A 57,671-nucleotide genomic window follows, 5' to 3' on the forward strand; every position below is an offset into this window, starting at 1 on the left:
AACGCCGCCACGTTGGGATCAGTCAATGCCAACTGCTGAAACTCAATCAACTGCGCACTGCCGTGGACTGCAATCAACCCCAGCACCGCGCCCATGGAGAATTTGGCTTGATGCACGGTTTGTGGCACCACCACCCGGCCCAACACATCGATGGCGGCTTGATGCACCAGGGTTCTAACGCTGGAAACCTGTTCATGGTGCAAACCTTCGCGCTGCATCAAGTGCAGCAACGCATCGGCCGCTGGATGGGTATGGCGGCACGATGCGTGGAACTTGAACGAGGTTTCTGCCAACGCCCAACGAGTGCCCAAACGATCTGATAACTTGCTCGGGTCCGAGTCACTGGACATTCCCGCCGCCAGGCCTTGGTCGCCTTCTAGGATATTGCGCGCACCGGTCAGACCATCGAGGGTCATATAGGCCGCGAGCAAACCATCGGCGGCGGCTTTGGCGGTGTGCAATTGTTTCGAGTCGGCAGCGTCGCGCAGAAATTCCCACAGCCCAGCGGCCTGGGTGCCAGCGTTGCCCAATACGTTGATGAACTGTTCTTTATCGAAGCCGAGTAATTTGCCGACGGCAACCGCTGCCGCCAAGGTGCCGACCGTCGCCGTGGTGTGGAACACGGTGTAGTGCGAGCGGCCCATGAATTCGCCGATACGAATCCCGGCTTCGTAACCGGCCACCGAGGCCAGCAGCACATCACGCCCGGATTTACCCAGGTCTTGGGCCGCCGCCAGCACGGCCGGGAACACCACGGTGGCCGGGTGTAACACGGAGCTGTTGTGCAGGTCGTCTTGCTCAACCAGGTGCGATGACGCGGCATTCACCAACGCAGCGAAATAGGCCGAGGTGCCCCGGCCATTGACCAGCATTTTTGCCGGGCCATCACTCGGCCCCATGCGCTGGGCGTAACGTTCAAACAGCGGGATCGGGTGTGAGCCCTGGCTGGCCAGCGCGGAGCCGATCCAATCAAGAAAAAAATCTTCGGTACGGTCGAGGACTGCATCCGGAATGTCATCGTATTTCAGCTCAGCCAGGAAACCGGCCAGCGCTTGGGTATGGCTCATGATCGGTTCCTCAGAAGCTACGCGGCAGTTCGAGCAGGTGCTCGGCGACGTACGAAAGAATCAGGTTGGTGGAGATCGGCGCGACTTGGTAAAGCCGGGTTTCGCGGAACTTGCGCTCGACGTCGTATTCGCAGGCGAAACCAAAACCACCGTGGGTTTGCAGGCAGGCATTGGCTGCTTCCCACGAGGCTTTGGCGGCGAGGTACTTGGCCATGTTCGCGCTGGCCCCGGCGTTGACGCCGCTGTCGTATTCCTCGCACGCCCGCCAACGCATCAGGTCTGCCGCTTCAATCTCGATGTGCGCTTGGGCAATGGGGAATTGCACGCCTTGGTTCTGCCCGATAGGCCGACCAAACACCACCCGATCACGGGCATAGGCACTGGCTTTTTCGATGAACCAGCGGCCATCACCGATGCACTCGGCGGCGATCAAGGTACGTTCGGCGTTCAGGCCATCAAGGATGTATTTAAAGCCTTTGCCTTCTTCACCGATCAAGCTGTCGAGGGGCAGTTCCAAGTTGTCGAAAAACAGCTCGTTGGTCTCGTGATTGACCATGTTGGCAATGGGCTGAACCGTCATCCCGTTACCAATCGCCTTGCGCAGGTCCACCAGGAAGATCGACATACCTTCGGATTTTTTCTTCACCTCGGCCAGTGGCGTGGTGCGCGCCAGCAGGATCATCAGGTCGGAATGCTGGACGCGGGAGATCCAGACCTTCTGACCATTGATCACGTATTTGTCGCCTTGTTTCACGGCAGTGGTTTTGATCTTAGTGGTGTCGGTGCCGGTGCTGGGTTCGGTCACGGCCATGGATTGCAGGCGCAACTCGCCGCTGGCCAGCTTCGGCAGGTAATAACTTTTTTGCGCGTCGCTGCCGTGACGCAGCAAGGTGAACATGTTGTACATCTGGCCGTGAACCGTGCCCGAGTTACCACCGCAGCGGTTCACTTCTTCGAGGATCACCGAGGCTTCGGCCAAGCCCAAGCCTGAGCCGCCGTATTGCTCGGGGATCATCGCCGACAACCATCCGGCGTCGGTCAGGGCTTTGACGAAAGCCTCCGGGAAGCCTTTTTCTTCGTCGATCTTGCGCCAGTAAGCGGCGTCAAATTCGGCACACAAAGCGCGCACGCCTTCGCGGATGGCATTCGATTCTTCGTTGTTATTAGGGTTCATCAATCGGCTCTCGTGGGGTCCGCAACGGCGGGTTAGTCGAACAGCACTTCAGCGCTTTGGGCGATACCGGCGTCATTGCCGGCCCAGAGTTGCGCCTTTCCGGTTTCAAGAATTCGTCCGCCAACGCTGAACAGTTGCGGCGCAATCAATGGCCGCTCGCCGCGATAGGAAAAATGCCGTACACGTGCACTCGGATTGGCCCGACAAAACGCGCGCAAGCTCAGGGTGGCGATCATCGGGCCGTGAACCACCAGGCCGGCGTAGCCTTCGATGCCCGTGACGTAGGGGTAGTCGTAATGGATGCGGTGACCATTGAAGGTCACGGCCGAATAACGAAACAGCAGGGTTGGTGTGGGCTCGATGCTTTCGCGCCAGTCACCGTCCTCCAACGCTTGGCCGCTGCTCTGTTTGGGCGGGTTAGGCTCGCGGTAAACAATGTCTTGTTCTTCGCGGATCGCCAGGCGACCGTCCTGGGAATAGTCGTGGCGCACGGTGACGAACAACAACGCGCCCGTGCGGCCGATCTTTTCTTCGATATGAGTGATGGTCGACAGGCGTTGGGCGTTGGCACCCACGCGCAATGGTTCGATAAACTCGATGCGGCCACCGGCCCACATCCGGTTGCGGTTTTCAGCCGGGGGCAAAAACCCACCCCGCGCGGGATGGCCGTCGCTGCCCAACTGAGACTCTGCCAGCGGCTCCTGGAAAAAACACCACTGCCACAGCAGCGGCAAGGCGGCACCCTGGACAGGCGCGTCTTCACCGAAGGTGGCAGCAATACGCTTGATCAGGTTGCGGCTGAACTGGTCTTGGGCCTCTTCGGTACGTCCCAGCCACGCGGTGAAATCTGCAGCACTCATGCGGGGTCCCTCTTCTTTTGGGCCAGCTATTGTTCTGGGGAAGGATCATGCAAGGTGCTGGGCATTCTGAGAATTTGCATTTGCGTAACCCGGCGTTCGTATATGCTGAACGCCCGCCGCTTTTTCAGGAGACGACCATGCATTTTGATTTGGCCGACTTGCGCCTGTTCATCCACATTGGCGAGTCGCCGAGCCTGACCCAAGGTGCCCGTCGTGCGTTTTTGTCGCCGGCTGCCGCCAGCGCCCGAATCAAGGCGTTGGAGAGCCAATTGGACACCCGCCTGCTGTACCGCGACAGCCGTGGGGTTGAGCTAACCCCGGCCGGGCAGCGCTTGCTCAAACACGCGCGGCTGATCATGCGTCAGGTGGATTACCTGAAATCGGAGTTCACCCGTTACGGGGCGGATTCGGCCGGACACATCCGCATCTTCGCCAACACCACAGCGGTGACTGAATTTCTCCCGGAGGTGCTGGCGGGTTTTCTAGCGAAACGGCCTGGCGTGTCGGTGGATCTGCAGGAGCGCTTGTCGCGAGACATCGTCCGGGGGGTGTTGGACGGCAGCACTGACATGGGGATTATTGCCGGGCCGGTGGAGGCAGCCGGACTGCAAGTGATGCATTTCAGCACCGATCGGCTGGTGTTGGTGGTGGCCGTGGGGCATGCGCTGGCCGGGCCGACGCCGGTGACGCTGAAACAGACCCTAACGTTCCAGCACATTGGTTTGCACGAGGGCAGCACGCTGCTGAGTTTCTTGCGCGATCACGTGGAGCGGCTGGGGCAAAACCTGTCGTTGCGGATACAGGTGTCGAGTTTCGAAGCGATCTGCCGGATGGTTGAAGCGGGCGTGGGGATCGGGATTATTCCTGAATCTGCGGCACTTCGGCACAGTCGCACAATGGAATTGGCGATTATCGAGCTGGATGAACCCTGGGCGATTCGTGAGCGCAGCATTCTGGTGCGGGAGCTGGATGCATTGCCGGGGACCGTGCGCGCGTTGATCGCCACGTTGATGCCGGAGGTTGCTGTGGAGGCTGACTTGTCCGTGCCGGCCCCTTCGTTGGCAAGCCAACTCCCTCAGCTTTAACAGTTGCTGCTAATTGTGTAAGCAGTTCCCTAAGGGAGCAGGCTTGCCTGCGAAGGCCACAACGCGGCCGTGCGGGGTTCACACCCCGGTTTTGCTGCTCATCGTCGGCAATTCAAAGCAGAACGATGCGCCCTTCCCCGGTGTCGACAGCAGGTGTATCTCGCACCCATGCAGTTGCAAAATCCGCCGCACGATTAATAACCCAAGGCCACCCGTGCGCCGATCACCGGTTTGGCTGAACGGACGGCGGAACAGGCTTTCCAGCAATTCTTCGGGAATACCGGGGCCGCTGTCGCTGACCATTACGATGACGTTCGCCGCTTGGTGCCGGACTTCGACCTCGATGGTGCCGCCCGATGGGGTATGGCGAATGGCGTTGTCGATCAAGTTGGTCAGCACACGCTCGATCAAGCCCAAGTCCGCTGAAACCATCGACGACGAGCGCGGCAACACCGCCACCAACCGCGAGTTTTTCTCTTCGGCCATTAATTCGAATTTCTGGAACACGTCCTGGATCAAGTCGGTCAGCGAGAAATCTTCGATCACCGGCTGCACGCCGCCGTGTTCAAGCCGGGCCAGTTCGAACAAGGCCTGCGCCAGTTGCCGCACTTTATTGCTCTGGGCCAGCGCCACTGCCAAGTAGCGTTGTCGCTCGACTTCGCTGAGGGTTGCGCCTTTAACCGAGAGCATTTCCAGGTAGCCGTGCATTGAGGCCAACGGCGTGCGCAGGTCGTGGGAAATATTGGCCACCACCTCGCGGCGGTCCTGATCCAATTCCACTAACGTCCGCCATTGCTCAGCGATTCGCGTCGCCATTTGCACAAAGCTGGCTTCCAACACCGCTATTTCATCCCGGCGACTGACGCCGGAGTGATCCAGCACCGGCAGCAAAACCGGCTCTGCCTCAGTGTCGAAATCGCGCATGGTGTCGGTCAACCGGCGCAGTGGTCGGGTGATCAAACGGAAGGCCATCAACCCCGCCACGAGCCCTAACAGTGAGACCAGGCCCATGGACCACAACGTGGTGCGCAACACCGAACTGGCAGCGACCTGGGCGGACAGCTGATCATGAGCCTCGCCCAACAGCACCACGTAGATGTACCCAAGATCCTGATCACCCACGTGCAGCGCGGCGACGCTGAAGACTTTTTCGCCATCGAGGCTGCGCGGGTCGTCGCCCAGAATCGGCAAGGGTTGTCCGGCCAACAGCCGATGCAACGGCGCGAGGTCCACGTGATCACGTTTCAGGTGACCGGCTGGGGCGTCATCACCGGTGACATGCCCGGTGCTGTCGAGCAGATACACTTCGACGCTGGGGTTAACGTTCATCAGTTTGCTGAACAACCCACGAACCACGTCAGCCTTGGCGCCGATCATGTTGTTGTCCCGGGCGATGGTTTGCGCCAAACCGAGGGACAGGCCTTGCACCACTTCTTTTTCATGCAGGTCGTTGGCGCGAATTTGCAGCCAGGCCGAGGCACCGCAACAGGCGAGCAACAGGATGGCGAATGCAACCGACAGGCGCTGTAGCAGCGTCAGGTTCATCCCGCCGACCTCGCACGGTCCGGGGAGAACCGATAGCCTTTGCCCCACACCGTCAGGATCCGTGTGGGTTCGGCCGGGTCGGCTTCGACTTTGGAACGCAGGCGATTGATGTGGGTATTGACCGTGTGCTCGTACCCGTCGTGTTTGTAGCCCCAAACCTGATTGAGCAGGTCCATGCGCGAGAAGACCTTGCCGGGGTTCTTGACGAAGAAGTACAGCAAATCGAATTCACGCGGCGTGAGCTCAATGTATTTGCCGTCAACCTCTGCCTGGCGGGTCACCGGGTCTAGGGCCAAGCCGTTGAGCTCGACTTTGCCCGCGACGGTACGCAGGTTCTTTTCCAGCGCGTCCACCCGGCGCAGCAACGCTTTGACCCGAGCACCAAGCTCCAGCATCGAAAAGGGTTTGGCGAGGTAATCATCGGCGCCGAGTTCGAGGCCAAGTACCCGGTGCATTTCGCTGGAGCGGGCGCTGGTGATGATGATCGGCGTGTAACGCGCCATGGCCCTGGCTTGGCGGCAAATCTCTAAGCCGTCTACGCCCGGCAGCATCAAATCGAGGATCAGCGCATCCCAGCCGCCTTGTTCCAGGTGCGCCAGACCGGCATCGCCGTCGGCGCAATGGGTCACGGCATAGCCTTCGTCTTGCAAATGCAGGCGCAGCAGGCCGGCAATGTGCAGGTCATCTTCGACGATTAATACGCGCTTGGGCACATCCATTGTCAGCCTTCAGGGGTCAGTGGCTTGGCGCACGGGGCATGCGACAGGACAGCCATTGTGCAAGATTCTGGCGGGGCCAATCTTCACAATTAATTTAACTTTGCGTGAAGACTTGGGGACCGTCTGCGCCAAAGAATAGCAGCACACCCACTCCCTCCAAGTGAACGTTATGCAATCCAGACGGTGGTTTCTTTTATACGGCAGCGCCGGCGTAGCCCTCGCCGCCAGCGGTGTACTCGGTTTACGTGCCTTCGCTGCGTCGCCGCTGCCAGCAACAACGGCCCGCGCCACGCAAGTGTTCGACGTGACCCACAGCGACGCTGAATGGCACACACTGCTGACCCCAACTCAATATGACGTACTGCGTAACAGCGGCACTGAAAGGCCTGGTAGCAGTCCGCTAAACAATGAACACCGCACAGGTCGGTTTGCCTGCGCCGGGTGTCAGTTAGAGGCGTTTTCTTCCAGCACCAAATTTGAGAGCCACACCGGCTGGCCGAGTTTCACTTCGCCGCTGGCCAACGCCGTCGCGGAAAACCGTGACACTTCGTTCGGCGTCGAACGCACCGAAGTGCATTGCCGGCGTTGCGGCGGTCACTTGGGCCACGTCTTCGATGACGGCCCCGAACCCACCGGCTTGCGTTATTGCATGAACGGTGTGGCCATGACTTTTACACCAGGGCAGGCGTGAGTCAGCCCATGACTTGCGGCAACTGAACGGTCACTTATAAGGAATTGAAGCGATGTTACTGATCATTTTGTCGTACCTGGGCGGCGTGCTAACGATCCTCAGCCCCTGCATCCTCCCGGTACTGCCGTTCGTCTTCGCCCGCTCCGGTGAGCCGTTCCGTCGCAGTGGTTTGCCGTTGTTGTGCGGCATGGCGTTGACCTTCGCGCTGGTCGCCACCTTGGCCGCTGTCGGCGGTGGCTGGGTGGTGCAAGCCAACCAATATGGGCGCTGGCTGGCCATCGCGCTGATGGCTTTTTTCGGCGTGACCTTGTTGTTTCCGCATTTGGCCGATCGCCTGACCCGCCCACTGGTGTCCATGGGGGACCGGCTGTCCAATTCGGCCCGCACTGAGCCCGGTAAATCCAGCGTCAAATCCTCGTTTGTGTTGGGGGTTGCGACAGGGTTGTTATGGGCGCCGTGTGCCGGCCCGATTCTCGGCCTGGTTTTGACCGGCGCTGCATTGCACGGTGCCAGTGTCGGCACCAGTTTTCTGCTGTTGGCTTATGCCGCCGGTGCGGCCACTTCGTTGGCGTTGGCGTTGTTGATCGGCGGCAAGCTGTTCACCGCAATGAAACGCTCGTTGGGCGCTGGGGAATGGCTGCGTCGGGGTTTGGGCGTTGCCATGTTGTGCGGCGTGGCCGCCATTGCGTTGGGGCTGGACACCGGTTTGCTGACCAAGGTCTCTACCGTGGCCACTGCGGGGATCGAACAAAAGTTGTTGGATACGCTGTCGCCATCGCCGGTCGCCTCTTCATCGCCATCGCCATCGCCTGAAGCACAGGGTAATGGCATGCTCAACGTCCGCTTGCAGAACACCGCCACTACACCGTTGTCGTTACCGGTAGAAGGCATGTTGCCCGATCTCTCCGGCGCAGTGACCTGGCTGAACTCCGCACCACTGACCGCCGAGCAATTGAAAGGCAAGGTGGTGCTCATCGATTTCTGGACCTACTCCTGCATCAACTGCCTGCGCAGCCTGCCTTACGTCAACGCCTGGGCGAAGAAATACCACGACCAAGGCTTGGTGGTCATCGGGGTGCACGCCCCGGAGTTTGCCTTCGAGCGTGACGTTAATAACGTCAAAAAAGCGGTCCACGATTTGGGCATCAACTACCCGGTAGCGCTGGATAACGACTTCGCTATTTGGAAGGGGTTCAACAATCAATACTGGCCCGCGCATTACTTTGTCGATGCCAAAGGGCAAATTCGTTATCACCATTTTGGCGAAGGTGATTACGCGCAATCTGAACAGGTTATTCAGCAACTGTTGAACGAGGCCGGTCAGAAAAACGTCTCAAGCGATGTGGTGGTGGCGGACGCCCAAGGCGTGCAGAAGGGCGCAGACGATGCCCAAATGCAGTCGCCTGAGACCTACCTCGGTTATGACCGCACTGAAAACTTCGCCTCGGCCAGTGAGCAAGTGATGAACAAAGCGCATACCTACGCAGCACCGCTGCAGCCACGCCTCAACCAGTGGGGGCTGACGGGTAACTGGACTGCAAAACCCGAGCAAGTCGTGCTTGAACACGCACCCGGCCGCATCGTCTATCGCTTTCATGCGCGGGACTTGCATTTGGTGCTCGGGCCTGGCGCAGACGGCAAACCTGTGCGTTTCCGGGTCAGCGTCGATGGCGCAGCGCCGGGCGACAATCACGGCACCGACATTGCCGCCGACGGTAGCGGCACGGTGACCGCGCAACGGCTTTATCAGTTGGTGCGACAAAACGGTCCAGTGACCGATCACCTTTTCTCTATTGAATTTCTTGACCCCGGCGTACAGGCGTATGCGTTCACCTTTGGTTGATCACAGCCTGTCCTTAACACGTGAGGATTACCTATGAGTATGTTCAGTTTTGCCAAACAGAAAGCAACCCTGGCACTGAGTTGCGCAGGTGCTGTGGCGTTGATATTGGGCTTGTCCGTGCAATCGGCCAACTCTGCCGAACCGGTGGTGGCCCTCGCCCCACCGACACTGGATGAAGCCGTCGGCACGTCCCACAGCGAAGTCGCGGTATTTGCTGGCGGTTGTTTCTGGGGCGTTCAAGGCGTGTTTCAGCACGTGATCGGCGTCGACAATGCGCTGTCCGGTTATGCCGGCGGCGCGGCGAACACCGCCGAGTACGAGCAGGTCGGCTCCGGCGACACCGGGCACGCGGAATCTGTGCAGGTGACGTATGACCCGACGAAGGTGACGTATGGGCGATTGCTTCAGGTGTTTTTCTCGGTAGCACATAACCCGACCGAGCTGAACCGCCAAGGCCCTGATCGCGGCACACAATACCGCTCGGCGATCTTCCCGCAGAATCCAGAGCAGGAAAAAGTCGCTCAGGCATACATTGCGCAGTTGGAGGGATCGAAAGCGTTCAGCGCGCCGATTGTGACCAAGATCGAAGACCACAAGAACTTCTTCCCGGCGGAGGGTTATCACCAGAACTACCTGACCTTGCACCCGACCAGCCCGTACATCGCCATGAACGATTTACCCAAAGTGCAGAGTTTGAAAGAACTGGTGCCAACGCTTTATCGGGCCGATCCGGTGTTGGTGGGGAAGCTTTAATTGGTCACACCGAGACAATCGGCAGATAACACATCGGTGGGACCGAATTCAATCGGGAAGCGGCCTGAAAGACCGTATTGTTGCCTTCCCGAATGAATTCGGTCCCACGGTTTCTGGCGATGCACACATTTCTGTAGGTGCTGCCAAAGGCTGCGATTCAGATGTTCAGTGCCTACTATTCCGTGCCTGCCGAAAGTCTCTGTGGGAGTTGGCTCGCCAACGAAAGCGTCAATCCAGGCCACCCAGGCTTCAGGTCGACATCAGCGGCGTGACTACGGACCTCTTCGCAGGCAAGCCTACTCCCACAGTATCTGCGGTTACTTGCTATCAACCGTATCAATCAAGGGGTCGCTTCAGAAAACGGAATTTAAAGCACGTTAAGCGGGTGGCAGCGCTCGTAATGGCCTGCACTTCCCCGCACCGACCTTGGTGCGGTTGCGCCACAGGTAGTCGCCCGTCAAATTGATGTGCTCCCAGCCCAGCGGGGATAGGTATTGCAACAGCGCGTCAATGCTTTTGCCGTGATTGCGCAAGGCGTTCACGGCTCGTTCCAGATAGACGGTATTCCACAGCACAATAGCCGCCGTCACCAGATTGAGGCCGCTGGCCCGGTAGCGCTGTTGCTCGAAGCTACGGTCGCGGATCTCTCCTAGCCGGTTAAAGAATACAGCCCGAGCCAATGGACGGTTACGCCGAGTTCATCCAGGTACACACGCAAGTGCCATGGCGCAGCATGCGTGGGATGCGCAACCGCATTGCTCACGGTTACTTCGATATCAACCTGGATGTCGTGTGGGAGACGGTTAAAACGGCGTTGCCAGAGTTGTTGACGCAGCTCTCCACCGTTCTCCAGGACGCCGACGATAAAAGAAACAATCCAACAAGAGACACGCCATGTTAATCGGCTATGCACGTGTCTCGACGCAAGATCAGAACCTGGAACTACAACGTGAAGCCTTGACCCTGGCAGGGTGTCAGAAGGTCTTCGAGGACAAGGTAAGTGGTACGAGGGCAGACCGGCCAGGCCTGGGTAAGGCGCAAGAAATACTGCGTGAGGGCGACACCCTGGTGGTCTGGAAGCTGGATCGCCTGGGGCGTAGCGTCAAGCAGTTGGTCGACCTGGTCGGCGAGCTGCACAAACAAGGTGTCCAGTTCAAGAGCCTGACCGACGCCATCGATACCGGCACCTCATCAGGTCGGTTCTTTTTTCATGTAATGGCCAGTCTCGCTGAAATGGAGCGTGAGCTGGTCGTTGAGCGAACCCGTGCGGGGGTTGACGTTGCCCGCCAACTTGGCCGTAAAGGTGGCCGCAAGCCCAAGATGACCGAAAGCAAAATCGAGTCCGCCAAAAAGTTGCTGGCAAGTGGCGTTCCGCCCAAGGATGTAGCCAAGAACCTCGGGGTTTCAGTTTCTACGTTATACCGTTGGATTCCAGCGTCAGAACATGCTTAAGAGTTCTTTTTTATGAAACTATCATAACTACCGTCCTTGATTGGGCTTTTAACAGAAAGCTCACGGCTTTCCTGAGAAAAATAGATGGAAACTAATAATACACAGAAATAAAAAGCCCTGAATCAAAATTGATTCAGGGTGAATAAAATTTAAAAAATCTTACTTGTCAAACAATGGGTTACTTTAGAAGTTTCACTGCTGCTTGAGCAAGACTAATGAACAACTTGTCATCCTGCGCATCAAAATCGCCATCGCCGTCAGCATCTCCTTTTACGTCTACCTTGTCGTAATTTTCATTCTTCCCTGAAGAAGACACGGAGGTAGAAAATTCAAGTTCTTTTCCAGAGTAGAATTCGAGCAGAACTTCAGGACTACCATCACGGTCAAGATCTTCAATTGAAATACGGATTTCCTTAGCAGCCATCATTACACCTCATCCATTGAATTAAGTAATAGCCACATCGCTCAAAGAACGCGTGCCCTTACTAACAGTAGGCCATCCCCCCCACAACCGTCCACCGGTAGCAAAACAGGTAGGGCTATTTTTTGATCAGCGGTCGTGAGAGGTATGCCGAAAACTCCGTCAGTAAACAATCTTTTACAACGGCCCCACCGTTGGCCCCTCCTTTACGAGGTTTGTGGCATCGCCGGAAAAATCGGAGGTTCCGGCTGCCCGTCACTGTGCACGCTTAGCGTGCTTTAAATTCCGTTTTCTGAGACTGGCCCATCAAATCCCAGGGCCGTCCCGGCTTCGCCCCAGGGCATGAATGAATTCATTCCACAGAGAATCAAGTTGCCTGGCGTAAGCGCACCCGTCGATTAAACACCCACAACCCCACCAAGGTCAGGCCGATGCCTGCCACGCTTAGTGACGTCAGGGCATCACCAAATTGCAGATAAGCCCAGAGCATGGTCACCGGCGGTGTCAGGAACAGGGCGCTGCTGACGCGTTGCAGGCTGTAGCGTTGTAAGCACAGCCAATAAAATCCATACCCGCCCAGTGTCGACAGGATGACCAACCAACCCACGCCTAACCCGAAGCTGAGGGAAGCAATCGGCCGCAGGCTGCCTTCGTACAGTGCCAACAGCGCAAATACGGGCAACGACGCACACACCTGAATAAACAGCGCCAGCAGTCGCGGCATTTGACTGGGGCGTTGCTTCTGGTAATGGGTCACGGCAGCCAATGACAGCACGCCGATTAACGGCAAACTATAAGCCCAGACCGCTGCGGTTCCGAGTTCAAGGCCTGTGCCACTGGCAATGATCATCCCCAGCACGCAGATACCCAGCCCGCACCATTGCCACCCGCGAGTGCGTTGATCGGGGTAAAACGCGGCCATCAGCACGATCATCAACGGCAACAGGTTGGCAATCAGCGCAGTCATCCCCGGTGCCACTCCGCACTCAATCGCTTTGGCGATGGGTGCGATATAACCGGCGATCGCAAACAGGCCCATCAGCGCTTGGCGCACACCATCTCGCCACTCCAGCCGCCGTAATTCGCCCATCACAAACGGCAGCAACACCAGCGCAGCCAGTACAAAGCGCCAGAAGGTCGCCAAAAATACCCCACTTTGCTCAGCCACATAGCGGTAGCCAATGAAACCCGAACTCCAACTGAGCACCATGGCTGCCAGCAGTAGTCCTGGAGCAAACCTCAGCAGATTGATAGGTCGCCGGGCGCAGGGCGTCGCCAAGGGGACGGTTTGTCGGAGAGTCATGGGCAATACCTGTGCAGGGTGTCTGCAACAGGGTATGAATAGAGCGGTAATGCAATCAAACGATACGATTAGCAGCAGTGATGCAGGAATCCTCAACCATGGCCAACACCCTGGACATCGATCTTTTGCGAACCTTCCACGCCGTTGTCCGGTTCGGGCAGTTTCTGGCGGCATCGGCGTTTCTCAATCGCAGCCCGTCGGCGGTGAGTCTGCATGTGCGGCGTCTAGAGGATGTAGCCGGTGGGCAATTATTTGAGCGCGACAACCAGACTGTGGCGTTGACCCCGCTGGGGCGCCGTTTCGCGCTGCACACGGCGCAACTGCTAAGGCTGCATGATCAGGTGCTCGACAGCTTTAGCCACCCGGTTGCCAGCGGCCGGGTGCGTTTGGGGATATCGGAGGAGTACGCCGGGGCTTTGCTGCACTGCACGTTGCCGTCGCTGACCACGCATTTTCCGCACATTGAATTGGAAATCGAGACCGGTTCCAGCGGGCGTTTGCGGACACGATTGACCCGGGGCCAACTGGATCTGGCGCTGGTCGTTGAACCCATGGGCGTGCCCTCGCCCGACCACCAGCCCGCACGAACCTTTGGCACGACCCAACCGATATGGGTCGCGGCGCATCAGTACCGGATCGACAGCACCCGACCCGTGCCGTTGGCGCTGCACGGTAAAGGTTGCCCCTATCGCGCAGTGGCTATTGATGCTTTGGCACACGCCCAGCGGCGATGGCGCACGGTGGTCATGAGTGCGGGGGGAATGGCGCTGGAGATGACCATTAGCGCTGGGCTCGCCATCGGCATCATCGACCGCGCCCGGATCGGCACTGATATGCGCGAACTGACACTTGACGATGGTTTCCCGGAACTGCCGCTGCACGAATTGAAGCTGATGAAAGCACCGGGAAACGCCAGTGCGGCCGTTGAAGTGATGGTTCAGTTGATAAGCGAACACTTCCGGCTGTAAGCGGCTACAGACGCCCAATTTCATCCAGTACCACTTTCTGCTCGGGTGGTGAACGCTGTTCGATTTCCGCTGCGAATAATGCCGTGAAGCGACGCTTTATTATTTCCAAGGTCGCATCAAACGCCGCTTGGATGGCGTCTAGGCTGCCTTGGACATCCGACGGATCGGCCAGTCCCCAGTGGCTTTTAATCGCCGGGCCAAAGTACACCGGACACGGCTCGCCAGCCGCTTGGTCACAGACCGTGATTACAATATCGGGCGGCGAATCGGCAAACACTTCTGAGCCTTTGCTGTACAGCCCGTGGACTGAAACCCCCGCTTTTTCCAACGTCGCCAGCGCGCGAAGATTCAGCTGCCCGCTGGGAAAGCTGCCAGCGCTAACCGCCTGAAAACCCGCTGGGGCCATATGATTGAACAACGCTTCGGACAGCACGCTGCGGCAACTATTGGCGGTACACATGAACAGGATTTTCATCGGAGCCTCATGAATTTTATGACAACAACTAAAGGAGATGCCGCCTCTATAACGCCACGGGAAAGCTCAAGCGAAGCGCCAGCGCGGCCAATGTGACGATGAGAATCGGCACAGTCAGGAGGCTGCCGACTTTGAAGTAGTAGCCCCAACTGATGCGGATGTTTTTGCCGGCCAGGACGTGCAGCCACAACAGCGTTGCCAGACTGCCAATAGGTGTAATTTTTGGGCCGAGGTCACTGCCGATGATGTTGGCGTAAATCATCGCCTGCTGAACCACTGCGGTGGTTTCCGTACCCTGAATCGACAGCGCCCCGATAAGTACCGTCGGCATGTTGTTCATGATCGAGGACAGCAGTGCCGAGGTTATTCCTGTGCCCATCGCAGCGCCCCAAACCCCGTGTTCAGCAAAACGCCCAAGCAATGCAGTCAGGGCGTGGGTCAGCCCGGCGTTGTGCAGGCCGTAAACCACCAAATACATCCCTAAGGAGAACACGACGATTTGCCACGGGGCATTTTTGATCACCTTGCGCACCGAGATCACCTGCCCACGTGCAGCAATAATTAACAGTAAAACCGCACAGGCCGCTGCTACCGCGCTGATCGGGATCCCCAGCGGTTCCAAGGCAAACAGCCCTATCAGCAATAAACCCAATACCCAACCGCCAGCACGGAATGTGGCCCGATCACGAATCGCTGCGGCGGGGTCTTCTAGCTGCTCGGGGTCGTAGTTACCGGGGATGTCTTTGCGAAAATACAGCCACAGCATCAGCAACGTCGCCGCGACGCTGACCACATTGACCGGCCACATCACGGACGCGTATTCACCGAAACCCAGGTTGAAGATGTCCGCCGAGACAATGTTGACCAGGTTTGACACCACCAACGGCAGGCTCGCGGTGTCTGCGATAAACCCCGCAGCCATGACGAACGCCAAGGTCGCAGCAGGAGAAAAGCGCAACGCCGTCAGCATGGCAACGACGATTGGCGTCAGGATCAAGGCCGCACCGTCGTTAGCGAACAGCGCGGAAACCAACGCTCCCAGCAACACCATCAAGGCAAACAGCCGAACACCACTGCCCCGGCCCCAACGAGCAACGTGCAATGCGGCCCATCTGAAAAATCCCGCGTCATCCAGCAGCAAGCTGATGATGATCACCGCAATAAACGTCGCCGTCGCATTCCAGACAATGGCCCATACCGTTGGGATATCCCCTAAATGGACCACCCCGGTCAGCAACGCCAACACCGCTCCGACAGCGGCGCTCCAGCCGACACCAAGGCCTTTGGGTTGCCAGATGACCAATACCAACGTGAACACAAAAATCAATGCAGCCAATAACATCCGAGGCACTCAAACAAGGGGTTGAAGATCAGCAGCACGCCGCTATACGAACAGGTCGCTCGCCCATAGCGGCCAGACGTTTGCTGTCGCTGGCGATCCAGGGCGTGTTGGCTTCTTGCGTTACCCGCAGCACCTCACGCGCCCATTCGGGCAGCGCGGTGTGCAGGCGGTAATAAATCCATTGACCCTGACGACGGTCTTCCAGCAGGCCACATGCGCGTAACTGCGCCAGGTGACGAGAAATTTTTGGCTGGCTGTCGTCAAGGGCGCAGATCAGTTCGCACACGCACAACTCGTTTTCACGGCACAACAACAGCATGATCCGTACACGGGTTTCATCACCCAGGCACTTGAAAAACACAGGGGGCTCGATGTTCATACACCTGCGGCCTTCTCTTTATATATGGATATTCGAATATACAGATATATGAACGATAAAACAGAACCCATTTTTGATGCCTGACAGAAAACCGATGAGAAGCTTTGTATTAAATGGGTTGCGACCGGCAGACTGGCGGTGAAGGCTCCGAGTGCCAAGGCCTGCGTCGAAGCGCTACTCACTCAACAGACAACCCCCCTGCGCCGTCTCTACCGGCGCAAAACACGTAGAGCCCGCGTAACATGCCCGATCCATTGACTCACGACCCGCTGCGCGGAGAGCAGACATGCCCACTTCATTTCTTTCCCGCGTCAAGGCACGCCGTTTGATCCTGTTGCTCATGGCGTTGCTGGTCGTCGGTCTGCCCGCGAGCTGTGCGCTGCTCAAGCATGAGGAACGCAAATTGCTGTTCCAGATCGAGCCCGGTACCGCCAGTTGGTATCACGGCTTGCCCGCCGACGTTCAGGAGCTGGAGCTCAAAACCCCGGCCTTTGGCACATCGCAAAATATTCACGCGTGGTGGTGGCCTGCGGCACAGGCCGGGGCGCCCTCTATCCTGTATTTGCACGGCACACGCTGGAACCTGACGGGCCAGTTGTTCCGCATCGAACAACTGCACGCCATGGGCTTTTCCATTCTGGCCATCGACTACCGTGGTTTTGGCCAAAGCCAAGGTGCGCTGCCATCGGAAAGTACGGTCTATGAAGACGCACGCATCGCGTGGGCGCGCTTTAAAATCTTGCAGCCTGACGCCAACAAACGTCTGATTTACGGTCATTCATTGGGCGGTGCGGTGGCGATTGATTTGGCGAAAGAACTGGGCAATGACGTAAAGAGCGACGGCAGCGGTAAGCAGGCGCGTGGGTTGATTATTGAATCCACCTTCACCTCACTGGCCGACGTGGCAACCGCCGTCGCCAAGACATCGCTGCCAGTGCGTTGGCTGCTGTCGCAGAAGTTCGACTCCATCGACAAAATCGCCGACATCCATATGCCGGTGCTGATTGTCCACGGTACTGCCGACCCGTTTGTGCCGTCGCGCTTCAGCGAGGAGCTTTACCACGCCGCGCGGGAACCGAAAAACTTGCTGCTGGTTCAGGGCGGTACGCATAACAACAGCATGAGCTTGGGGCGAGAGGCCTACAGCCAAGCAATCAAGGCGCTGTTGAAATCAGACAATACGGCAGTCCACGCAGTGATACCGACCGCAAAACCAGCGGAGCCTGCAGAAAGCAGCGTCTCGGGCTGACTAAACGACGGCTGCGTCTGAGTCACACTAAACGGTTTGCTGCGAATCACGACCGTGCCGGGATTGCAGTCGGAAACGACGCGCCCTTGCAGGTGCTTAATCACACCGTCAGGCGTTTCGATGGGCAGCTCGGCCAACTCTTTCAACGGCATATTCCACCATTGACTGGCCAACAGACCGTCGATGGTCGGTTGGTCGAAACGATAGCGAATGACCTTGGCCGGTGAGCCGGCCACGATGGCGTAAGGGGGCACATCTTTGCTGACCAGCGATTGCGCACCAATCACCGCGCCGGTGCCAATAGTCACACCTTCGAGAATCAGCACGTCCATGCCGATCCACACATCGTGTCCAATCGTGGTTTGCGCCGCGCCTGAATGATGGGGCGCCGCGCCGCCGAATTTCTGACGAAGACCAACCAGCCCCGTGTGCGAGGTCAACCAACTCAACGGATGGGACTTGCGGTCTTGGCCGATGGTGACGTTCTTGGCCACGGAGCAGTAGCGCCCAATGCTCGACACATGATGCAGTTCCGAGCCGCTGACAATATCGGTGTAGGCGCCGATCCTCAGCTTGCTCGACCGCACGTTGACCTGATGAAGTTTTACACCCTCCTCCAGCGTCAACTCAGTGTCGCACCGTAAACCACGGGTGCCACTGTCAAATCGGCATTTGTTTTTCCAGAGCGTCTTTTTTAGTTTTCTATCCAGCAGCGCTCGTTTGAAGAGATTCATCCTGAAATCCACTCGCCTCATAAGTGGCCCAATACTGGCACATTACAACTAACAGGAGTTCGTAAAAAAAAACCGCCGTCGCCTCACTAAGATTATTTCGACGTGCTGTCGATCTGGACTTAGTCCAAGCGACTATTACTGATACGTAAGTTTCAGTAATAACTTCACCCTGGGAGAACACCCCCCCATGAAGACCTACCTGGTTGCACCACCCAAGATCGTGTCACGCGAAGAGTGGCTTACAGCGCGCATGCAGCACCTTCAGCATGAAAAAGCCCTCACCCAGCAACGCGACCAACTCAACGCCGAGCGTCGCGGTTTGCCGTGGGTCAAGGTCGAGAAAACCTACCGATTCAAAGGACCCCAAGGCACCCAGACCCTCTGCGACTTATTCGGCAGCAACAGTCAGTTGTTGATCTATCACTTCATGTTTGGGGCTGGCTGGAAGGAAGGCTGCAAGGGCTGCTCATTCGTGGCCGACCACTTCGACGGCGCCAACCTGCATCTGCCCCATCATGACGTTTCGCTGGTGGTGGTCTCCCACGCCCCGCTCGCGGAATTTCTACCATTCAAACAGCGCATGGGCTGGGATTTCGACTGGGTGTCTTCGGCCGGCAGTGACTTCAACGAGGACTATCAGGTGTCGGCCACGCCCGAGCACATCGAGGCTGGCGACGTCATTTACAACTACGAACTCAGCCAGGATCCCGCCGAGGAAATGCCCGGATTGAGCGTCTTTTACAAAAACCCAGCGGGTGAGGTTTTTCATACCTATTCGACGTATGCACGGGGAATGGACATATTGCTCGGCACCCACAACTTGCTTGACCTCACGCCCAAAGGCCGGGATGAACAAAGCACGATGGGATGGGTTCGCCATCACGACCGCTATGACGGTGCGCCCGTGAAAGAAGCATCAAGTAGCTGTGCTGAAACATCGAACCGTTAATACCGAAGAAATGCGGCGACGGGTAACTACCGGCAAATCAAAATGTCACGATTGCTAACAAAGCATGTTGTACTAGTGACACTCTCATTCTTTGCCGGTACACCCGTGGACACTAAAAAATCCGACCGCATCAAACTGATTCAACAAGCGCTACAGGATCAAAAAGCCATCCACTTGCGAGAAATGGCGGCCTTGCTGGACGTGTCGGAAATGACCCTGCGCCGCGACCTCGGTCGTCACACCGACGAATTTCGCTTGTTAGGCGGCCACATTACCCGGGTGTTCGACACCAACGAGGCCAGCGATTATCGGGTCACCGAACAAGACACTCGGCACGTGGAGGAAAAACGCCGAATCGGCAAATTGGCCGCCGCCTTTATCCTGCCGGGCGACACGGTATTTTTCGACTGCGGTACCACCATCCCGTTTGTGGTGGACTTCATTCCTGACGAGTTGGAGTTCACGGCGGTGTGCAACTCACTGAACGTGCTGCTCAAGCTGCAACAAAAACCCAACTGCAACATCGTCCTGTGCGGCGGCACGTATCACCGTAAAAACCAGGTGTTTGAAAACCGTGCCGAAAGCGGAATCCTCGACAGCGTTCGGCTGACCTGGGCCTTCCTTTCCGCCGCCGGGGTCAGTCAGGAATTCGGCGTGACCTGCTTTAACCTCAACGAAGTCGAGGTCAAACAAAAGGTCTTGCGCCAAGCCCAACAATGCATGCTGCTGGCCGACCATTCCAAGTTCGACGCCGTACGTACCGCGCACTTCGCCTCGCTGGAAGATTTTCATTACGTCATCAGCGACAAAAAAATCCCCAAGCTTTACCGCGACTTGGTAAGCAGCAGCGGCATGCAGCTGGTGGTGTGAGGGGTGAAGGGCGGCACCTGTGTGATTTGAGATCGCAGGGTGTCAGGACTGAAGCCTTTCCGAATAAATTCGGTCCCGCAGATTTTAGCGATGCACAGATTTCTGTAGGCACCCTCTACATTTCGGGAATCAGACTTCGCTCTCAAGCTGCCGCCGCTCAGCCTCAGTCAGATACCCGGTGGTGACACTGAATTGGGCGCTCTCCCCGGCTGCCAATGAGCGAATATTGCCCTTGGCAGATTCCGCTTTATAACCCTCCGGCTCGCAGGTCGCGGGTAATATGAAGGCCGCGACTTGCTGATCGGCGTTGTGCAGTATCCAGCGGGCCGCATGTTCGAACTGCTCGGGTCGATAGCGGGTGTAAAACGCCGGACCCTCTGGGTGTACCAGTAAAAAATGCGCATCACCCTGGCTGTCCGCCCGCGCGCCGTCGAAAAAACAGACGATCTCCGGGTCGTACAGCTCGGGGGAATCAAGCACCTGCAAGCGCGACGGTTCTGCCGTCAGTTGCGCCATATAGCGCGTCCACGCCGGTGTCGGACGGACATGCGCTGGCACACTGCTGCGCACCCTCGTCTGCTCAACACCCAACGGTTCGACAAAGCGCGCACCTTCCACGTAGGCGTAATTCATGTGCGCCATGTACATCAACTCCATCGGCACACCCGCCAGGTTGGTGACCTGCATGCCGATATCGAAGAGTGCCGAATCCGCGCGCAGGGTGACGCTGGGACGTGCCTGGTAGTGGTCACCAAACCCTTGCACGTATTCATACTCGCCGCCAAGCCGAAGGAAGGTTCCGGCGCTGTCTTCACCGACTTCCAGCCACGCGCTGTCCATCGGCGCACAAGGCATTTCGCCGTGCAGCGGGTGATCGTCTTCCGGGCCGGGGCAGCCGTTGCGCAGCAGACCGCTGTGGAACATAAAGCAGCCATAGGTGCCGATCACGGTGGGGCTTGGTCGCGGCTGGCTGAACATATTGCGCATGGTCAGATCGCACCCATCGAACACCGCTGACCAAATCATCTGCCCCTGATACGGCAACACCACCACTCGCCCACGGCTGTTTTCCAAGGCCAAGGCCAACACGCCGGATGGGTAAGTCCAAGCGCTGACGTTAAAATCAGCTGACGCCAGCAAGGTCTTCTCAGCCCCGGCGAACAGCGCCGGAAAAAGCGCAATGGTCGTTTTTTTCATCGAACCGGCAGTCATGAGACCGCCACTGCGCCGACTGGCAGGTGTTCGCTTTTCGAATGACGCAGGCAGTGCATCGCATAGCCGACGATCACCACGAAACACACCAACGGCACGCTATAGGCCAGTTGCATATTGCCGCCGGTGTAGTCGGACAGCAGGCCCTGGAAGATCGGAATGACCCCGCCGCCGACGATGCTCATCACCAACAGCGAACCGCCGACGCCGGTGTCTTCGCCCAAGCCGTCGATGGTGAGGCCATAGATGGTCGGCCAGCACGGGCCAAGGAAAATACTGACGCCCACGGCGGCGTACACCGCAGAAATGTTTGGCACCAGAATCGTGTACGCCAGCAACACAATGCACAGCACGCCGTACAACGCCAAGACCTTGGCTGGGTGCAGTTTGCGCATGAGTAAGTTAGCAATCACTTTACCGACGAAATAAGCGGCGAAGGTGGTGAGCAAGAACCACGACGCGCTGCGCTCGTTCATCCCGCCCATCTGCATCGCCAGGCGAATGGTGAAACTCCAAACCCCTACTTGCGCGCCGACGTACAGGAACTGCGCCAGCACACCGAACACAAAGCGCGGATTACGGCGCAAGCGCGACAGACTTTGGCCCAGGCTGCTCTGTTGGACCTTCGCTTTGATGATGCCCTTGCAGGCCGGGAATTTAGTGACAGCGACCAGAATGAACATCAGCACCAGAACAGCGATCATCCATTTGTAAGGAAGCAAGGTCGACTGAATCATCTGCAGCTGTTGGACTGCCGCGTCGGCGGGGCTCATTTGCAACAGTTGCGCATGGCTGGCGTCGGTATCCTTGAACATCACGAAGCTGCCGACGTACACCCCGGCCATGGCGCCGAACGGGTGAAAGGTCTGGGAAATGTTCAAACGCCGGGTACCGGTTTCACGTGGTCCCATCAAGGTGGAGTAGGTGTTGCAGGCGGTTTCCAGGAACGACAGGCCGGCCGCGATCACAAACAACGCCAGCAAAAACATTCCGTACTTGGCGGTGGATGCAGCCGGAAAAAACAGCAAGCAGCCAAACATGTACAGCAGCAACCCGACGAGAATCGTGGTTTTGTAACTGAACCGCCGAACCACCAAAGCGGCCGGGATCGCAACAAAAAAATAGCCCAGATAAAATGCCGACTGGACGAAGGCAGTCTGGAAATCACTGAGTAAAAAAGCCTTTTTGAACTGAGCAATCAACACGTCGTTCATGCTGGCGGCTGCCGCCCACAGGGCAAAAATGCTGCACAACAGCAGGAAGGCAAACCAGGGCGTTCGGTTGAGGTAAAACCCGTCAGACGTCTGTTGGAGCGCAGGCTTAATCATTATTGTTCTCCGTAAAAAGCAGGGATCGAAACAGCCCATTCAGGCGTGGCGTTCCGACAGGTGGTTTTGCAGGAATTCGGCGAACTTCAACGCGTCAGGGTAAGAAGTCTGGGTGCCCAGCCCGGTGACAGAACAGGCGGAATAGGCCACGGCCAAGGTCATGGCGTGTTTGATATCGCGGGTTTGTGTCCAGTGATGGGCGAAACAACCGATGAATGCATCACCAGCGCCGGTGGTGTCGACTGCGCAGACCGCATGCCCGTTGACCCGGAACTCGCCGTCTTCACCGACATACAACGCGCCCTGTTCACCCAGGGTCACGATGACATGGCGAATCCCGTCCGCCACCAGCAACCGTGCCGCGATCAAGGCGGATTCGGGCGAGGTCACGGGCTGACCGCTGATGAGCGCCAGTTCGGTTTCGTTAGGAATCAGGAAGTCGAGTTGCGCCAGCTGTAAACGGTCAAGCCCTGCCAGCGCCGGGGCCGGATTGAGCAACACCGGAATGCCCTGCTGCTTGCCGAACGCGATGGCGTGATAAACCGTTTCCAGTTCAATTTCCAGCTGCACGACGATCAACGCACAATCACGCAAGGCCGCGTGGGCGGCGTCGATATCGGCAGGTTTGAGGTGCGCGTTGGCGCCTTTGATGATCAGGATGCTGTTATGGGAATCACTTTTGACGAAGATCGGCGCAACGCCACTGGACACCCCCTGGACACGGGTCACGTGCTGGGTATTGACGCCATACAGCTGGAAATTGGCCAGGGTGTTGTCAGCAAAAACATCGTCACCGACTTTACTCACCATCACCACGTCGGCGCCCAACTTGGCAGCAGCCACCGCTTGGTTGGCGCCTTTACCGCCACAGCCCATGGCAAAACCAGGCGCTTCGAGGGTCTCGCCCTGCAAGGGCATTCGATCGATGTAGGTGATCAGATCCACCATATTGCTGCCAATGACCGCGATCTTGCTCATTGTTCTGGCTACCTTATTTACGCCGGGGGCAATCACCCGATGCGCTATTATTTTTGTTACTTTAATAACATATTTTGTGATTATCCAATCTTTTTTTGAGTTGGGCGATCAACGCTGGCTGCAATCCCAGTGAGATGCCGGAGGCGGCGATTTTTGTGGGGTGTCAGTTAGGATGCTTCCCGAATGAATTCGGTCCCACGGTTTTGGCGATGCACAGACTTCTGTAGGATCTGCCGAAGGCTGCGATCAGATGTTCAGTGCCTGGCCAAAATCTCTGTGGGCTTGCCAACGAAAGCGTCAAGGCAGACGACCCAGGTTTCAGGTCAACATCAGCGGCGCGATTACGGGCCTCTTCGCAGGCAAGCCTGCTCCCACGCATGAGCTTTGTGCGCCGATGAAGCGCAGAGCTGTTGCGGCATCGCCTACCGATACCCCCGCGCCTGTAAGTCAAACAACTGCGCGTAGCGACCGCCCGCCGCCACCAGGCTGGCGTGGTCGCCGCGTTCAAGCACTCTGCCCTGATCCAGCACGACGATCTGATCCGCGTTGCGCACGCTGGAGAACCGATGCGAAATCAACAGCGTCATCCGGCCTTTTGCATGTTCTCGAAAGTGCTCAAACACCGCTGCTTCGGCAGCGGCGTCGAGGGCTGCAGTGGGTTCGTCGAGGATTAGGATGTCAGCGTTGCGGCGCATGTACGCCCGGGACAGGGCTATTTTCTGCCACTGACCGCCCGACAACTCTTGACCTCCGGCAAACCAGCGGCCGAGCTGAGTGCCAAAGCCACCGTCCAGCGCGTCGATGAATTGCGCGGCCATGCCTTGGGTCGCGGCTTCGCGCCAGCGGGCCTCATCGCCAAACGCGTCAATGTCGCCGACCCCAAGGTTTTCGCCGACGGTCAGTTGATAGCGAATGTAATCTTGGAATATTACCCCGATGCGCCGGCGTAATGCGTCCTCGCTCCAGTCGTTAAGGTCGCTGCCATCGAGCAGGATGCGGCCTTGGTCGGGGCGATAAAGGCGGGTTAACAGCTTGATCAAGGTGGTTTTGCCCGAGCCGTTTTCTCCCACCAGCGCCACGCTGAGGCCCGGCCGCAAATGCAGGTCAATGTTCTCCAGGGTAGCGAGTTGGGCGTCTGGATAAGTGAAGCCCACACCTTCGCAACGCAGCCCGTCGCCCGGCAATAAGCCCTGAGTAAGACCGCCGGCTTCTACGATCACCGGTTGCGCCAAGTACTCATAGAGATTGGACAGGTAAAGCCCGTCTTCGTATAAACCGCTGATGGCACTGAGGCTGCTGCTCACTGCACTTTGCCCTTGTTTGAACAACACCAGGTACATGGTCATTTGCCCGAGACTGATCAAACCGTCCACCGTATCAATCACGACCCAGGCGTAGGCTAGATAAAACGCGCTGGTGCCCAGCAAACCGAGGAGAAAGCCCCAACCATCGCGGCGCAGGGTCATTCGACGGTCTTCGCTGTAGAGCTTGGTGAAGGTATCTCGATAACGCTGCAGCAGGAGCGGCGCAAAGCCGAACAACTTGACCTCCTTGATGTAGGTCTCGTGGGAGAGCAAGGTTTCAATATAGTTTTGGTGGCGGGTTTCCGGGGCGCGGCGGCTAAACAAACGGAAGGCATCGCCGGAGAAATGCGCCTCGGCGAAGAACACGGGCAATGCGCCGAGAATCAATATCGCCAGCGCCCACGGTGAGAAATGCACCAGCAGCACGGCGAAGCTGATCAGCGAAATGAGATTTTGAATCAAGCCCAGGGATTTGGTGACCAAGGCCAGTGGCCGAGTGGAGGCTTCACGGCGCACGCGGACCAATTTGTCGTAAAACTCGGAATTCTCGAACTGCACCAGCGAAAGGGTTTGGGCCTTTTCCAGGATCAGGGTGTTAACCTTCTGCCCCAACTGCACCCGCAGCAACGACTGTTGAACGGAAAGACTCCGTTGCGCACCCGCCAATATCGCCAACACCCCTGCTTCGAACAACACGTAACGTAACACCGGCCAGAGCGGCGCGCTGCCTTGGCTCGCGTGCAACTGCATGGCCGCAACCACCGCATCGACGATCCGCTGCCCGAGCCATGCTGCCAAGGCGGGTAATATCCCGGCGACCAGGGTTGCCACGACTAGACCGATAAACAGCCCGCGTGAGGTGCTCCAGACCAGATCCAAGGCACGCTTCGCTTGGTCGAAAAATGAGGCGAAGCGGCTAACAACTGGCATGTGGCATAGAGCTCCGGGAAGACGTGGAGCATTGTGTCGTCATTGCGCGGGGACATCCAGTCGCGCAACACAGAGCCGATCCGTCTAATCGCTCACCTGAACCCTCCTGAATGTGTTGCTCTGCATCTCGTCGTGCAGTTCCTCGATCATCCGGGCAATGGCGTCTGCGTTTTTGAGCTTCTCCATGACAATCCCGGTCACGACCAGATCGACCCGCCCGGTCTTGCGGTCAAAAATCTTAACGGTAAGGGATGCATCGGCACCCAGCGTGCATTCACAAGCCAAGGGCATAAAGCTTTTTTCCAGGCAGCGGCGCAAATAGGACAGAGCAAACACGGGGCGTGCTCCTCTTGAAAGGAGGTTTAGGGACTCGCAAGTGGAATGGCATCCATGCATGCAATCGTCGTGTTGCTATGGGCCAGAGAATAAGAAATGGCGCCCGCAGACAAAACCCGAATTTGCACTGGATGATTTAGTGCATTTGCACCTTATGCGTTACCGTTGGGTCTACGTTCACCGCTGAATAGTCCACGCTCTCGGGCCCAGACGATGGCTTCGCTGCGGCTATGAACATCAAGCTTTGAATATACCGTCGCCACATGATTGCGCACCGTATTGGGCGCAAGCTTCAGTCGCGCGGCGATTTCCTTGTCTGCCAGCCCTTCGCAAATCAACCCCAGTACGTCACGCTCCCGGGCCGTCAGCTCGGTAAAAGAGGCATTGGGCCGATTAAGCGCCTTCGCGTTTTTTACGTTGGCCAGTTTTTCGATCAAGGTTTGACTGAACCAAGACGCGTCGCGCATCACTTCTTCAATGGCCGCAATCAATTCCAGCTCGGATCGCTTGCGCTCAGTGATGTTCATCAATACCAGCAGATAGCAGGGAGCATCCTGAATATTGAGCGTGTCCGCCGACACTACACAGTCGATAAGCTCATCATCTTTTTTGCGGATTTTAAGGTCCAGCTCCTCAACCCTGCCGGCCTTCTCCAGCGTGGCGAATAACTGATTGCAGACGCCGGTGCCATCGATAAAGCCGATTTCAGCCGCAGTCTTGCCGAGCACTTCTTCAGCGGTAAATCCGGTCACCTTGAAGAACGCCTCATTGACGTCTACTACCTGCTGGCTCTGTGCGCTGCACATCAGCGTTGGCACTGGATTCAAGCGGAAGGTTTTGGCAAAACGCTCTTCACTCTGGCGCAACGCAACCTCGGCTTTGCGACGCCGTTCTAGATCAACAAAGGAGAACAGCATGCAATCTTCGTCGTTGATACTGAGCGGCTGACCCGCAACGATCACCAACTTGCTGCCGCCCTCAGGAAGTTTAAGCTCCGCGTGCATCTGTGGGACGGTCACGCCTTCACCCAGTCGCTTAATCGCCAACTCCTTGTTATCGGCGCCCTCCAGCACGTCTACTTCATAGACCGAACGGCCAATAACCTGCTCCCTTGCATAGCCGGTCATTTCCAGAAAGCCTGCATTCACTTTGATGTAGCGCAAATCGCTCAGCCGGCAAATCACGGCCGGTGCCGGGTTGGCACTAAACGTCTTTTCAAAGCGCTGCTCAGCACTGGCCCACTCAGTGGCATCGGCCAGAATAAGCACCAACGACTCCGGTTCGCCCGAAAGATCGGTGAGCGTCATGCTGCGAACGCGGTGGACCCAGCTTCGTGCTTCATCATTGGCCGACCTGACTTCAACCACCACATCACTGAACGCCTCCCCGGCCGCCGCTCGGCTAATGGGGTAGCTTTCCTCAGACAACGGGTGATTGTTGCGATAACGCAGCGTGAATCGCTCGGCATATGCCTTCGCGTTTTCGCCTAATTCACTGACTTTACTGACCCCATGCATAGTTAATGCGGCTTCGTTAGCCCACGCGATGGTTTGGTCTACGTCAATCAGAATCACACCGTCCGACAGACCTGAAATAATCTGCTGCAACTGGAGTCTGTTGGTGTCGGTGGCAAATACGTCCTGGCTCATCGCTTCACCCAAAATGCAGCGCCACAGGGTGCGCCTTGGGATTACGACAGCGAGTGAATGTCATCGTGCCGCTGTTGTGCAGACCGCAGCGTTACCCTCTTTAATGAACAACGGCAAAACTGATCGCCTGTGCTAAAGCTCAAGTTCGAGACAAGCTGGGTTATCATGCGCCAATTCCCCCAACTCCCCGGAAACTGCTCATGTCCACAATGCCTACCGTCGCCCAACCACGGGGCTTGTCGTTCTGGTGGAAGCCTCTTTTGTTTTTGTTGGTGGCGGTCATCGGCCTCTACTACGTCAAGTGGTCGCCCTACTACCTCAAGTCGTTCATCGCTGCCGACAATCACAGCATTGGCGCCTCAATCCTCGGCGCCCCACAAGACAGCCCTTTCAGCGCCGCACTGGCCTATGCCCAAGTGTATTTTCTGGCCATTTGGAAAGCCGCTGTTCTGGCGGTGATTCTCGGTTCGCTGCTGCAAGTGTTGATCCCGCGTGACTGGCTGTTGAACGTGTTCGGCCGCGCTGGTTTTGGTTCGACGTTGCGCGGTGGGTTGTTCGCATTGCCGGGAATGATGTGCAGTTGCTGCGCCGCTCCAGTGGCTGCGGGCATGCGCCGGCAACAGGTCTCGGTCGGCGCGGCGCTGGCGTTCTGGATCGCTAACCCGGTATTGAACCCTGCGACACTGGTGTTCATGGGGTTTGTGCTGGGTTGGGAATTCACCGCGCTGCGCTTGGTAGCCGGGGTGATATTGGTGATGGGTGTTTCGTTGATCGCTCAACATATCGCCAGCCCGGAGCAAGTGCCTGAACAGGCGCTGGAAGCCGTTGCCGACGCAAGTTCGACTGACCGGAGCAATTTTTTCACCCGTTGGGGCCAGACCCTGTGGCAGCTGTTTTGGAGCACGATTCCGGTTTACGTTGTAGCGGTGCTGGTTTTGGGCGCAGCCCGGGTTTGGCTGTTTCCCCACGTCGACGCGTCCATGGGCAATAGCCTGATTTGGATCGCGGCGCTGGCGGTGGTGGGTACGCTGTTCGTGATTCCAACCGCTGCCGAGATACCAATCGTGCAAACCATGCTGTCGTTGGGCCTGGGCACCGGCCCCGCCGTCGCGCTGCTGATGACCTTGCCGAGCGTGAGCTTGCCGTCGTTGCTGATGCTGCGTAAGTCGTTCGACACCAAGGTGCTGGTGACCGTGGGTGTATTAACAATGTTAGTCGGGGTTATCAGCGGGTTGGTGGGCGTGGCGGTTTTGTAAGATCAAAACCTGTGTAGGGACCAACATGTTGGCAAGGCGGCGGGCCTGATACACCGCGCCACGCCCTTCGCCAACAAGTTGGCTCCTGCAGACAGGCGCCCGCCTACATGCTGCCTCAGCCCTGCCGATGCTGACGGTCTTTCAAATACTCAATCATCGCCGCATGTTCGCCGGAAAACTCGATACGCGGCCCCTTGCTGTCGCGTTGGTAGGCGTACATGGGGTCGTAATACTCGCCCAACATCCCGCTTATCCACTCGCGATGCAGGTCCACCGCACCGGATTTTTCCTGCTCGGCCAGCGCGCTGTCCATCACCGCTGAGAGACGCTGATAGCGTTCGCCGCCCAAGCGTTTGACGATGCTGGCGAGGCTCTGACGCAGTTGTGCGGCAAACATACCAAAACCCTGCTCAAGCCCATGCACCCCAATAAACTCGGCGCACAGGTCGACCACGTAGTCTTTCAAAATCCGTTCGACCCGGTTCTCAAACGGCTCTTCAAGCCATACCAGCGGGTAGTGCTGCATGCCCTGAAACAAGGTCAACGGAACCGCGCGACTGCCTACAGCACGGCCTTCGTCTTCGATCACGAATTGCTTCACGCCCGCGGCGCGCTTCTTGAGGATGTCGATGGACAACGCGTTTTCAAAGCTGATTTGCGCCGGTTGCCCGGTCGCATGCTTGCCAAAGCTGGATCCACGATGGTTCGCGTGGCCTTCCAGGTCCAGGGCGTTGCTCAGTTTGGTCAACACCTCTGTCTTGCCCGACCCGGTCAGCCCGCCCACCAATATGAAATCGCACTCCAATACCGCGCTTTCAGTGACCTCCATCAGGTACGTCCGCAGGGCCTTGTAACCGTTGAGCACCCGTGGGTATTCAATCCCGGCCTCGTTTTTGAGCCATTGTTGGGTCAGTTGCGAACGCAGTCCGCCTCGGAAGCAATACAAAAAACCGTGCGGCTGAGAGCGGACGAACGCGGCCCACGCGTCGATCCGGTCTTGTTTAGTCTGGCCAGAGACCAATTGATGGCCCAGCTCGATGGCCGCCTGTTGGCCTTGTTGCTTGTAACAGGTGCCAACCTTCTCCCGCTCTAGATCGTTCATTAGCGGCAGATTGCGCGCCAACGGAAAAGCGCCCTTGTCGAATTCGACCGGGGCACGGACGTCCATCAGCGGGATGTCGTTAAGAAAGATGTGGCGGTAGTCGGCGCTGTTGTCCCGCATCAGAACACCTCTACCGCGTGGCTCTGTCGGCCGATGAATTCGCCAATCACCGACAAATTCAGGCCCAGCTCTTCAGCCATAGCCAAGAACGCTTCCTGTCCCGCAGGTTCGACGGCCACTAATAACCCTCCGCTGGTTTGTGGGTCACACAGCAGGAGTTTTTGCATCGGGGCCAGCGGCGTGAGGCGAGCGCTGTAGCTGTCGAAATTACGGTGTGTGCCACCGGGCACGCAGTTTTTCTCCAGGTAGAACTCAACACTGGGCAAACGCGGCACGGCCGCGAAATCGATACGCGCGGTCAGCTTGGCGCCGTCGGCCATTTCAACCAGATGCCCTAGCAGACCAAACCCGGTGACATCGGTCATGGCCTTGACCCCTTCAAGCCGGGCGAAACGACTGCCCGGCTTGTTCAGCGTACACATCAAGTCCCGGGCGACGCCTTGGTCCTCGGCCCTCAGCAAGCCTTTCTTTTCGGCAGTGGTAAGGATGCCAATGCCCAGCGGCTTGGTCAGGTACAGCTTGCAGCCTTCGGTGGCGGTGTCGTTACGCTTCATGAAGCGCTTTTCCACCAAGCCGGTGACCGCCAGACCGAAAATTGGCTCAGGCGCATCAATCGAATGCCCGCCCGCCAGCGCAATACCTGCCGCATCACACACGGCTCGGCCGCCGCGAATCACTTCACGGGCCACTTCCGGCGCCAGCAGGTTGACCGGCCAACCCAGGATGGCAATCGCCATGATCGGATCGCCGCCCATCGCATAAATGTCGCTGATGGCGTTGGTAGCCGCGATCCGACCGAAATCGAACGGGTCATCGACGATGGGCATGAAAAAATCGGTGGTCGAGACCACGCCGCGCTCTTCGTCGATGGCATACACCGCCGCATCGTCACGCGAGGCATTGCCGACCCAGAGCTTTGGATCGAGGTTCTGCGCGCCGCTGCCGGCAAGGATCACTTCCAGTACTTCGGGAGAGATTTTGCAGCCACAACCGGCGCCATGACTGTATTGGGTAAGGCGGATCGGCTCGCTCATGGGGCACCTCTGAATTTCAAATGCGCCGATACTACCAGAGCGGGCCGAGAGGAGTGCCGACTTGGCGCCGGTCAGCGCTTTTCGAGATTGGCTTTGATCACTCGGCAGGCCGCCAGATCCCAGGCCCCGGTGCCCACGGTTTTGAAGACAATGGGCCGGGAGAAGTCAGGCTTGTTGATCAATGCAGAGGCCAAGGATTTTACCCGCGCCCACTCAATGTTGGCCAAGATCAAGTCACCCGCTTCGTGGGTGGCGCCCAAAGGGTCATCCACATAAACCGTGCTGGCGTTGATCACGTCAGCGCAGATTTCGGCCGCGTCCGGGGTGAACGCGCCGACGCCGATGACCAAGCAATCGGGGCGGGCCGGCTCAAAGTGAACCGGGGTTTTACTGGTAGTCACCGTGATGACCACCTCTGTGTCCGATGGATGGGCGAGGTCTTCAACGACCAAGTTGGGCGCGCTGGCTTTGAACCGTTCAACGAACGCCTGGGCACTCTGCACCGAACTGCCACGCACCCGAATCACCGCGTCGGGGTAGACCTCGGCAATCGCTTGCACGTGGTTGCCCGCTTGCGTGCCGCCGCCAATGATCAGCACCGAACGCGGCGCCTGTGGCAGCAGGCAACTGATGCCGAGCAGGGTCACAGCGGCGGTTCTTCTGCCGGTGACGGTCGGGCCATCCACTTGGAACAACATGACACCGCTCAACGCATCACAGGCAACCACTTGCCCGTGAATCGTTGGCAGCCCTTCGTTGCGGTTGCGGGGATTGACGTTCACCAGCTTATGAATGGCGATGTCATCCGACGTGGCAGGCATCGACAGCATCACGCCGCCGTCTCTGAGGGCCACCACCAAGCGTTCGGGACTCACAATGTCGCCATCGACGACTTGCTGCGCAGCAACGCGTAATGCCGCTATCAATTCACGGATGGGCAAAAGTGCGGCTGTTTCAGTTTCGTTGAATACTTTCATGTCGTGACTGCACCTTGACTGCACCCTGGGCCGTTAGCAGGGGCTTTTTTACGCCTGCCCCTGTGTGCCGTCAATCGATTGCTGGAGTTTGAATAACACCAGTGGTTAGCGCCCGGTTTCCAGCGCGTAGCGACGGCAATGTTCGAGATAGCCCTCCTCATGGCTGCCCACCAACTGCACCACGCTGGTCCAAAGCCATGACGGCGCATCCAGGTTCTTGGAGCGGTTGAGCTGCAAATCAGCCAGCCAGCTTTTGCGCAGGTCATCGTCCATCTGCCGGGCATGGGCGATACCGACTATTCGCGCCAGATAACCCGCCGCACGCATGGCGTCGGTTTCATTCAGCGTGTCCAGCTCCAGCTTCATGTCTTGCGGCAGCAGTTCGCGAATGAACACACCGTGGTCGAGAAAACGGGTTGCCAGCATCCGCTCGCCCAAGGCCGGAGACAACTGACGCGCCCCTTCGACGACCCGGCGGGCATTGTCCCGTGGCATATGAGCGCGGGGGGCCCGGGGCGCTGCGGCGGCGATGGCTTCTTTGACATCAATCAGGCAGTAATCCTGCTCCTCGTCACCGCCAACCCCGAGGAGTACCGCATAGCGCATTAACCCCAAGGAGCTGCAGCCCTTGACCCAATACGCCGAATCGAGCAACTCGACACTTGCATCATTAGGTCGGCCTTTAAGGGACGTCACTAATTTATGAATGTCGGGTGTGGCGCATAGCAGTTTTATTTCGGCTTTTTCAGCGCGGGACAATGGCCAAAAACTTTTACCCAGCGGAATCGTCGGGCGTTCGTTTTCGATACGTTCACGCGCCAAATGCTTCCAGGTGCGCTGCACGGCGGTGCGCATGCCACCTTTTACTTGGCTTGGACGTTCCGGATCCTCGCCCGGCCCTTTGATGAACGCCTGTGCGTAGCCGCGCATCATTTCCTCGAGCATGCGCGCGGTAGTCACACCCGGCAGGTCCGAACCACGGGCGGCCATGGCCAGCGACAACGCCAACCGGACCAGGTCATGGGTCGGGTTGCCAATCACCGCCTGGTCCAGGTCGCGAATATTGATGTCTATACGGCCGTGGATATCCCCGGTCGGCCCCAGATTACCCACGTGACAATCGCCACAAATCCACACATTCGGCCCGTGGGGCAAGCGTCTTCCGCGTTGGCTGTGCAGCCATTCATAAAACTGAACCGTATTGCCGCGCACGTAGGCATGGGCCGAGCGGGCCATTTTTTCATTACGACGGCTGTCGAGTAGCTCAAGCCGATCCTGGGGGCGCGGTAGTTTCATGGCGGCTTCTTTCTGAGTGGTCTTGAATTCAATAGACTGAAACGTTCAAGCATTGGTTTCATTTTGCTATCGACAAGTGCCATAAGGGCCTCATCACGCTTTCCAGAAGGACAAAAACACCCCATGAGCATTGAATTAGAGGTCATCGACATCCAGCTGGGTGATGGCAAGGAGGTGGTCAAAGGTGCACTGATCACCACCCAGTACACCGGGTATCTAAAAGACGGCACGGTATTCGATTCATCCCACGAACGCGGCAAACCCTTCCAATGCGTGATTGGCACCGGACGGGTGATCAAAGGCTGGGATCAAGGACTGATGGGCATGAAAGTCGGCGGCAAGCGCAAGCTGTCAGTGCCCGCCCACCTGGCGTACGGCGAACGACACATGGGCGCGCACATCAAACCGAACTCCGACCTGACCTTTGAGATCGAACTGTTGGAAGTGCTGACGCGGGATGATTGAAGGCATTGTTACAGACCTCCTTAGGAGCTGCGAAAGCAGCGATAAGGGCCGAAGGACCTTCGCCAACAAGCTGGCTACAGATGGCTGCCCGCCCATCCGTCTCCTGTGAATCGAATGCCGAATTGCGGAAAGAGGCCCCGTGAAACCATGCGGCCGAACGCAGGCGTTGCGTAGGGGGTAACGAGGCAAGGATGCCGAGAAAGCCGTGCGCGGCCAGGGACGGCCGCTCACGGCGACCCCCGGAGCAACGCCGGAGTTAGGGACGACCGAGCCTAAGCGAAGGCCTGCATGGTGGGGCAAGCGTTTTGGGTTACCTTTTTGCGGTTCGGCGTTCCGACGTTTGAAAAAGGTGACTCGCTGTAAAAGCGAAACCATAATTTCAGCAACCACAAAGGCCGGATATACACTCAAAATCCATTGTTTTTAAAAGATTAAAAAGTGTTTTGGCGAAGAACATCACGTGGTGTGTCAAGCAGGCCGCTTTGCCAGCAAGTTGGCTCTACAGACCGACGGCGCGTTCCAACAACCGATACCCCACCCCGGCTTCGGTCACGATAAACCGTGGGTTGGTTGGGTCATCGGCCAATTTCTGCCGCAGGTGCCCGACGACAATCCGCAGGTAATGGCTGTCTTCAGTGTGGGTCGGGCCCCAGATGTCTTTGAGCAACTGCTGTTGGGTAATCACCCGTCCCGGATGCCGCGCCAATTGCGCCAGCACCGCGTATTCCTTGCGCGTCAGCCCGACTTCAACGCCGTCTAACAACACCCGCCGATATGCCAGATCCACCGTCAACGGGCCGAAGACCAACGCGGCTTCTTGCTGTTCGCCCGCAGGCGCTTGACGTAATAACGCCCGGACCCGTGCGAGAAACTCCTGTATGCCGAAGGGTTTGGTCACGTAGTCATTGGCGCCGCCGTCCAGCGCCTGAACTTTCTGGCCCTCACTGGCGCGCACCGAGAGCACCAGCACCGGGACTGCCGACCACTCGCGAAATTCGCGCAGCACCTGTTGGCCGTCCATGTCAGGCAAACCAAGGTCGAGCACCAGCAAGTCAGGTTTGTTCAACGCCGCTTGGCTCAAACCTTCGCTGCCGGTGCCCGCTTCCAGCACCTTGTAACCTTGGGAGGCCAGGCTGATGCGCAGAAATTTTCGAATCTGCGGCTCGTCATCGATCACTAGAATGGTCGAGGTCTGACTCATGGTTGTCTTGCCATCTCAAATGAAGCCGCGAGCGTAACGCACTGCATGATCAGAGCGTGTGCTCCAATTCAGCTTCGGGTTGGGTTTGCAGCGGGAGGAACAGGGTGATACAGGTGCCGCGCCCTTCAATGCCGTCGGCCACGGTGATGTGCCCGCCATGGGCGCCGACCATTCCCAGACAAATAGCCAATCCCAACCCTGTGCCCTGCCCGCCGCGATCGCCACGGGCGGCGGTGTAGAACATATCAAAAATTTTCGCGCGCTCGGCTTCGGGGATACCGGGGCCTTCGTCACTGACCGAGAAGAATAGCTCGCTGTCGGTCACCCCCGCAGCCACCTGCAAGCGTCCCTGCGCTGGAGAAAACCGCGCAGCATTTTCAAGCACATTGACTAAAGCCTGCTCGATCAACGCGGCGTGTACGTACAGCAATGGCAACTCCAACGGCACCTGAGTGCTGACCTGTAACGGCGCCAACACCGCACGCAGGCGGTTAAGTGCGCTGCCGACGACATCCCCCGGCGACACCCAGTCCCGCGCGAGCTTCAGGGCGCCGTGACCCAACCGAGTCATGTCCAGCAGGTTTTGAATATAACGGTCCAAACGCTCCGCCTCGTCACGGGTGCCTTCGAGCAGTTCACGACGATCCTCCAATGGGATGGCTTCACCCAACGCCAACAGGCTGTCGATACTGCCGCGCATGGCCGTCAGCGGCGTGCGTAAATCGTGGGACACCGAGGCCAACAACGCACTGCGCAGTTGCTCGGTTTCACCGTGCAATCGGGCGGCTTCCAGCTCTTCGGCCAACTGGGCTCGGGCCAATGCTTGGGCCAAGGGTTGACTGAGTGCGGTTAATAGCCGACGACGCTGATCGGTAAAGGGCTGCCCTTCATGCGGACACACGCCGAGCAACGCCAACGGGCCCTCTTCCATCGACAACGGCCACCACCACCAATGCCCCAGCGGCAAAGTGCCCGTACCCAAACCTGCGGCCTGATCGTGTTGCCACGCCCAATCGGCCGCCGCGCGTTCGGCTTCGGACAACTGCAACGCGCCGCCGACTTCGACTTTCCAGACACCTTGGTCGTCGCGATCCAGCAAGCAGATGTTCAATTCTTTCCAGCCACTGAAATGCTGTTCAGCGGCGCTTAGCATCGCCTGCCGATCAGTCGCCGCCGTGAGTTTGCGCGACAGGTCGAGCAACTCGCTGGTTTCCTCCTGAGTATCGCGCAGGGCCCGGAGTTGCTGGCGTTGCCGGGCGGCAAGGTTACCGGTCAAGGCAGCCATCAATAAAAAGAACAGCAGCGTCAGCACGTCTTCTTCGCGCTGGATGCTGAAGGAGAATTTAGGTGGAATGAACAGAAAATCGTAAGTCAGAAAAGACAACGCCGCACAGGCCAGCGCAGGCCCAAGGCTGCTACGCACCGCCACCAACAACACAGCGGCGAGGAACACCAAAGAAATATTCGGCAGCGCCAAGACACTCGACACTGCCCACGCCAAGGCGGTGGCCAGAATCGTCGCGATCAACGCCAGTCCGTAGTCAAACCAGACCACAGCCCGTGCCGAACGTGCACGCGGCTGATGATGCTGCGCCTCGCTGTCGAGGACATTGATTTCCAGGCCGTGGGCATCCCGCAGCAGCCGCGCTGCCAGCCCACCACCAAACAGACGCCTGCGTAAACGCGGACGCGATTGCCCCACCAGCACCAAGCTGGCGCGGCGCTCTGCGGCGTGTTGAATCAGGGTTTTAGCCACCTCTCCCGCTCGCAACAGCACCACTTCGCCACCTAAGCGTTCGGCCAGTTGTTGTGCACTTTGCAGGCGCATCCGCGCCTCTTCATCCACCGCCCGACCGTTATCGACATGCACCAGACTCCACGGTAGATGACGACGCTGAGCCACCCGGCTGGCGTGTCGCACCAGTCGCTCGGCCTGAACATCACCATCGATCCCCACCAATAAACGACCTCGAACAGCGGGCGCCGCCTGGCCTAGTTGGCGGTAACCTTGGGCGAGGTCGTCATCAACCTGCGCCGCTGCCGTTTGCATCGCCAACTCACGCAACGCCGTGAGGTTGGTTTGGGTGAAGAATGCGTCGATGGCCGCTCGGGCTTGTTCGGGCACATAAACTTTGCCGTCACGCAAACGCTCCAACAGCTCACGCGGTGGCAGGTCGATCAGCACCAGTTCATAGGCTTCTTGCAGTACCCAGTCGGGCAAGGTTTCTCGAACCTGCACCCCGGTGATTCCACGCACTTGGTCGTTGAGGCTTTCCAGGTGTTGAACATTGACCGTCGTGTAAACGTTGATTCCGGCCGCCAGCAATTCTTGAATGTCCTGCCAGCGTTTTGTGTGTCGGCTGCCCGGCGCGTTGCTGTGGGCCATTTCATCGACCAGCACCAAGGTCGGCGCGGCCATGAGCAGGCCGTCGAGGTCCATTTCCTCCAGCGTCACGCCACGGTAATCCGAGCGTAATAACGGTTGCTGAGGCACACCGCTGAGCAGGGCTTCAGTTTCAGCGCGGCCGTGGGTTTCTACCACGCCGGCCAGTACATGCGAGCCTTGACGCAATTGGGCATGGGCTGCCTGGAGCATGGCGTAGGTCTTGCCGACCCCCGGCGCGGCGCCCAAAAACACCTTGAGCCGCCCACGGCCGTCCCGTGGCAGATCGGCTAACAGTGCATCGGCGCGGCGGGTGTCACTCATGGTTCGTACTCAATGTGTGCTGCAAACTCGGTCTCTGTCGGAGCGAATTCATTCGCGAAGGGATCAACACGGTCCTTCAGATAAACCGCGCCGGCCAATTCCCGAATGAATTCGGTCCCACAGGATTTCGGCATCTGCTCAAAGCTGCGCTGACGGTAACTCATTCAGCGTTTGATTCAAGGTCAATACGTTGACCACCGGTGGACCGATCAACGGACGGTAGGTGTTTTCGTTCACCAGCCGTTGCACGGTGGTCACCGGCAGGTTGCGGGCGCTGGCGACGCGGGCCACTTGGTAGGCCACGGCTTCGGGCGGCAAGTGCGGGTCCAGGCCGCTGCCGGAGGTGGTCAACAGCGACAACGGCACCGCGCCTTGACCGGGTACCGCTTCTTTGGCGACATCTGCGGTAACCCGCGCAACCAGTGCCGGGTTGCTCGGTGAGAAGTTGCTGGCGCTGCTCGATACCGTTGCAAACGCCCCGGCCGAGGGCCGCGAGTGGAACCAGCCGTCGCCGGTAAAGCTTTGCGAGATCAACTCAGAGCCGCGCACTTTGCCAGCTTTGTCATACACCAGGCTGCCATTGGCCTGGGCAGGGAATGCTACTTGGGCGATACCGGTCACGACCAGCGGATACGCCACGCCAGTGATCAGGGTCATTAACACAATCAGGCTCAGGGCCGGACGCAATACAGTCGACATCATCGAATCCTCAATCAGGGTAAACGTCACGCCCCCAGGGAGCGTGACGAAAGTGGCACGCTTAGACCAAGTGCAGGCCGGTCAACAGCATGTCGATCAACTTGATGCCCACGAACGGCGCAACAATCCCGCCCAGGCCGTAGATCAACAAATTACGGCGCAGCAGCGCGGCGGCACTGGCGGCCTGAACCCGCACCCCGCGCAGGGCCAAGGGAATCAACACCACGATGATCAAGGCGTTAAAGACAATCGCCGAGAGAATCGCACTCTGCGGGCTGGCCAGGTGCATGACGTTCAGCACCCCCAGTTGCGGGTAGATCGTGGCAAACAGTGCGGGCAGGATCGCGAAATACTTGGCCACGTCGTTGGCGATGGAGAAGGTGGTCAACGCGCCCCGGGTCACCAGCAATTCCTTGCCGATTTGCACCACGTCCAACAGTTTGGTCGGATCGCTGTCGAGGTCGACCATGTTCGCCGCTTCACGTGCCGCTTGAGTACCATCGTTCATCGCCATCCCGACGTCGGCCTGAGCCAATGCCGGGGCATCGTTGGCGCCGTCGCCACACATTGCCACCAAACGACCGTCGTTCTGTTCCAGACGAATCCGTTCCAGTTTTTTCTCTGGGGTGGCTTCGGCCAAGACATCATCGACCCCTGCTTCCGCCGCAATGGCCGCGGCGGTCAGTGGGTTATCACCGGTGACCATCACCGTACGAATCCCCAGTTTGCGCAGCTCGGCAAACCGCTCACGGATGCCAGGCTTAACCACATCTTTGAGGTGGATAGCGCCCAACAGCTTGCCGTTCATGCAGACCAGCAGCGGAGTGCCACCGGTCTTGGCGATCTTGTCGACTTCCCGGGCCAATGCCGGCATCAAGTCGCTGCGGGTCATGTCGACGAACGCCAGCACCGAATCGACAGCGCCCTTGCGGTACACCCGGCCTTGGTAATCGACCCCGGATAAACGAGTCTCTGCACTGAAAGCGACCGGCGTTAAGGCCGACGCAGGTGGCTCGGTGATCGGGTGCAGTTCACGCAGGTACTCAACAATCGATTTACCTTCCGCGGTGTCATCGGCCAAGGATGCCAGAAGCGCGCCCTCGCCCAGTTCCAGCGCAGTGACACCCGGCGCGGCATACAGCGCCGTGCAACGACGGTTGCCGAAGGTGATGGTGCCGGTTTTGTCCAGCAGCAACACGTGCACGTCGCCCGCCGCCTCAACAGCACGGCCGGATTTGGCGATGACGTTGAGTCGCACCAAGCGGTCCATACCCGCGATACCGATGGCCGACAACAGCCCACCGATGGTGGTCGGGATCAAGGTCACCAATAGCGCCACCAGAAACACCAATGGCAGGCTGCCACCGGAGAAGTGAGCGAAGGGTTGCAGGGTCACGACTACCAACAGGAAGATCAGAGTCAAGCCAATCAGCAGAATATCCAGCGCGATTTCGTTGGGGGTTTTCTGCCGTTTGGCGCCTTCCACCAGCGCGATCATGCGGTCCAGCGTCGATTCACCGGGGTTGGCGGTGATTCGAACCAGTAGCCAATCGGAGACCAGACGGGTGTTGCCGGTGACCGCTGAACGGTCGCCGCCTGACTCACGGATCACCGGAGCCGATTCGCCGGTAATCGCGGCTTCGTTGACGGCGGCAATACCCTCGACGACCTCGCCATCGCCCGGAATCATTTCCCCGGCTTCAACGCGGACCACATCGCCCCGACGCAAGCTGCTGGCGTTGACGACCTGAAAGCTGCCGCTGTCGTTGCGACGCCGTGCCTTGAGCCCTTCGCTGCCGGCTTTAAGGCTGTCAGCGCGGGCCTTGCCACGCCCTTCGGCCAACGCTTCGGCGAAATTGGCGAACAACACGGTAAACCACAGCCAGAGGGCAATCTGCACCGCGACCGAAGTCGGCACCGCCGGGTCAGGAACCATGCATAAAATGCTGGTCAAGATGGCGGTCAGTTCAACCACCAACATCACCGGCGCTCGTTGCAACTGACGGGGGTCGAGTTTGACGAACGCTTGTATCAGGGCCGGGCGCCAGAGGGCCGAGAACTCGGTCTTGACCGGTTGCGCTGCCGTGTGCGGCGCAGCGGGCGTTACGGTAGGGGTCTGCACATGATCTTTATAAATAGACATCATCGAATCCTCAGAAGCCCATGCTCAAGTGTTCGGCAATCGGTCCCAGCGCCAGGGTCGGCAGGAACGTCAGGCCACCGACCAGAAAAATGGTCATCGTCAACAACGTGACGAACAACGCGCCGTGAGTCGGGAAACTGTTCAAGCCCAGCGGTGCGGTTTTCTTCGCCGCCAAGCTACCCGCCAATGCCAGCACCGGAAGGATGTAGCCGAAGCGCCCGAGGAACATCGACAGGCTCAGCATCAGGTTGTGAAACAGCGTGTTGGCGCTAAACCCACCGAACGCCGAACCGTTGTTCGCGGTGGCCGAGGTGTAGCTGTAAAGCAACTGGCTGAAGCCGTGAGGGCCGGGATTGCTGATTGCACTCGCAGGACCTGGCAGGCTCGCCGCCAAGGCACCGAACACCAGCACGCCGATAGGCATCACCATCAAGGTTGCGACCAGCAGTTTGACTTCCTTGGCCTGGAGCTTTTTACCCAGGTATTCCGGGGTGCGACCGATCATCAGCCCTGCGAGGAACACGGCGATCAGGACGTTGAGCAGCATGCTGTACATCCCGGCGCCGACGCCGCCGAAGATCACTTCGCCGACCATCATGTTGGCCAGCGCAACCATGCCCGTCAGCGGATTGAGGCTGTCGTGCATGGCGTTGACCGAACCGTTTGACGCGGCGGTAGTGGCCGTGGCCCAGAGCACGGTAGCGGTTGTGCCAAAGCGGCTTTCCTTGCCTTCAAGGGGCGCGGTCTGTTCAACCGACGCGATGTTCAACGCTGGGTTAGGCTGGTACTCAGCCCACATCGCCGTCGCTCCACCGATCAGGAACAGCGTCAGCATGCAGGCCATGATCGCTTTGCTTTGGCGCATGTCTTTCACGTAATGGCCGAAGGTAAATACCAGCGCAACCGGGATCAGGATTATCGACACCAGCTCAATCAAGTTGCTCCAAGCGGTCGGGTTCTCGAACGGATGCGCCGAGTTGACCCCGAAAAAACCGCCGCCGTTGGTGCCCAGTTGCTTGATCGCAATCTGACTCGCCGCAGGCCCCATCGGCAGGCTTTGATCAGCACCCTGAAGCGTGACGGCATCGATGTAATGCGCGAAGGTTTGTGGCACGCCCTGCCAGACCAGAAACAGCGCGAGGATCACGCACATCGGCAGCAGCCCGTACAGCGTGGCGCGGGTCATGTCGGCCCAGAAGTTACCCAGGTTTTGTGTCGAGCGACGGCTAATGCCCCGGCAGAACACCACCATCACCGCGATACCGGTCGCCGCGCTGACAAAGTTCTGCACGGTCAGGCCAACCATCTGGCTCAAATAACTGAGCGAGGCTTCACCGCTGTAGCTCTGCCAGTTGGTGTTGGTCACAAAGCTCATGGCGGTGTTGAACGCCAGCGACCATTCCATACCCGGCAATTGCTGCGGGTTGAGCGGCAAGCTGCCCTGAAACACCAGGATCGCGAACAACACGACAAAGCCGACGAGGTTAAACGCCAGCAAGGCCAGGGTGTAGGTTTTCCAGTTTTGTTCGGTTTTCGGATCAACCCCGGACAGGCGATAGCAAACGCGCTCCAGCGGTCCCAACACCGGGGTCAAGAAGGTTCGCTCACCTTCCATGATCCGGTAGTAGAAACGTCCCAACCACGGCGCCGGCAGCAGCACCAGCGCGAAGAAAGCGACGATGAGTAGATAGTCATAACTGTGCATGGCGGCTCCTAGTGCTGGTCTGCGCGTAACAGCGCGACCATCAAGTAAATGAACAACCCTGCGGCCAGTAGCAGTGACACCCCGTCCAGAACACTCATGAAAATTCTCCGTCGTACGGCAATTGCCGCGTGTGAGTAATTGTCGGTACTGAGGGCGTAAAGGAACGAGAGCGACGACCGCGTCTGCGCATAAAGAAAGCGTAAAAAGAGGTGTAAAGCGGGGATTTACAGGCGTGGGGTGTGTAGGAGAGACCCGATCAATGCGAGTTACTGTCCCACCACCAGTTCCAGAAACCGGGCAAGCTGACCGGCTCTGCACCGGAGCTGATGGTGCGAGCCATGACCGCGCGCTGCAACTGGGCCTGATCATCATAAAAAGGTTTGGCGGCGGTTTTTATGCCGGTCTCGCGGGCGCTGTCGATGAGGATTTGCAGGTATTCCTCGGTATGCCTGGCGGTGTAGCGATTGAGGTCATGAAAAGTGACCACCACTGGAATCGCACCATCGACCGTCGGCAGCTCTCCAGCGGCGATTTTCTCCCGCAGTTCGGATAAAGCCCTGAGCATGTGCGAGCGTCGGCGCAGGCTGAAGTTGTAGCCCCAGATCTTGCCGTCGTTGGCGCTCAGGTCTGTCAGCACAATGTGCATGCCGTGCTGCTGGTACGCGGCGAAGGTGCGTTTATCGTAATTCCAGAACGGTGGTCGGACCAAGTTCGGCGGCGTGCCAGTGATCGCCGCGATGTCCGCGCTGCCGTTGGTTAGCGACTGCTCCAGTTCTTCGGGATTCAAAGAACGGTGATTGGTGTGCCACGGCGTGGCGGTATGAAAGCCCAACACGTGACCTTGCGCATGTTCACGCTGCATGACCGTGTGGCCGATCTCGCTGCCACCGGCGCGGGGCGCCCGGGTCTGCACAAAAAACACGGCTTTGATCCCCGGTTCCAACGGATTGTGGGCAAGGCTGTCCATCACCATGAGCGTCGGGTTGAAAAAGCTGGAGGCACTTGGGCCGTCGTCAAACGTCAGTAGAAAACGAATCGGGGCTTGCGCCTGCAGACGTTGCGCCGTTTGCGGGGTCAGTTCGATTGGCGGGCCAATACAGCCGCAGAGCCCAACGGCCATAACGAGTGAGGATAAAACGGTTACCGCCAGCTTCATGTCGACGCCTGAGTCTAAAGGTGCTCGGCATCATAAAGGTTTGATTCAACGGCCGCTCATCCATACGACGTAGACCTGGATCAATAATTCCCATCCGCAAGCCGTTTACCCTCGGCGGTTTTTGCGACTGACCCTGCCATGACCCTCTTTACCCCGGAACTGCTCGCCCCCGCCGGCACCCTGAAAAACATGCGGTATGCCTTCGCCTACGGCGCCGATGCGGTGTATGCCGGCCAGCCGCGCTATAGCTTGCGGGTGCGCAACAACGAATTCGATCACGCTAACCTGGCTGTCGGGATTGCCGAGGCCCATGCACAGGGCAAGCTTTTCTATGTGGTGGTGAACATCGCGCCGCACAACGCCAAGCTCAAGACCTTTTTGAAAGACCTGGAGCCGGTGATCGCCATGGGGCCAGATGCGTTGATCATGTCCGACCCTGGCCTGATCATGCTGGTGCGTAGGCATTTCCCAGAGATGCCGATCCACCTGTCGGTGCAGGCCAACACGGTGAACTGGGCCAGCGTCGAGTTCTGGCAGCAACAGGGCGTTAGCCGGATCATTCTGTCCCGGGAACTGTCCCTGGAGGAAATCGCCGAAATCCGCCAGCACGTGCCCGACATGGAGCTGGAGGTGTTCGTCCACGGTGCACTGTGCATGGCCTACTCCGGCCGCTGCTTACTGTCGGGCTACATGAACAAGCGCGATGCCAACCAAGGCAGTTGCACCAATGCCTGTCGCTGGAAATACTCGGCCCAGGAAGCCACTGAAAACCAACTCGGCGAGATCGTGCAGACCGTCCAGCCCGAGCCTACTTTGGGCATCGGTGCACCGACCGATCAGGTGTTCCTGTTGCAGGAAGCCAATCGACCGAACGAGCTGATGCCCGCCTTTGAGGACGAGCACGGCACCTACATCATGAACGCCAAGGACCTGCGCGCTGTGCAGCATGTCGAGCGCTTGACCAGCATGGGCGTGCACTCGTTGAAAATTGAAGGCCGGACCAAATCCCACTTCTATTGCGCGCGAACCACCCAGGTTTACCGCCAAGCCATCGACGATGCGGTCGCCGGTCGCGCGTTTGACCGGAGCCTGATGACCAATCTGGAATCCTTGGCCCAACGCGGCTACACCGAAGGCTTCCTGCGTCGGCATGTACACGACGAATACCAGAACTACCAAAACGGCAGCTCGGTGTCGGAGCGTCAGCAGTTCGTGGGTGAACTGACGGGCGAACGGCGCGACGGGTTGGCCGAAGTCAAGGTCAAGAACCGTTTTAGCCTGGGCGACCACCTGGAGTTGATGACCCCCCAAGGCAACTTCCACTTCGACCTGGACCAGTTGCAAAACGTCAAAGGCGAACACACCAGCGTCGCACCGGGGGACGGACACACCGTGTATTTACCGATACCGGACGAGGTGGATTTGCGGTTTGGGTTATTGATGCGGGATGTGACGGGAGGTTAAGCGGCTTTGCGCGAGCCTTGTGGGAACGAATTTATTCGGGAAGGCGCCGTGTCAGGCACTGACAGGTTGGCTTTGAAACCCATTCCCGAATAAATTCGGTCCCACGGATTCCGGCGCTGCACAGTTTTGCGATCCCCCTGTGGGACCGAATTCATTCGGGAAGCGTTGCATCTGACACACCCAGTTGACCGCCTCGCCACCACGTTGGCTCCTACAGACTAGCCGCGTAACTCAAACGCCGGAAACATCTCGCCCATGGCGGCCCACAGCTCAGCCTCTTCAGCCTGCGCGGAAACGCTGGGCAGTTGCGGGTCCAGCATTCGGGCGGTCCTGACCCGTTGCACGGCGAAGCGCTTGACCCCCCGAGCATTCAAACGTTGGGCCAGGGTTAGTAATCGCACAGGGTTGAATAAGTGCCAATGCACGGTGGTTCGGCATTCATAGTCGACACCGCTGGCCAACAGGTGCTCAAGGCTAAGCCAGTTGGCCTCGCCGCTGCCCTCGACCTGGGTGATGGCGCGGCAGTCCTCGGGCAAGGATTTGATATCGAAACCGACCCAATCGGCCCCGGCAACCGCTTTTAAAAAAGCCGCCGGTTTGATTCCGGCGCTGTGTAAACCAACGAGAAATCCCATCCCGCGCACTTCATCCATGGCGCCGCGCAAGCCGTCTTGCAAGGTGGGCTCGCCGCCGCTGAACACCACGGCATCAAGCAGTCCTTGACGGCGTTGCAGAAACGCCAACACCTGAGGCCAATCCACTTCATCGCTGCCACGAGGCGGGATCAACTGCGGGTTGTGGCAATAACGACAACGCCAGGCGCACCCCTGACAAAACAACACGCAGGACAACTGCCCCGGGTAGTCGAGCGTGGTCAGGGGCACCATGCCCCCGACCCGGAGCGTTCGACTCACTGCTTCGCGGCCAGCGCCGCGCTTTCGGTGAAATGGACCCGCTCGCGGTGCTCGGACTGCTTGCCCGGATTGAACGCTGATACCGGGCGGTGATAACCCATCACCCGGGTCCAGACTTCACAGCGTTGACGTTGAGCCTGGGCCGGTGTTTGCAAGGTACTCATGGCGAAACTCCTTACGATTGAGTGGATTCAAATCAATGAACAGCGCTGAGTGTTTGCTCGCTCAGCAGCAGGACTTCGTCGCACTTGGGGCAGAACTCGTGTTCACCGTCGAGGTAGCCGTGAACCGGGCAAATGGAGAATGTCGGGGTCACAGTAAGGTACGGCAAACGGAAGCGCCCAAGAGCCTTGCGCACCAGTTGCTTGCAGGCTTGGGCCGAGGAAATCCGCTCGGCCATGTACAGGTGCAGCACCGTGCCGCCGGTGTATTTGCATTGCAGTTCGTCCTGAAGTTCCAACGCCTCAAAGGGGTCATCGGTGAAACCCACTGGCAGTTGCGAAGAGTTGGTGTAATACGGTGCGTCAACGCTGCCCGCCTGAAGAATCTCGGGGTAACGCTTGCGGTCTTCCTTGGCAAAACGGTAAGTCGTGCCTTCCGCAGGGGTCGCTTCGAGGTTATACATATGGCCGGTTTCTTCTTGAAAACGCAGCAAGGTGGCGCGCACATGATCCAGCACATTCAAGGCGAATCGCCGACCGTCTTCGGTGTGCAAGCCGTCCTCGTCGCCCGTGAAGTTGCGGAGCATTTCATGCAGACCGTTAAGGCCGATGGTTGAAAAATGGTTACGCAACGTGCCCAGATAACGCTTGGTGTACGGGTACAAACCGGCATCCATGTGGTGTTGAATGACTTTGCGCTTGACCTCCAGGCTCTCCATCGCCAGTTCCATCAAGGTGTCCAGGCGCCGTAACAAGCCTTGGGTATCGCCCTTGAACACATGGCCCAATCGCGCGCAGTTCAAGGTCACCACGCCCAATGATCCGGTCTGTTCCGCCGAGCCGAACAAGCCACCGCCGCGTTTGAGCAACTCGCGGACATCCAGCTGCAAACGGCAGCACATTGAGCGCACCTGGTTGGGCAGCATGTCCGAGTTCAAAAAGTTCTGAAAATACGGCAGCCCGTAGCGCGCGGTCATCTCGAACAAGCGATCGGCGTTTTCACTGTCCCACGGAAAGTCATGGGTGATGTTGTAAGTCGGGATCGGAAAAGTGAACACCCGGCCCTTGGCATCCCCCGCCTGCATGACTTCGATGTAGGCACGGTTAAGCAGGTCCATTTCAACCTGCAAATCGCCATAGGCGTAGGGCATTTCCACGCCGGCAACCACAGGAATTTGCTCGCGCAGGTCCTCTGGGCATACCCAGTCAAAGGTCAGATTGGTGAAGGGTGTTTGCGTGCCCCAACGGGAAGGCACATTGAGGTTGTAGATGAACTCTTGCAACGCTTGGCGGACCGCTTCGTAGCTCAATTGGTCGTTGCGCACATAGGGCGCAAGGTAGGTGTCAAACGAGCTGAACGCTTGAGCGCCGGCCCATTCGTTTTGCAGGGTGCCGAGGAAGTTGACCATTTGCCCCAAGGCACTGCTCAGGTGCTGCGGCGGCCCGGCTTCGACACGGCCCGGCACACCGTTCAACCCTTCATGGAGCAAGGTACGCAACGACCAACCGGCACAATAGCCGGCGAGCATGTCGAGGTCGTGGATATGCAGATCTGCCTCGCGGTGCGCCCGGCCAATGGCCTCGCTGTACACCTCATCCAGCCAGTAATTGGCCGTGACTTTGCCGGAGACATTGAGCACCAGTCCACCGAGGGAATAGCCCTGATTGGCGTTGGCCTGTACCCGCCAATCTTCGCGGGACAGGTACTCGTTCATCGACGCCGCCACCTCCACAATCGCCTTGCGGTCACGTCGCAAGCGTCCGTGCTGTTCGCGGTAGACGATGTAGGCACGCAGGGCCTGGAAAAAACCGGCATCCATCAAGGCCTGCTCGACCCGGTCCTGGATATGCTCGACATGCAGCTCAGCCACCTCCTCCACATGCATCAGCACCGCTTCAAGTAATTCCTCCGCCATGGCCGCATCGACGAAGTCATCGCTGGCACGACCGGCACCGATGATCGCCTGACGAATCTTGTCCGCATTGAAGGCGACCAGACTGCCATCGCGTTTGTGTAAACGGTTATACCCGACTGAAATCAACGTGCTCTGCATTCGGCCTCCATACACTACATATAGATATTCTTAGTTTCAAAAACACAACATGCAGTAAAGACTACGACCAAAGTGGGGGGCTGAACTTGACCGAGGTCAACAATCGCCAGTAAAAAAACCGCGCTGGCGATCTTGAAAATGCGGTGAATTGAGGGAAGCGTTATCCCGCCGACAACCCCTTCCCTGCCCGCTCGAGATTGCGCCATAACCACACCGGCAAGACATCGGGGTCGAGGCTGTCGATCAGGTTTTTCATTGCCAATCCCAGCTCGGTATCGCCCTCAATGACTAACCTTCGGCGGAAAAACAGCGTGTCGGGGTCTTCCTGACGGCTGGCTAGGAGTAAGAACTCACGCCAGTTACCGCTGATGGTTACCTGTGCCGTAGCGTGCTCGGCAATCTGCAAGCCCTCATCGCCCAAGGTCAAGTTCCAGATCAAACCCAAGTCCGGTATTCGCAGGCATAACCAACGACCGCGCAGCAGCTCAAATTCACCCTCGCGCAATGGCTCGGCGAGACAGCGATTCAGCGACTGTTGCAACGCCAGGCGCTGCACGGCAAACGGCACCCGGCGCACCAGCGGTAATAGCCGGTCGGCGGCTTTCAACAGCCATTTTTTTCGGTTCAACATAGCCCGGCCTCCTCGACGCGCAACATGCCGGCCTGGCCATGCCAGTAACCGTTGCAGCCTTCGACGAACAACGGCGGCGTTTCTCCTGTCCGAACACGTTGATAGGCTTCGATCACCTCGGCCATGCCCTGGGCACGTGGACTCAGACGCAGCAGATCGGCACCGCAGGCCACCAAACCGGAATAATCAGCCAGCAGATTAGTCACCTGCGCTGACATCGTTTGGATACCGTTGAGGGTGAACAACGGCTGGCCTTCCTGACTGGTCAGGGCCAAACCGTCGGGGTAGTTGATGCAGCAGAACTGGCAATCGTCTTTGGGTCGGTTTTGCGCCCTGGCAGTGAAGCAGCGAGCGGAATAGGCCAACGGCAACTGCCCATAAGCGAAGATTTCGATTTCCGGCACTTCACGGCCCAGCTCACCCACTTGCTCGATCACGTCACGTATCAGTGCCGCCGAACATTCCACCGGTGGCACCCAGCGGGTCATGCCGCAGTCCAGCAGTTGCGCCAGCGCATGGCCGTTGTACAGATTGAGCGCCGGGCCGCCAACGAAGGGTAAGTTGCGCTCGGCGAGAAGCTGCACGGCGCCCATGTCATTGGCTTCCACCAGTAACTGGCCGTTGTCGCACAGACGGCGCAGGGTGGAAAGCTCGGACGCGGCTTCGATCAGGGTCAGGCTGGAAAGCACCAACTGCGCGTGGCTGCATTCTTGCAACTCACGGCCCAGACCCAGCCATTGGTCCAAGGAAAACGCCCGACGTTTCGAGCACACGGTTTCTCCCAGATAAATCACGTCCAGGGGCAAGGTGGACATTTCTGCGTAAAAGTCACTGAGTTGCGCTTTGTCCCAATAAAACAGGACCGGTCCCAAGCTGAGCTTCATGTTCAGTCCCTTATTGCCATGATCGATGGTAGGCACCCAAGGTGGTCTGGTTACCTTCGGATAATCCGGCCAGCACCTGACGCCATTCATCCTTGACCCGAAAGTTGCTCGGCGAGCCGCGATGGGCGTCCAGCGCGGCGCGCCAGACGCGGGTCACTTGTTCGACGTAGGCCGGACTGCGCTGGCGGCCTTCGATTTTTACCGCTGCGACGCCGATGGCCGTCAGCTCCGGCAACAGGTCGAGGGTGTTGAGGCTGGTCGGTTCCTCCAGCGCATGAAAGCGCTTGCCGCCCACCAGAAAACGGCCTTTGCACAAGGTCGGATAGCCGGCGGGTTCGTCGGGGGTGTAGCGGTCAATCAAGACTTCACTCAAGCGCGCGCTCAAGCCGTGGGCGTCTTCGCTCCAACGGACGGCCTTGGCCGGTGAGCAGACCCCACAGAGATTCGGAGATTCGCCGGTGATATAGGAAGATAGGTGACAGCGCCCCTCGGCCATGATGCACAGACTGCCAAAGCCGAAGACTTCGATCGGCACCGGGCTGGTGGTCACGACCTGACGCACTTGGGCCAATGACAGTACGCGCGGCAACACAGCGCGGCGAATTCCGTAGCGCTGCGCGTAGAACGCCAATGCGGTGGCATGGGTGGCCGAACCCTGGACTGATAGGTGTAACGCCAGTTGCGGGTGACGCTGACTGGCGTACTGCAAGACCCCGGGGTCGGCGGCGATCAGTGCGTCTACGCCCAAGTCAGCGGCGCGATCCACTGCCCGCTGCCAGCGCTGCCATCCCTTGGGCTGAGGGTAGGTATTGACCGCGACATAGAGTTTGCGTTTGTGTTGACGGATAAAGGCGACAGCGGCGTCGAACTGCTTGTCATCCATATTCAACCCGGCGAAATGCCGAGCATTGGTGTCATCACGAAAACCGACGTAAACGGCATCGGCGCCTTGGCGTACTGCGGCTTTAAGCGCAGGCAGATTCCCTGCCGGGCAGACCAATTGCATGGTTATTCCTCATCAGCTCAGGAGCGAAAATGCGCTGCAAGTCTAGTGATACCGACACGCACGGCCTTGACGGGAATCAACAATAACCGTGGGAATTCACGGCAAATGGTTTTCGGTTGCAGGCGCTTGACGGCGCCAATAGCGGGGCTCGCCTTCAGATCATCCTGGACGGCCGTCAACGCGCGCCCGTAGCAGCATCGGCCCATAGCGCCAGACGTATACGACGAAGGCCAACGCCCAGCACAACCCCGCCAGCCACAAGGCCCCCAACGGAAAGAACAGCACCAACCCAACCCGGCTGAGGCACGCCAAGTTCAGCGCAATGAACGCCACCGTCATTCCTGCTGGCGGCTCGAGCGCACGGCCCGTATGCCCGAGACTGATCCGCGCGATCATGGCCAAAACCAGGCCGCCCATGGCGCCTACCGTCAGGCAATGCAGCACCAGGCTTGGCCGCACCGACACCCCAAAATGCCACAGCGCCATGCCCAAACAAGCCACCGCCAACCAGCCATAGGCCAGGTGCAGCGACCATAGCAACGGCACGCGCCATAGCGCCCGATCATGCCAACGCACCAAACGTAACCCATGCCCGGCCGCCAGCACCGCAAATAACAATCCAACCCAGACGTTGGGGGTCAGCGCAGGTCCTGCGGCATACAGCACCGCCACCAACGGCGAGCCGATCAACAGCAGCCGGTCCAGCCACGGCCATGCCGTAACGCCCTCCTCCCGTCCGAGGCCCCGCTGGGTGAAAAACGGAATGATCCGTCCACCGATCAACCCCATCATCGCCGCCACCAGCCAGATACCGGTCAATACACCCTGACGCTGCCAGTCTTCGCGGCCTTCTACTAAGCCGTACAAGGACAACCCGTCAGCCGAGGCCAGCAACAGCAGCATCAACACGATCGGGTAATTACGTTTCTGCCGCACCTTCCACAGGGTCAACCCCATCACTGCTGCGACGGCCAATGGAAACGCCAACTCCAGAACCACGAGCAATGGCCATGGCACATTTGCCAGCCAGGCCACTCGTGCCAACACCCACAACAGCGCCAATGCCACCAACGGCCCGCCGCTGAGGCCCACACGACCGGTCCACGCCTGCACGGCCGTCAGCAAAAAGCCCGCGATAATCGCCAGGGCGAAGCCGAACAGTAATTCATGCCGGTGCCACGCCAGCCAGCCGCCTGCGGGTTGCCAACCCGAGAACAGGCCACTGAAAGCGGCCAGCCAAAGCGGCATGACCAGAAACGCCAACACACAGCCCGCCAGAAACAGTGGCCTGAAGGCCAGACGGAACAGCGGCGCGCTCTCCATTGGTTTGCGGTGGTCAAGCACGTTCATAAAGTCACGCCCTTAATGGCTACTGGAGGAAAGTCCGAGTGCAATGATCGGGTATTACCGGTGACGTGTATTTGTCACAGATCAAGCTAAGCCCAGTCACCCACAGGTGGTCGAGATGTTCACCCAGAGGTGCCAGCCATACTGCTGCGCCAACGAGTTGGCGCCACAGAAATACCGGTGTTCCATGACCATCTGCACATCTATTGATCCAGAGCAGGTTATTCATCATGGGGCAGGATTAGGTTTCGCTATTACCGCCAACCAAGGCCACCGCCATGCCCCCTGCCTTCTCAGGAACTATCCCCGTGCGGTCCGAGCGACTGCACATGGGTTTTGTCGTCGCGTGGCTGTTTTGCGCCCTTTTCTACTTTGTGCAATACGCCCTGCGCTCGGCTCCCGGCGTGATGATGCCGGAGCTGACGTCGGCGTTTGGCCGGGATGTGGTGGCGGTCAGTGCGCTGGTGGGGCTTTATTACTACACCTACTCGGTGTTCTCGATCATTGCCGGTGCCGCGCTGGATCGGCTGGGCGCCAAGTACGTCATACCGGCCGGGATTATCATGGTTGCCCTCGGCGCGGCGATGTTTGGCCTGGGCGAGTTGCAGGTCGCGCAATTGGGTCGTTTGCTGCAAGGGGCCGGTTCGGCTTGCGCGTTCACCGGCGCGGTCTATTTGGCAACCCACGGTTTCCCGCCCCGCTATCTGGCCACCGCTGTCGGTTTTACTCAGTGCTTCGGCATGATGGGTGGCTTTGCCGGTCAGTTCGCAGTGGGGCCGATCATCCACGGCACCATCCCTTGGCAGCAGTTCTGGTTCATCGCCGCTGGATGCCTGTTCGTTATCGCTGTATTGGTCATGTTCGTGACCCCCAAAGGCCACGACACCCGACCGGTCGGCAGCAGCAATTCCTTGGGTTCGGTGTTCGCCCCGTATAAAAAAGTCTTGAGCAACCCGCAGTCATACCTGTGTGGATTCACTGCGGGCCTGTTGTTCCTGCCGACCACCATTGGCGACATGATCTGGGGCCTGCCGTTTCTGCGTGACGGGCTGTCGGTGGGCTACGCCGAAGCAGTGAACCGCAGCAGCATGATCCCCTTGGGTTGGGTCATCGGTTGCCCGCTGCTGGGTTATATCTCCGACCATCTTGGGCGGCGCAAGCCGGTATTGATCGGCGGCGCGCTGCTGATGCTGGTCGCCAGTGCCGCGATTCTTTACCTGCCGGCGGGCATCGCGCCGCCGTACGTGTTCGGCCTGCTGCTGGGCATTGGCTCGGGCGCTGCGATGATCCCTTACTCGATCATCAAGGAAGTTAACCCGGACAACGTAAAGGGCAGCGCCACCGGCGCGATCAACTTCCTGGTGTTCACCTTCAGCGCATTGCTCACCCCGGTATTCGGCCATCTGCTGGCCGGCATCGCCGACGGTCATCCCTTGAGCCTGCCGGTGTTTCAGCAAGCAGGCGCCTGGCTGCTGGGCGGCATTGTGATTGCCATCGTCCTGGCCATATTCCTGCTCGAAACCGGCCCAAAAGGCCACGCAAAAGCACGCCCGGTTGCCGTAATCGCCACCCCCTAAAACTAGAAACACCTGGCCAGTCCGTTTAGCCGATGAGAGGCCCACCGTGAAATCCTTGAACCATGACATGAGTCCTGGCATTGACCTGACCAAGCGTCAGGTCACCGGTGCCGTGCGCATCAGCCATCCGGTCTATCACGACCTGCTCCCGCCCTGTAACGATGGCTGTCCGGCGGGGGAAAACATTCAGGCGTGGTTGGCCTTGGCCCAGGCGGGTGACTATCAGGCGGCGTGGCACAGCCTGATTGCTGACAACCCCTTCCCCGCCATCCACGGCCGGGTGTGCTACCACCCTTGCGAAACGGCCTGCAATCGTACTGAACTGGACAGCGGCGTTAGCATCCACGCTGTCGAGCGTTTCCTCGGCGACCAAGCCCTGGAACACGGCTGGACCGCCAAGGCCGCGCCCGCTACCGGCAAGCGCGTCCTGATCGTCGGCGCTGGGCCGTGCGGATTATCCGCCGCCTGGCACTTGGCGATGCGCGGTCATGCGGTAGAGATTTACGAGGCCGGCCCGGTCGCTGGTGGCATGTTGCATTTCGGGATACCGGCCTACCGTCTGCCCCGTGACGTGTTACATCAAGAGATTGCGCGTCTGGAAACCCTCGGCATCCGCATCGTGCTTAACCGCAAGGTCGATGATGTGTTGCTTGAGCAAACCAATGGCGGTTTCGATGCGGTGCTGCTGTCGATTGGCGCGCAAGTCGGGCGCCACATCGACATCCCGGCCCGTGACGCCGTCAAGGTGTATGACGCAGTGAGTCTATTGCGCGCCGCCGGCACCGGGGAAAAACCGCTGTTGGGCCGTCGGGTGATGGTTTACGGCGGCGGCAATACCGCCATCGATGCAGCGCGTACTGCCCGCCGTCTGGGTGCCGAAGACGCGATGATCATTTATCACCGCGACCGCGAGCACATGTCAGCCCTGCCCTTCGAAACCGAAGAAGCGCTGGAAGAAGGGATCAAGATCCGTTGGCTGTCGAGCATCAAGGGCATCGACGGCCAAGGCATCAACGTTGAAAAAATGTCGCTGGACGCCGAGGGCAAAGCCCATCCCACGGGCGAGTTTGAAACATTGCCCGCCGATGCGCTGATCCTCGCCTTGGGCTAGACCAGTGACACCGATTTCCTGCGCTTGGTCCCGGACCTGGTGTTCGCCGCCGACGGTACGCTGATCGTCGGCGCAGGCATGCAGACCGGCCACGCTGGATTGTTTGCCGGTGGCGACGTGACTCCCGGCAACCGTACCGTGACTACCGCCACCGGCCATGGCAAACACGCGGCTCGGCATATCGATGCCTGGCTCAACGGCCAAATCTGGACCGCCCCCGAACGTCATCCACTGGTGCATTTCAACGACCTGCACTTGCCGATCTACAGCGACGCCCTGCCCTCGCAGCAGAAATCCCTGGAGCTGGATGATCGGATCGGTTTTGCCGAAGTGGTCGGCGGACTCAGCGCCGCTCAGGCACAGCATGAAGCCCGGCGCTGCTTGTCCTGCGGCAATTGCTACGAATGCGACAACTGCTTCGCTGCCTGTCCCGAGGACGCCATCATCAAGCTCGGGCCAGACGCTAGCTACGAGGTGAATATGGGCCTCTGCACCGGTTGCGCCGTGTGTTTCGATCAATGCCCCTGCCACGCCATCGATATGACCCTCGATGCCGCCGCCGCTGTGGAGAGTGCACGATGAACAAGCGCAGCACGATGGACGCCAATACGGCGGTGGCGCTGGTCGCCTATCAACTCAGCGAAGTGTGTGCGATCTACCCGATCACCCCGTCTTCGACCATGGCCGAGTTGGCCGATGAATGGATGGCCGCCGGCAAGCTCAACCTCTGGGGCAACCTGCCGCTGGTGCAGGAGATGCAAGCCGAAGGCGGCGCGGCCGGCGCGGTCCACGGGGCATTGCAATCCGGGGCACTGACGACCACCTTCACCGCGTCCCAGGGCCTGTTGTTGATGCTGCCCAACATGTACAAGATCGCCGGCGAACTGACCTCTACTGTGTTTCACGTCGCGGCTCGCTCCCTGGCGACCTCGGCCTTGTCGATTTTTGGCGACCACTCGGACGTCATGGCCGCACGCATGACCGGCTTCGCCCTGCTTAGCGCCGCATCAGTTCAAGAAGCCCATGACTGCGCGCTGATTGCTCACGCTGCGACCTTGCAAGCGCGGGTGCCGTTCCTGAATTTCTTCGACGGCTTTCGCACTTCTCACGAACTCAACACCGTGGAGCTGCTGGACGAAAGCGTGTTGCGCGACTTGATCGACGAGTCACTGATTCGCGCCCACCGTAACCGCGCCTTGAACCCGGAACACCCGTTCATCCGGGGTACCGCGCACAACACCGACACCTATTTCCAGGCACGGGAAGCCAGCAATCCGTATTACCAAGCGGTTCCCGGCATCGTCGAAACACTCATGCAGCGCTTCGAAAAACTCACCGGGCGCCACTATCAGTTGTTCGAATACTACGGCGCCGAAGACGCCACCCGGGTGATCATCCTGATGGGCGCCGGGGCTGAAACCGTGCGTGAAACCCTCAAGGTGCTAAATGCCTCGGGTGAGAAAGTCGGTGTGGTGCAGGTTCGTCTCTACCGCCCATTCTCCGCCGAGCATTTGCTGGCGGCGCTGCCGACTTCGGTGCAACGCATCGCGGTGCTGGAGCAAACCAAAGAACCCGGTGCCACCGGTGAGCCGCTGTATCTGGACGTGATCGCCAGTCTCGCCAACGCGTTTTCCCGAGGCGAACGGAAAAGCCTGCCGTTGGTGGTCGGCGGTCGCTACGGCATTTCCAACAAGGACTTCACTCCGGCGATGGCCAAAGCCGTCTACGACGCCTTGCTTAATCCGCAGCCGCTGCACAGTTTCACCATTGGTATCTACGATGACGTCAGCCACTTAAGCCTGCCGTGGGACCCGGCGTTCAGCATCGAAAAACCCAACGTCACCCGCGCAGTGTTCTATGGCTTGGGGGCCGACGGCACGGTGGGTGCGAACAAGAACAGCGTGAAGATCATCGGTGAAGACACCGACCTGTATGCCCAGGGTTATTTTGTCTACGACTCGCACAAGTCCGGCGCGCAAACCATTTCCCACCTGCGCTTCGGCCCGGAGCCGATCCACGCGCCGTATCTGATCGCCCAGGCTGGGTTTGTCGCCTGCCACAAGTTCGACTTTCTGGAACGTCAGGACTTGCTCGGACTGGCCGCGCCTGGGGCGACCTTTCTGCTCAATGCGCCGTACGACGCCGACACGGTGTGGGCCCATCTGCCCCGGCCGGTGCAGGCCACGATTATTGAAAAGAAACTCGACTTCTACGTCATCGATGCGTCGGCGGCCGCCCGTGAACTGGGCCTCGGCACCCGCACCAATACTCTGTTGCAGACCTGTTTCTTCGCCCTGTCTGGCGTTTTGCCCCGGGAAGATGCCATCGCCCAAATCAAAAAAGCCATCCGCAAAAGCTACGGCCGCAAAGGCGAAGACGTGGTGCAGATGAACTTCACCGCCGTGGACGGCGCGTTGGAACGCCTGCATCACGTCAAGGTCCCAGCCAGCATCAGCAGCGTGACCGAACTGCCGGCGCTGGTGCCCGAGGCAGCACCGGCTTTTGTTCAAACCTTCACCGCAAAAATGTTCGCCAGCCGTGGCGACTACATCCCGGTCAGCCAGTTGCCGGTGGACGGCACCTTCCCGTCCGGGACCAGCGCCTACGAAAAACGCAACATTGCCGACACCGTGCCCGAGTGGGACCAAGACCTGTGCATTCAGTGCGGACAATGCAGCTTCGTTTGTCCCCACGCGGTGATTCGCGCCCGCTATTACCATGAAGACCGACTCACCCGCGCCCCCGAGGGTTTCCCCTCGGCCCCGATCAACGCCCGTGGCTACCCGGAAGCACGCTTCTCGTTACAAATTTATCTGGAAGACTGCACCGGCTGCGGCCTGTGCGTCGAAGCCTGCCCGGCGATCAGCCTGACTGATCCTGCGGTCAAGGCGCTGAACATCGTCGACAAACTGCCGATTCTGGAACGCGAACGCGCCAATATTCATTTCTTCGAAAGCCTGCCGGTCAACGATCGTTCACTGGTGGACTTCTCCCACATTCGCGGCGTGCAATTCCTGCAACCGCTGTTCGAGTTTCCGGGTGCCT

General features: G+C 58.7%; 50 protein-coding genes and 3 pseudogenes (2 of these 53 running past the window's edge). 17 read left to right on the forward strand and 36 right to left on the reverse strand.

What is annotated here, in order from left to right; translation table 11 throughout:
- The 3 genes in view from RHM65_RS20245 to RHM65_RS20255 are tightly spaced (at most 32 nt apart) and all read right to left on the reverse strand, a layout consistent with a single transcriptional unit that may run on beyond the window.
- On the reverse strand, positions 1-1,067 hold the 5' portion of the coding sequence (locus RHM65_RS20245) for an MmgE/PrpD family protein (protein ID WP_322169693.1). The gene continues 283 nt to the left of window position 1, outside the view; only the first 1,067 of its 1,350 coding nucleotides appear in the window; the start codon lies at positions 1,065-1,067; its stop codon lies off the left edge, out of view.
- A gap of 10 nt (positions 1,068-1,077) precedes the next feature.
- Positions 1,078-2,241, reverse strand: a complete 1,164-nt coding sequence (locus RHM65_RS20250; RefSeq protein ID WP_322169689.1) for an acyl-CoA dehydrogenase family protein — start codon at positions 2,239-2,241, stop codon at positions 1,078-1,080.
- A 32-nt stretch (positions 2,242-2,273) separates the two neighbouring features.
- Positions 2,274-3,101 (reverse strand): FAS1-like dehydratase domain-containing protein, encoded by an 828-nt coding sequence (locus RHM65_RS20255; RefSeq protein ID WP_322183934.1) that lies wholly within the window; start codon positions 3,099-3,101, stop codon positions 2,274-2,276.
- A gap of 137 nt (positions 3,102-3,238) precedes the next feature.
- On the opposite strand from RHM65_RS20255, the gene RHM65_RS20260 reads away from it, so the two are divergent.
- Positions 3,239-4,186 (forward strand): LysR family transcriptional regulator, encoded by a 948-nt coding sequence (locus RHM65_RS20260; protein ID WP_322169683.1) that lies wholly within the window; start codon positions 3,239-3,241, stop codon positions 4,184-4,186.
- 78 nt (positions 4,187-4,264) lie between these two features.
- Here the strand turns inward: RHM65_RS20260 and RHM65_RS20265 are convergent, their stop codons facing one another.
- On the reverse strand, positions 4,265-5,731 hold the full coding sequence (locus tag RHM65_RS20265; RefSeq protein ID WP_322169681.1) for a HAMP domain-containing sensor histidine kinase: 1,467 nt from the start codon (positions 5,729-5,731) through the stop codon (positions 4,265-4,267).
- Positions 5,728-6,450 carry a response regulator transcription factor gene (locus RHM65_RS20270; RefSeq protein ID WP_322169679.1) on the reverse strand — a complete coding sequence of 241 codons (723 nt, stop codon included), beginning with the start codon at positions 6,448-6,450 and terminating at the stop codon, positions 5,728-5,730. Before RHM65_RS20270 ends, RHM65_RS20265 begins: the two co-directional genes overlap by 4 nt.
- A gap of 169 nt (positions 6,451-6,619) precedes the next feature.
- Here RHM65_RS20270 and msrB point away from each other — a divergent pair, with 169 nt between their 5' ends.
- The 3 genes from msrB to msrA are packed head-to-tail and all read left to right on the forward strand — an operon-like array spanning position 6,620 to position 9,737.
- Positions 6,620-7,141, forward strand: coding sequence for a peptide-methionine (R)-S-oxide reductase MsrB (gene msrB, locus RHM65_RS20275; protein WP_322169676.1), 522 nt, complete (start codon positions 6,620-6,622; stop codon positions 7,139-7,141).
- A 52-nt stretch (positions 7,142-7,193) separates the two neighbouring features.
- Positions 7,194-8,984, forward strand: a complete 1,791-nt coding sequence (locus RHM65_RS20280; RefSeq protein WP_322169673.1) for a cytochrome c biogenesis protein DipZ — start codon at positions 7,194-7,196, stop codon at positions 8,982-8,984.
- A gap of 33 nt (positions 8,985-9,017) precedes the next feature.
- A complete protein-coding gene (gene msrA / locus RHM65_RS20285; protein WP_322169671.1) occupies positions 9,018-9,737 on the forward strand; it encodes a peptide-methionine (S)-S-oxide reductase MsrA in 720 nt (239 codons plus the stop codon).
- A gap of 377 nt (positions 9,738-10,114) precedes the next feature.
- Here the strand turns inward: msrA and RHM65_RS20290 are convergent.
- Positions 10,115-10,417, reverse strand: a pseudogene (locus RHM65_RS20290) (Tn3 family transposase); the annotation flags it as partial.
- Here RHM65_RS20290 and RHM65_RS20295 point away from each other — a divergent pair.
- Both RHM65_RS20295 and RHM65_RS20300 read left to right on the forward strand, forming a co-directional pair.
- Positions 10,417-10,638 (forward strand): annotated as a pseudogene (locus RHM65_RS20295) (DUF86 domain-containing protein); the annotation flags it as partial. The pseudogenes RHM65_RS20290 and RHM65_RS20295 sit on opposite strands and share 1 nt — an antisense overlap.
- Positions 10,632-11,189, forward strand: coding sequence for a recombinase family protein (locus tag RHM65_RS20300; RefSeq protein ID WP_322169669.1), 558 nt, complete (start codon positions 10,632-10,634; stop codon positions 11,187-11,189). The pseudogene RHM65_RS20295 and the gene RHM65_RS20300, both read left to right, overlap by 7 nt.
- 178 nt (positions 11,190-11,367) lie before the next feature.
- Here the strand turns inward: RHM65_RS20300 and RHM65_RS20305 are convergent, their stop codons facing one another.
- Positions 11,368-11,616 carry a hypothetical protein gene (locus tag RHM65_RS20305; RefSeq protein WP_322169667.1) on the reverse strand — a complete coding sequence of 83 codons (249 nt, stop codon included), beginning with the start codon at positions 11,614-11,616 and terminating at the stop codon, positions 11,368-11,370.
- A 361-nt stretch (positions 11,617-11,977) separates the two neighbouring features.
- Entirely contained in the window at positions 11,978-12,913 is a 936-nt protein-coding gene (locus RHM65_RS20310) for a DMT family transporter (RefSeq protein ID WP_322183936.1), read from the reverse strand.
- Between the two features lie 98 nt (positions 12,914-13,011).
- On the opposite strand from RHM65_RS20310, the gene RHM65_RS20315 reads away from it, so the two are divergent.
- Positions 13,012-13,881 (forward strand): LysR family transcriptional regulator, encoded by an 870-nt coding sequence (locus RHM65_RS20315; RefSeq protein ID WP_322169663.1) that lies wholly within the window; start codon positions 13,012-13,014, stop codon positions 13,879-13,881.
- A gap of 4 nt (positions 13,882-13,885) precedes the next feature.
- Here the strand turns inward: RHM65_RS20315 and RHM65_RS20320 are convergent, their stop codons facing one another.
- Genes RHM65_RS20320 through RHM65_RS20330 form a run of 3 tightly spaced genes read right to left on the reverse strand, consistent with a single transcriptional unit; the run spans position 13,886 to position 16,077 of the window.
- Positions 13,886-14,356, reverse strand: coding sequence for an arsenate reductase ArsC (locus tag RHM65_RS20320; protein WP_322169661.1), 471 nt, complete (start codon positions 14,354-14,356; stop codon positions 13,886-13,888).
- A gap of 46 nt (positions 14,357-14,402) precedes the next feature.
- Positions 14,403-15,698, reverse strand: coding sequence for an arsenic transporter (locus RHM65_RS20325; RefSeq protein ID WP_322169658.1), 1,296 nt, complete (start codon positions 15,696-15,698; stop codon positions 14,403-14,405).
- A gap of 28 nt (positions 15,699-15,726) precedes the next feature.
- Positions 15,727-16,077, reverse strand: coding sequence for a metalloregulator ArsR/SmtB family transcription factor (locus RHM65_RS20330; RefSeq protein ID WP_322169656.1), 351 nt, complete (start codon positions 16,075-16,077; stop codon positions 15,727-15,729).
- A 286-nt stretch (positions 16,078-16,363) separates the two neighbouring features.
- On the opposite strand from RHM65_RS20330, the gene RHM65_RS20335 reads away from it, so the two are divergent.
- On the forward strand, positions 16,364-17,326 hold the full coding sequence (locus RHM65_RS20335; protein ID WP_322169654.1) for an alpha/beta hydrolase: 963 nt from the start codon (positions 16,364-16,366) through the stop codon (positions 17,324-17,326).
- A 23-nt stretch (positions 17,327-17,349) separates the two neighbouring features.
- On the opposite strand, the pseudogene RHM65_RS20340 reads toward RHM65_RS20335, so the two are convergent.
- A pseudogene (locus tag RHM65_RS20340) lies at positions 17,350-18,060 on the reverse strand (CatB-related O-acetyltransferase); the annotation flags it as partial.
- A gap of 187 nt (positions 18,061-18,247) precedes the next feature.
- On the opposite strand from RHM65_RS20340, the gene RHM65_RS20345 reads away from it, so the two are divergent.
- Together RHM65_RS20345 and deoR are read left to right on the forward strand one after the other, a co-directional pair.
- A complete protein-coding gene (locus RHM65_RS20345; protein ID WP_322169652.1) occupies positions 18,248-19,009 on the forward strand; it encodes a thioredoxin family protein in 762 nt (253 codons plus the stop codon).
- Between the two features lie 105 nt (positions 19,010-19,114).
- On the forward strand, positions 19,115-19,879 hold the full coding sequence (gene deoR / locus RHM65_RS20350; protein ID WP_322169649.1) for a DNA-binding transcriptional repressor DeoR: 765 nt from the start codon (positions 19,115-19,117) through the stop codon (positions 19,877-19,879).
- 129 nt (positions 19,880-20,008) lie between these two features.
- Here the strand turns inward: deoR and RHM65_RS20355 are convergent, their stop codons facing one another.
- The 6 genes from RHM65_RS20355 to RHM65_RS20380 form a co-directional block, all read right to left on the reverse strand.
- Entirely contained in the window at positions 20,009-21,076 is a 1,068-nt protein-coding gene (locus RHM65_RS20355) for an aldose 1-epimerase family protein (RefSeq protein ID WP_322170900.1), read from the reverse strand.
- 11 nt (positions 21,077-21,087) lie between these two features.
- The gene (gene fucP, locus RHM65_RS20360) at positions 21,088-22,419 is read right to left on the reverse strand and encodes an L-fucose:H+ symporter permease (protein ID WP_322169647.1); all 1,332 of its coding nucleotides are present in this window, start codon (positions 22,417-22,419) and stop codon (positions 21,088-21,090) included.
- Between the two features lie 39 nt (positions 22,420-22,458).
- Positions 22,459-23,397: a ribokinase gene (rbsK, locus tag RHM65_RS20365; protein ID WP_322183938.1), complete on the reverse strand. Its 939-nt coding sequence runs from the start codon at positions 23,395-23,397 to the stop codon at positions 22,459-22,461.
- Between the two features lie 422 nt (positions 23,398-23,819).
- Complete coding sequence (locus RHM65_RS20370; protein ID WP_322169643.1) at positions 23,820-25,631, reverse strand: ABC transporter ATP-binding protein; 1,812 nt, start codon at positions 25,629-25,631, stop codon at positions 23,820-23,822.
- 84 nt (positions 25,632-25,715) lie between these two features.
- Positions 25,716-25,967 carry a DUF1652 domain-containing protein gene (locus tag RHM65_RS20375; RefSeq protein ID WP_322169641.1) on the reverse strand — a complete coding sequence of 84 codons (252 nt, stop codon included), beginning with the start codon at positions 25,965-25,967 and terminating at the stop codon, positions 25,716-25,718.
- A 152-nt stretch (positions 25,968-26,119) separates the two neighbouring features.
- Positions 26,120-27,616 carry a helix-turn-helix transcriptional regulator gene (locus RHM65_RS20380; protein ID WP_322169638.1) on the reverse strand — a complete coding sequence of 499 codons (1,497 nt, stop codon included), beginning with the start codon at positions 27,614-27,616 and terminating at the stop codon, positions 26,120-26,122.
- Positions 27,617-27,816: 200 nt separating this feature from the next.
- Between RHM65_RS20380 and RHM65_RS20385 the strand changes: the two genes are divergently transcribed.
- Positions 27,817-28,872 (forward strand): permease, encoded by a 1,056-nt coding sequence (locus RHM65_RS20385; RefSeq protein WP_322169635.1) that lies wholly within the window; start codon positions 27,817-27,819, stop codon positions 28,870-28,872.
- A gap of 115 nt (positions 28,873-28,987) precedes the next feature.
- Here RHM65_RS20385 and mnmH read toward each other — a convergent pair whose 3' ends face one another.
- The 4 genes from mnmH to RHM65_RS20405 all read right to left on the reverse strand — a co-directional run bounded on the left by mnmH (position 28,988) and on the right by RHM65_RS20405 (position 33,401).
- A complete protein-coding gene (gene mnmH / locus RHM65_RS20390; protein WP_322183940.1) occupies positions 28,988-30,094 on the reverse strand; it encodes a tRNA 2-selenouridine(34) synthase MnmH in 1,107 nt (368 codons plus the stop codon).
- Positions 30,094-31,128, reverse strand: coding sequence for a selenide, water dikinase SelD (gene selD, locus RHM65_RS20395; RefSeq protein WP_322169629.1), 1,035 nt, complete (start codon positions 31,126-31,128; stop codon positions 30,094-30,096). Before selD ends, mnmH begins: the two co-directional genes overlap by 1 nt.
- A 71-nt stretch (positions 31,129-31,199) precedes the next feature.
- Positions 31,200-32,105, reverse strand: a complete 906-nt coding sequence (gene lhpI / locus RHM65_RS20400) for a bifunctional Delta(1)-pyrroline-2-carboxylate/Delta(1)-piperideine-2-carboxylate reductase (protein ID WP_322169626.1) — start codon at positions 32,103-32,105, stop codon at positions 31,200-31,202.
- Positions 32,106-32,210: 105 nt separating this feature from the next.
- A complete protein-coding gene (locus tag RHM65_RS20405; RefSeq protein WP_322183942.1) occupies positions 32,211-33,401 on the reverse strand; it encodes a DUF2252 family protein in 1,191 nt (396 codons plus the stop codon).
- A 123-nt stretch (positions 33,402-33,524) separates the two neighbouring features.
- Between RHM65_RS20405 and RHM65_RS20410 the strand changes: the two genes are divergently transcribed.
- Positions 33,525-33,866 (forward strand): FKBP-type peptidyl-prolyl cis-trans isomerase, encoded by a 342-nt coding sequence (locus tag RHM65_RS20410; RefSeq protein ID WP_322169621.1) that lies wholly within the window; start codon positions 33,525-33,527, stop codon positions 33,864-33,866.
- Positions 33,867-34,365: 499 nt separating this feature from the next.
- Here RHM65_RS20410 and RHM65_RS20415 read toward each other — a convergent pair whose 3' ends face one another.
- From RHM65_RS20415 to RHM65_RS20445, 7 genes are all read right to left on the reverse strand, one after another.
- Entirely contained in the window at positions 34,366-35,067 is a 702-nt protein-coding gene (locus RHM65_RS20415; RefSeq protein WP_322169618.1) for a response regulator, read from the reverse strand.
- Positions 35,068-35,116: 49 nt separating this feature from the next.
- Positions 35,117-37,774: a sensor histidine kinase KdpD gene (locus tag RHM65_RS20420; RefSeq protein WP_322169615.1), complete on the reverse strand. Its 2,658-nt coding sequence runs from the start codon at positions 37,772-37,774 to the stop codon at positions 35,117-35,119.
- 138 nt (positions 37,775-37,912) lie between these two features.
- A complete protein-coding gene (gene kdpC, locus RHM65_RS20425) occupies positions 37,913-38,473 on the reverse strand; it encodes a potassium-transporting ATPase subunit KdpC (protein WP_322169611.1) in 561 nt (186 codons plus the stop codon).
- A 61-nt stretch (positions 38,474-38,534) separates the two neighbouring features.
- Positions 38,535-40,616: a potassium-transporting ATPase subunit KdpB gene (gene kdpB / locus RHM65_RS20430; protein WP_322169608.1), complete on the reverse strand. Its 2,082-nt coding sequence runs from the start codon at positions 40,614-40,616 to the stop codon at positions 38,535-38,537.
- Positions 40,617-40,626: 10 nt separating this feature from the next.
- The gene (gene kdpA / locus RHM65_RS20435; protein WP_322169605.1) at positions 40,627-42,321 is read right to left on the reverse strand and encodes a potassium-transporting ATPase subunit KdpA; all 1,695 of its coding nucleotides are present in this window, start codon (positions 42,319-42,321) and stop codon (positions 40,627-40,629) included.
- 8 nt (positions 42,322-42,329) lie between these two features.
- Complete coding sequence (gene kdpF, locus RHM65_RS20440) at positions 42,330-42,419, reverse strand: K(+)-transporting ATPase subunit F (protein ID WP_297835929.1); 90 nt, start codon at positions 42,417-42,419, stop codon at positions 42,330-42,332.
- A 158-nt stretch (positions 42,420-42,577) separates the two neighbouring features.
- Positions 42,578-43,477, reverse strand: a complete 900-nt coding sequence (locus tag RHM65_RS20445; RefSeq protein WP_322169601.1) for a polysaccharide deacetylase family protein — start codon at positions 43,475-43,477, stop codon at positions 42,578-42,580.
- A gap of 138 nt (positions 43,478-43,615) precedes the next feature.
- On the opposite strand from RHM65_RS20445, the gene yegQ reads away from it, so the two are divergent.
- Positions 43,616-44,941, forward strand: a complete 1,326-nt coding sequence (gene yegQ, locus RHM65_RS20450; protein WP_322169598.1) for a tRNA 5-hydroxyuridine modification protein YegQ — start codon at positions 43,616-43,618, stop codon at positions 44,939-44,941.
- A gap of 218 nt (positions 44,942-45,159) precedes the next feature.
- On the opposite strand, the gene RHM65_RS20455 is transcribed toward yegQ, so the two are convergent.
- The 7 genes from RHM65_RS20455 to RHM65_RS20485 all read right to left on the reverse strand — a co-directional run bounded on the left by RHM65_RS20455 (position 45,160) and on the right by RHM65_RS20485 (position 51,941).
- Positions 45,160-45,828 (reverse strand): anaerobic ribonucleoside-triphosphate reductase activating protein, encoded by a 669-nt coding sequence (locus RHM65_RS20455; protein ID WP_322170897.1) that lies wholly within the window; start codon positions 45,826-45,828, stop codon positions 45,160-45,162.
- Positions 45,829-45,851: 23 nt separating this feature from the next.
- Entirely contained in the window at positions 45,852-46,019 is a 168-nt protein-coding gene (gene nrdD / locus RHM65_RS20460; RefSeq protein WP_322169595.1) for an anaerobic ribonucleoside-triphosphate reductase, read from the reverse strand.
- Positions 46,020-46,051: 32 nt separating this feature from the next.
- Positions 46,052-48,070: a ribonucleoside triphosphate reductase gene (locus RHM65_RS20465; protein ID WP_322169592.1), complete on the reverse strand. Its 2,019-nt coding sequence runs from the start codon at positions 48,068-48,070 to the stop codon at positions 46,052-46,054.
- Between the two features lie 160 nt (positions 48,071-48,230).
- Positions 48,231-48,701 carry a ubiquinone anaerobic biosynthesis accessory factor UbiT gene (gene ubiT / locus RHM65_RS20470; RefSeq protein ID WP_322169589.1) on the reverse strand — a complete coding sequence of 157 codons (471 nt, stop codon included), beginning with the start codon at positions 48,699-48,701 and terminating at the stop codon, positions 48,231-48,233.
- Positions 48,695-49,585 carry a U32 family peptidase gene (locus tag RHM65_RS20475; RefSeq protein ID WP_322169585.1) on the reverse strand — a complete coding sequence of 297 codons (891 nt, stop codon included), beginning with the start codon at positions 49,583-49,585 and terminating at the stop codon, positions 48,695-48,697. Before RHM65_RS20475 ends, ubiT begins: the two co-directional genes overlap by 7 nt.
- Positions 49,586-49,595: 10 nt before the next feature.
- On the reverse strand, positions 49,596-50,591 hold the full coding sequence (gene ubiU / locus RHM65_RS20480; RefSeq protein ID WP_322169582.1) for a ubiquinone anaerobic biosynthesis protein UbiU: 996 nt from the start codon (positions 50,589-50,591) through the stop codon (positions 49,596-49,598).
- 159 nt (positions 50,592-50,750) lie between these two features.
- On the reverse strand, positions 50,751-51,941 hold the full coding sequence (locus tag RHM65_RS20485; protein ID WP_322169579.1) for an NnrS family protein: 1,191 nt from the start codon (positions 51,939-51,941) through the stop codon (positions 50,751-50,753).
- A gap of 305 nt (positions 51,942-52,246) precedes the next feature.
- On the opposite strand from RHM65_RS20485, the gene RHM65_RS20490 reads away from it, so the two are divergent.
- The 4 genes in view from RHM65_RS20490 to nifJ are tightly spaced (at most 46 nt apart) and all read left to right on the forward strand, a layout consistent with a single transcriptional unit that may run on beyond the window.
- Positions 52,247-53,515 carry an MFS transporter gene (locus tag RHM65_RS20490; protein WP_322169576.1) on the forward strand — a complete coding sequence of 423 codons (1,269 nt, stop codon included), beginning with the start codon at positions 52,247-52,249 and terminating at the stop codon, positions 53,513-53,515.
- A 46-nt stretch (positions 53,516-53,561) separates the two neighbouring features.
- Positions 53,562-54,626, forward strand: coding sequence for an FAD-dependent oxidoreductase (locus RHM65_RS20495; protein ID WP_322183944.1), 1,065 nt, complete (start codon positions 53,562-53,564; stop codon positions 54,624-54,626).
- Positions 54,627-54,650: 24 nt separating this feature from the next.
- Positions 54,651-55,208, forward strand: a complete 558-nt coding sequence (locus RHM65_RS20500; protein WP_322183946.1) for a 4Fe-4S dicluster domain-containing protein — start codon at positions 54,651-54,653, stop codon at positions 55,206-55,208.
- Positions 55,205-57,671: the 5' portion of a pyruvate:ferredoxin (flavodoxin) oxidoreductase gene (gene nifJ, locus RHM65_RS20505; protein WP_322169570.1), read on the forward strand. The gene runs 1,115 nt beyond the window's last position; the window shows 2,467 of its 3,582 coding nt (coding positions 1-2,467); its start codon is at positions 55,205-55,207; the stop codon falls past the right edge of the window. Before RHM65_RS20500 ends, nifJ begins: the two co-directional genes overlap by 4 nt.

The sequence above is a fragment of the Pseudomonas sp. CCI4.2 genome (assembly GCF_034350045.1).
In the GTDB taxonomy this organism is placed as follows: domain Bacteria; phylum Pseudomonadota; class Gammaproteobacteria; order Pseudomonadales; family Pseudomonadaceae; genus Aquipseudomonas.

Bases quoted from the DNA above. Each gene is read 5' to 3' on its own strand.
- RHM65_RS20250 (WP_322169689.1), bottom strand. From the start codon at position 2,241: ATGAACCCTAATAACAACGAAGAATCGAATGCCATCCGCGAAGGCGTG.
- RHM65_RS20255 (WP_322183934.1), bottom strand. From the start codon at position 3,101: ATGAGTGCTGCAGATTTCACCGCGTGGCTGGGACGTACCGAAGAGGCC.
- RHM65_RS20260 (WP_322169683.1), top strand. From the start codon at position 3,239: ATGCATTTTGATTTGGCCGACTTGCGCCTGTTCATCCACATTGGCGAG.
- RHM65_RS20265 (WP_322169681.1), bottom strand. From the start codon at position 5,731: ATGAACCTGACGCTGCTACAGCGCCTGTCGGTTGCATTCGCCATCCTG.
- RHM65_RS20270 (WP_322169679.1), bottom strand. From the start codon at position 6,450: ATGGATGTGCCCAAGCGCGTATTAATCGTCGAAGATGACCTGCACATT.
- msrB (WP_322169676.1), top strand. From the start codon at position 6,620: ATGCAATCCAGACGGTGGTTTCTTTTATACGGCAGCGCCGGCGTAGCC.
- RHM65_RS20280 (WP_322169673.1), top strand. From the start codon at position 7,194: ATGTTACTGATCATTTTGTCGTACCTGGGCGGCGTGCTAACGATCCTC.
- msrA (WP_322169671.1), top strand. From the start codon at position 9,018: ATGAGTATGTTCAGTTTTGCCAAACAGAAAGCAACCCTGGCACTGAGT.
- RHM65_RS20300 (WP_322169669.1), top strand. From the start codon at position 10,632: ATGTTAATCGGCTATGCACGTGTCTCGACGCAAGATCAGAACCTGGAA.
- RHM65_RS20305 (WP_322169667.1), bottom strand. From the start codon at position 11,616: ATGATGGCTGCTAAGGAAATCCGTATTTCAATTGAAGATCTTGACCGT.
- RHM65_RS20310 (WP_322183936.1), bottom strand. From the start codon at position 12,913: ATGACTCTCCGACAAACCGTCCCCTTGGCGACGCCCTGCGCCCGGCGA.
- RHM65_RS20315 (WP_322169663.1), top strand. From the start codon at position 13,012: ATGGCCAACACCCTGGACATCGATCTTTTGCGAACCTTCCACGCCGTT.
- RHM65_RS20320 (WP_322169661.1), bottom strand. From the start codon at position 14,356: ATGAAAATCCTGTTCATGTGTACCGCCAATAGTTGCCGCAGCGTGCTG.
- RHM65_RS20325 (WP_322169658.1), bottom strand. From the start codon at position 15,698: ATGTTATTGGCTGCATTGATTTTTGTGTTCACGTTGGTATTGGTCATC.
- RHM65_RS20330 (WP_322169656.1), bottom strand. From the start codon at position 16,077: ATGAACATCGAGCCCCCTGTGTTTTTCAAGTGCCTGGGTGATGAAACC.
- RHM65_RS20335 (WP_322169654.1), top strand. From the start codon at position 16,364: ATGCCCACTTCATTTCTTTCCCGCGTCAAGGCACGCCGTTTGATCCTG.
- RHM65_RS20345 (WP_322169652.1), top strand. From the start codon at position 18,248: ATGAAGACCTACCTGGTTGCACCACCCAAGATCGTGTCACGCGAAGAG.
- RHM65_RS20355 (WP_322170900.1), bottom strand. From the start codon at position 21,076: ATGAAAAAAACGACCATTGCGCTTTTTCCGGCGCTGTTCGCCGGGGCT.
- fucP (WP_322169647.1), bottom strand. From the start codon at position 22,419: ATGATTAAGCCTGCGCTCCAACAGACGTCTGACGGGTTTTACCTCAAC.
- rbsK (WP_322183938.1), bottom strand. From the start codon at position 23,397: ATGAGCAAGATCGCGGTCATTGGCAGCAATATGGTGGATCTGATCACC.
- RHM65_RS20370 (WP_322169643.1), bottom strand. From the start codon at position 25,631: ATGCCAGTTGTTAGCCGCTTCGCCTCATTTTTCGACCAAGCGAAGCGT.
- RHM65_RS20380 (WP_322169638.1), bottom strand. From the start codon at position 27,616: ATGAGCCAGGACGTATTTGCCACCGACACCAACAGACTCCAGTTGCAG.
- RHM65_RS20385 (WP_322169635.1), top strand. From the start codon at position 27,817: ATGTCCACAATGCCTACCGTCGCCCAACCACGGGGCTTGTCGTTCTGG.
- mnmH (WP_322183940.1), bottom strand. From the start codon at position 30,094: ATGCGGGACAACAGCGCCGACTACCGCCACATCTTTCTTAACGACATC.
- selD (WP_322169629.1), bottom strand. From the start codon at position 31,128: ATGAGCGAGCCGATCCGCCTTACCCAATACAGTCATGGCGCCGGTTGT.
- lhpI (WP_322169626.1), bottom strand. From the start codon at position 32,105: ATGAAAGTATTCAACGAAACTGAAACAGCCGCACTTTTGCCCATCCGT.
- RHM65_RS20405 (WP_322183942.1), bottom strand. From the start codon at position 33,401: ATGAAACTACCGCGCCCCCAGGATCGGCTTGAGCTACTCGACAGCCGT.
- RHM65_RS20410 (WP_322169621.1), top strand. From the start codon at position 33,525: ATGAGCATTGAATTAGAGGTCATCGACATCCAGCTGGGTGATGGCAAG.
- RHM65_RS20415 (WP_322169618.1), bottom strand. From the start codon at position 35,067: ATGAGTCAGACCTCGACCATTCTAGTGATCGATGACGAGCCGCAGATT.
- RHM65_RS20420 (WP_322169615.1), bottom strand. From the start codon at position 37,774: ATGAGTGACACCCGCCGCGCCGATGCACTGTTAGCCGATCTGCCACGG.
- kdpC (WP_322169611.1), bottom strand. From the start codon at position 38,473: ATGTCGACTGTATTGCGTCCGGCCCTGAGCCTGATTGTGTTAATGACC.
- kdpB (WP_322169608.1), bottom strand. From the start codon at position 40,616: ATGTCTATTTATAAAGATCATGTGCAGACCCCTACCGTAACGCCCGCT.
- kdpA (WP_322169605.1), bottom strand. From the start codon at position 42,321: ATGCACAGTTATGACTATCTACTCATCGTCGCTTTCTTCGCGCTGGTG.
- kdpF (WP_297835929.1), bottom strand. From the start codon at position 42,419: ATGAGTGTTCTGGACGGGGTGTCACTGCTACTGGCCGCAGGGTTGTTC.
- RHM65_RS20445 (WP_322169601.1), bottom strand. From the start codon at position 43,477: ATGAAGCTGGCGGTAACCGTTTTATCCTCACTCGTTATGGCCGTTGGG.
- yegQ (WP_322169598.1), top strand. From the start codon at position 43,616: ATGACCCTCTTTACCCCGGAACTGCTCGCCCCCGCCGGCACCCTGAAA.
- RHM65_RS20455 (WP_322170897.1), bottom strand. From the start codon at position 45,828: ATGGTGCCCCTGACCACGCTCGACTACCCGGGGCAGTTGTCCTGCGTG.
- nrdD (WP_322169595.1), bottom strand. From the start codon at position 46,019: ATGAGTACCTTGCAAACACCGGCCCAGGCTCAACGTCAACGCTGTGAA.
- RHM65_RS20465 (WP_322169592.1), bottom strand. From the start codon at position 48,070: ATGCAGAGCACGTTGATTTCAGTCGGGTATAACCGTTTACACAAACGC.
- ubiT (WP_322169589.1), bottom strand. From the start codon at position 48,701: ATGTTGAACCGAAAAAAATGGCTGTTGAAAGCCGCCGACCGGCTATTA.
- RHM65_RS20475 (WP_322169585.1), bottom strand. From the start codon at position 49,585: ATGAAGCTCAGCTTGGGACCGGTCCTGTTTTATTGGGACAAAGCGCAA.
- ubiU (WP_322169582.1), bottom strand. From the start codon at position 50,591: ATGCAATTGGTCTGCCCGGCAGGGAATCTGCCTGCGCTTAAAGCCGCA.
- RHM65_RS20485 (WP_322169579.1), bottom strand. From the start codon at position 51,941: ATGAACGTGCTTGACCACCGCAAACCAATGGAGAGCGCGCCGCTGTTC.